We start from the raw sequence: 52,537 nt of genomic DNA, 5'->3' as shown, positions 1-52,537 counted from the left end.
CCATGCGATAGAGGAACTGGTACTCAACGCCAGCCACTTAATTTTTCCATTATCAATACTGCTTAATTCTTAACCGAAAAGTATTGAGGCAGCACTTTGCCGTATTAAGTGAGAATAGACTTGTGCTTGTAGTCAGGACTTTAATCCTCGATTTAGGAACTGAAGTTCCCACTCCAAACTGAGCGATGCCTGCGGCGGGCTACGCCTACGCACACTTGCCGTATTAGGTGAGAATAAACTTGTGCTCGTAGTCAGGACTTTAATCCTCGATTTGGGGACTTCAGTCCCCACTTCAAACTGGATATCATATAACTAATCCTACTGCGGCGTGCCACTACTGGATGAAGTTATATTCCAACAGTTTTCACAGTTATTGTCTACCATTTTTACCTACGTGAGCAGTGGATTTTTAAAGAAATGAAAGAGTTAGTAAAAACGTTACATAGTAAATTTTCGCATCTAATTCAGCAGGTGATAGGAATTACCCTTTCCCGTAATCCAAATCCAAAGGAAATTAATGTTGCTGAAGGTGAAGAAATTGTAGAAGACCAGACTACTAAATTAGAAAAGCAAATTACTTTTCAGACATCTTCTAAGAAAGATGAGCAAAAGTTACTATTAAATAAGCAGTATCTAGCTGAACCCCGACAATTCAAAAAAGCTTCCTTATTTCCTGATCAGACTAGTATTGCTGCGTTGTCGTTAGTTTTGCATGGAGTTGCTGAAGTCTTATCTCAAAAAATGAATCTATCATGGAAAACTGAAACAAGCAGTACTTTCAGCTATGAAAAAGAAGTTGAAAGTGGAAAAGGAAAAATCTTTTACTATGTAACAGATAATCCCGAAACCTCACAACCAGAAACTCTGGCTGAAGAGGCTGCTTTAGTTGTTATAGATCAATTTGACCCAAGGGCGTGTGCAATTCACCTAATTTATTGTGCTTTAGTAGCCAGCTTAGATAAACCTTGGTCAGGCAATTTTATTATAGATGAGAGGCAACTACTTGAATACACAGGGCTTGTTAAACGCAGGGACTTATGCAAGCATGAAAAATTGAGTATTTTGTACCACTTGTTACGACAACCCGCTCAGGTACTAGCCTGTATTGCATGGCCTAAACAAGGGAAAGTAGGAGCTTTTACTGTTGCTGATTTAAAGATTTGGGACGTTAGCATAATACGAGATTTTGAAACAGATAAAGTTGGCAATAGCAAGCTAGTAGGTTTAAAGGTGATAGGTCAAGCTGGAGTATGGACAAAATACTTCCTCAATAAATCAAAATATCATTACCATACTGGAATTATTACCAAGAAAACCGTACAGAAACTATTTAGCATTGGGAAACAAAATGCTGGCGCGGCTAGAATATTAGTTTGGCTAACCTTCCAAATCCAGCCGGAATTCCAGGATTGTGTAATGGGCAAGACTTTGATGGAGATTGCTTACAGTGCAGATAAAGTGTCAACAGCAGAGCAAGACAGACAACTCAGACGGCAAATGGCTGATGACTTTGAAACTGACTTGAAAGTTGTAAAAGAAGCAGGATGGCAAGCAGAACTTGAAACAGGCCCAGCTTGGTTAACAAGCAGCAAAAGCACTAAAAGACCTATAGGTTACTGGAGTGAAATACTGAATTCTAAATGGCGTTTTCATCTACCAGTAGAAGTACAGGAACGCTTGACTATGGACTCAAATCAGCTAAGTGTAAACAATATCCAGCCTATATCAGGTAATGTGATCAGAGAAGCTAGAAAAGCAAAAGGCTGGTCTAGGGCATTTTTCGCTACAACGATGGGGAAAAGCGTTTCCTGGGTTGATGCAGTCGAGACGGGTACACGTAAGGTTTCTCAGAAGGACTTGCCTAAGTTGTTCAACACACTGGAATTAAACCTTAACAGGTATTGATTTCAACTAAAATTGAATAATTGGATGAATTTTATACTTCCAATGGTTATTTTGCCAAGTTGTTGTATTAATAAATACTTGCTTACTAAATGATTGATGCAGACAGCAACGAGAGCATTTAACCGAAATCCTCTTGAGATATTTCAAGAAAATAAATTATGGTGCGGAATAATCACACTATGATAACAAAAGTTGCTTTTGTTATCAATATTAGCGATCGCCGATCGCTCGTGTTTTGCGCGACCTAATAAAATTGCATTGCTCCTGTCCCAAGCGCATTATAGAGATTGAAAAGAAAAAAACAATAAATGAAAGTTAAATAAATACCGAAGGGTAGGCTGGAAATTTATTTAGTGGTAAGTAGCTTAGATGTCCGGTTTTTGCAACCATCGGGCAAACATACCTGCCAAAACTCCACCGAAAATTGGGAACACGATGAAAATCCAAAGGTCGGCCAATGCCCAATCGCGAGTAAAGATAGCTGTGGCTAGCGATCGCACGGGATTGACGCTGGCATTTGTCACCGGAATCAGGATCAGATGCGCCAAGGTCAGCCCCAAACCGATGGGGATGGGTGCAGACAGCTTGAGAGCGCGAGAAGATGTAACGCTCAAAATCAGCAGCACAAAACCACAGGTAACAATGAATTCGGCTAATGCACAAGCCCACCAGCTATAGTTACCAGGGGAGTGAATTCCCACCCCATTAGAACCAAAGTTAGCTGTTGTAAACTCAGGCTTGCCCATACAAATCAAAAACAGGATAGTACTCCCCCAAATTCCGCCGAGAATCTGACTCCCTATATAGGGTAAAACGTCTTTGGAAGAAAACTGCTTGGCTACCCAAAAACCAATTGTGACTGCGGGGTTGATGTGACATCCGCTAATAGAACCGAAGGTATAGGCAGCAGTCAACAAACTTAAGCCAAAAGCGATCGCCACTCCAGTAACTCCAACCCAAGGTACTGCACCAGAGATCACCGCAGTACCCACGCCCATCAGAACCAACCAAGCTGTACCTAGAGCTTCCGCCAAACATCGTTTTGCTAATGAGTAACGATTCACGATCAATACCTTCGTCAAAAAAAGAGGCAGAGGAAGGAGAAGGCCGATGTAGTAGAGTTATTGTCTTGGGCAACGTATTCCCGAAAATTGCCCATGTTTGACAAAAAGCGCACTCTAGATGATGCCTGTTACCGCAAATAAACGCGACAACGGCAGCAGCAATTGAACCGGATAAAGTACAAGATACGAAAAAATGCCCAAAGGCATTAAAGTCGGGCATTAGTTAACTGTGATTGATTTGGCTTCAAGTTGCGATCGCTCATTATCGTGATGCGATAGGGCCGCCATTCCATATTCTTGGGCACGTAGCTCTTGATCAGATATTTCTGGCTCTTTAATATAGACCGAACTCAGTAAGATATTCAGGACTCCACCTTCTTCAGCCTGACGCACAGCGCAATGTGTAATCAATTCGCCCACATTCAGAATCACGTTGTCTTCTGGATCAAGAATGACGCGGGTAACAGGACGACCCAGTGCAAGTTCAATTCGTTGCTTCCTCATCGCCCGTGTGCTGCGTCTTTGTAACATTTCTACCTTCTGTTTCAAGGCTTGCCAGAAAGTGTTGAGGTTCTCTTGGGCGACACTTGCCCCCTGGCGCAGTTGAACTTTGGTTTCTAACCATGTGTCACTTGTGGTAGAACGAACTGCGGTTGCCAGAGCCAGACCAGCAGCGTTGAGTAATTCTGCTTGTTTGCCGTAAGTCTGGGCACGAGCAAGGACAGATTCAGTTACAATCTGCCCAGATGCCGCAATAATTAAGCCATCTTCAGCACGCACCGTTTGCAGGACTCTGCGCCCTCTTGCCTGCTGCATCGCCTGTGCTGCCAGCCCATTAACGGAGTGACGTAGGTTAGCAGCACTGCTTATCGTTGCGCTCCTAATTCGATTGCTAGTAGATTCTGTTGCTGCTTGCAAATTGCGGCTGATGTTTACAGTTAGACTGCCACCCGTGGCTCGATAGAGTTCATCAAGGATACCTAAGCGCTCGGCCGCTTCTGCATCGACTAGCGTGACTGACTGCCCCTCTAGTAGCAGTACACTACCGTCTGGAGTTAGCACATCTCGCTCAACATGCTTGCCAATCACATATACTTTTTGCTCGGCAGGGTCAACCAAATTGTTTGTCAGGGAGGCAGCTGCATCTCGATTCAGGTCTTGCAGTTTGCTGCTAGTAGCATCAGTTGCGGCTTGCAGTTGCTCACCTGCATTCTGGCTGGCTGATTGTAGCCTGCGGTTCACGTTCTCTACTGAGTTTTGCAGTTGCTCACCTGCATTCTGGCTGGCTGACTGTAGCCTGCGATTCACGTTCTCTACTGAGCTTTGTAGTTGCTCACCTGCATTCTGGCTGGCTAACTGTAGCCTGCGGTTAGCCGTTTGAGCCGATTCTTGCAACCTGTCTTCAGTTGCTTGGACGGCTCCCCGGATACCACCGACCTGTTCTTCCATCATCTGAGCAGTTTCTGGAGGCACAAAGGCAACATCGTCACCAATTATCAGTGCTTCGGGAGCAGGAACGAATGATCGCCCTGAGTAAGCATCGGCAAATACACCGCCAGAAACTTCGTATCCTTCCACCCGTCCACTATGTTCATCAAAGAACAAATCCACCAGTCCACCAAGATAAAGTCCCTCAGTGGTCAGAATTCTTGTTCCTCTTAATACGATATTCTGGTGCAGAATCTCTTTAATTGCAGGCACACGATGTGCTTTAACAACAGATTCTTTCGATTTAACTATGATCGCATCTGACCCAATCGCTTGCACCTCTTGTATGGGAATAACTTTTGCATCCTTAAACAGTCCCTTCTCTTCAACCAGGAAACCCAAAAGTTGATTGCGTTTGTGATCAAAAATTAAATCTAGAATTCGCTGAATTTTCTGACCCTTGTCAGAGGTGACGACTACTTTATCGAGCACATCACTACCTTTACGCATTTATCTATCCCTTGCAGTTATTATTAATTGGGTTATTTAGTGACTTGTTCGTTGGTTGGCTGAATTTTTAGCTGAAAATATCGTCCCTCTCTGCCAAAACCGGGAACGATGTCAATAACGCCAAAGTATTCCATAAATACCCCAAAAATGGCGACAAGGATGATGAGAACGGTAATGTTTGCTCCAGTATTAGAGCGCTGTCCTACGAGTCTAGGCATTTTTTCCTCTTATTTTTGTTGTTTTTTTATCGCCAAGCTTGCTGTAAAAATCAGATAAAGTTGTTTACATCTTTATTAATTTGGCTTATATATCTATCTCCAGCCATCTGCCATCGTTTAGTTTATTCTTGAAAAATAAATAAATTCCACAAAAAATATGGGCATTTGATTATTTGCATTTCCATAATTTATTTTAATTAGCGCTAGTCATGATGATGGGGCGACTTAGTTTAACGCACACCCCTATATATCTATACAATGAGCAAGTAAAACTCGGCTTTTTATTTGAACATAAATATTTCAATACACATATATGGCAGCCTTATCTGATTTTTGAAAATTCGCGGTGTCCAGATACCCGACTTTGTAAAATAAGTCGGGTATCTAACTTTTCACGAATGATTTAGAATTGCTATATATGGCGAAAAAAACTTTTTTATTCGCCATATATTGTAGTTAGCTCTAAGTCTGGGATTCTTGTATGCCTAGAATTTGTTTTTTAAGCAAACGAATTTCTCCTACTAATTCTTGCCGAGTAGAATCTTTGAGCAAATAGCGAAAAGTAAACCAAATTGTGTAACCCAGTCCAATGAACTGTAGAATTGGAGAAACTAATGGAATACCGTTTATTGCGTTCAGTACTGCTAGAAATATTCTCAGTGTCGTAACCACTATTACAAGCAAAGCAAAGCTAATAATTGGTAGTTTGTATTCTTGATAAAAATTACCTATGTACTCAGGTAGTTGTGCCAAAAATGTAGAAATCTGTCTGCCAATTCTTTGCCATTGTTCTTCAGGTTCTGAGGCAGGCGGTAACATTGGCAAGTTTCCAGCCTGTGAACCTTTAAGTGCTTCTATCCGGTTTTGGGAGGCAGCATCGACGTATTGCTGTTGCTCTAATTCGGTTTCCATAATTTTCTCCTAATTTTCTGCAATGAGAACAGTTTTAAAGTTTAGGCTTTGTTGTTATCAACTTTGGCAACGGTTGCTTTAACAACTACATTTTTAACGCCTTTTATTTCCTGAACTATGAACTTTTGACTCTACACAGTGAGTTAAACAGTTTCATGGCGGCAATCAACAATGATAACAGTAAAGTCTTCACTGTTGTCATCAAAACTCACTGTTTGATGAACTCCTTAGTTGTCACCTGCGGAGGCATCATCAATAATAAAATTCTCAATTACTCGCTGTTTGAGAATCGCTTTCGCACGCTTACTCTCAATACTACTAGTTTTAATTGTTACTAAGTAATTATCTCGATTGAAGCGATCGCTTAATTTATTAGGGCTTTAATAATATTAAGGCATTTTTATATTAGTTTCTCATCAATCTTTTGGAGTAAGTTTTTTTTCAAGAGTGAGATTAAGGTTTTAACTCAAACAATAAGGGCTAAAAAAATATCATAATATTTGATTCAAATGTAAGGTTATAATAAATTTAAATAGCTTAAAATTCTGAATATATATGAATTTGACTGAGTTTTGATCTGACATTTCCGGCTAGAAACTAGTCACAAAAATGCTAGAACCTAGTCACAAAAACATTAACAATACACGTGTCCTGGTTTATGAATATTACCTTATAGAGTTTACTGTTGCGAGGTCGTGAACAAGGTTTAAATCCTACTTTGTTAAGTGGCTTATTTTCATCCAGGGTTAAATATCCGGCTGAAAAGTGCTGCCAGACTACCTTCAGTAAAAATTAGGTTATAATTGATTTCATCATTAGAGTCACAAAAGTTAAGATATTGAAATAAGACTTCTTCATGATGCAAGTAAAACTAGACTGAATTACTACTTTTTGTTAAAATTCAACATGATTTAACTCAATCTTTGGAAAGAAGATTTATCTAAATTGAATGTGCTAAATTCTAAAAAAGAAACAGTACGTTATTAAGGAATAGAATAATGCCACTCCAAAAAATAAGTGAATTTGATACAGACTACCGGGATGCTATTCAAGGTAACGACATCAAAGGAATGGATGTATATGTTCAGGGAACTGATGAGAAGATTGGCACTGTAAGTGATGCTGTAGTAGACGAACAAGGAGCATTCCGCTATTTAATTATTGACTTAGGCCTTTGGATTTTTGGCAAGAAAGTATTACTACCAGTAGGGAAATCGCGTATTGACTCTAGAGCAAACCGTGTATATGCCGTTGGGCTGACAAAAGAGCAAGCAGAAAATTTGCCTGAATATCAAGAACATACAGCGCTTGATTACGACTATGAAGAACGGGTGCGTGGAGGATATCGTACACCGTCTGTAGGAAGTTCAGCTGCGGTAGCATCGACAGATGGTCGTACTGCTCCCACTTATGATCGCAATAACTACACATATGCAAACGACGCTGATCTATATGATGTCAATGCTCATGATGACCAAACCTTCAAACTCTACGAAGAAAGGCTAGTTGCCAACAAACAACGCCGTAAAACTGGAGAAGTGACAATTGGCAAGCACGTTGAAACAGAAACTGTAAGAGTTTCTGTTCCAGTGGAAAGAGAGCGAGTCGTAATTGAGCGAGTTACTCCTCAAGATGCAGGCAAAGTTGTGTCTGCTGAAACAGCTAACTTCGGCGAGGGCGAGGTAGCACGTATAGAACTCTATGAAGAAGTTGCTGATGTCCAGAAAGAAGCTTTTGTGCGCGAAGAAGTCAGAGTCCAAAAAGTTGTAGAACGAGAGACCGTTGAAGTTCAAGAGACGATTCGACGTGAAGAGTTAGACGTTGATGCTGAGGGTCGTACTATTGAGGAAAAAACTGGTAAGTTGCCCAAAGACCGTATTTAAGAAGACTACTTTTAGCCTTCATCCCTTGTCAGATAGCACAGAGATTCCAGGCTGAGTCTGGCTGGAATCTCTTCAAGGGTTTTCGGCATTTTTGTGAGCGAGCAAATGTATTTGCTTTCTGTATGCGTTCGCAAGAGTTGTAGAGATCCCCAATTAGATTTAATCTACCGATTTAGCTACAGGAGAGACTTCTTCAAACCAGAAAGCGTCAAGTCTGCGTTGGCTGAACTTGTCGGCACGTTCTTTCTGACGCTTAGGGTGGTACACCTTATGCTGTTAGGCTGAGACTATTAAAAAGAATGCATGAGTAAGTTAAACCTCAAACCTCAAACTTAAGTTTTGCCATGTTACTACAAGAAAAAGAGAGCGGCAATTTAGTAGAAATCCTCGACATTGAGGCACTGTTTAGCCCGAAAGAAACTACTGTTAAAGGCCAATATCAGGTGGGAGAAGAAGAACAAGACCCAGAATCTTTTGAGAAAGGCAAATTAAATTTTCCTTCTGGTGAGAGCTTGCCACAATGTTGGATAGATACAAATTACAAAAGTGCTTGAACATCTACTTAAAATTTATGCCATGTATGTTGCATCTTAAGCTAGAGCTTATTCAAGCAATTACTCAAACGTCTATAGCAGTTTTAAATGATTTATGAACTTTTCTGTTTCTCCTGTTCTCTTCTCTAACGAGATGCTCTGCGTTCAAGTAGAGAAGGCTGTTTGATAATTTTCATAACTCAAATAGGATTGCTATAGGCTGGGATTGTAGAACTTCCAACTTATTTTTTTAGGAGACAAGTGTGAATATGATTCAACAGTTTCGCAAAATTTTAATGGCTTTAGTCTTGGCTTTAGTACTAACAACAACAGCCGCTTGTAGTGGTACGGTTCAAGCTAAACAACCAACTCAATTACCACCCGGAATCAGTCGTAGTGGTGACTATGCCTTGTTAGAGCGTGGTAACAGCGTACAAGGTCAGGATTTTGGTAACTGGGTTATCGGTACAGCAAAGGGAATTGTCCAAGATGCTTATGTCCGTGATAACAACAAGTTAGGTGTCGTGATTACGCCTCAAGTTCGTCCGACGGAAGTGCGACCATTAGCAAAATCCTTACTCCAAGGTTTCCACAAAAACTTCCCTAATCAAGACTTAACAGTTTTGATGTATGCACCAGACAAAAAACTGATTTTAACGGGTCAGTATGATGTGCAATCATCTCAAATTGAGTATAAATAATTAACTCAATTTTCCGAAGTCAAAAAGCTGATTTCCGTTGATTTGAACTAAAAAAGGAGAAAATTAAAATGAGCAGCAGTGACAAGTATAAACGCGAAATTCTGAATGAGTTGGCGCATGGTAATACAGAATCTTTAGATGATGTTTCATCTGACCCAAGTAAGGAATACCAAAGTTTTGATGATTTTGCTCAACGCTCATCCCACGAAGAACGTCGTCAATTATTTGGTCGGTCTTTCAACCATGACAGCATTCCTCCTACTCAGATGGAGCCAGAATTGCAGAAGGCGATCGCTCAGATTAAACCTAACGAGCGGGATGATGTGGCAGGGTCATTTTTCAAGCACTTGAAGCAAAGAGGTCTAGATGAGCGCCATCTAGAGAAAGACTTGGGACTTTCTTCCCATAATCCTAAGCACATAAATGCAGATGACCTGAGCAAACTGGCATCTTTCACTTATCACAATCATCCTGATATCTTCCGAGAAGTGATGGCTGAACAACCAGCGCTGATTAAGTTTCTCAGTAATCCAGTTGTAGGAGCAGCTTTAGGAGCGATCGCAGCTAAATGGTTTGGTGGTCGGAAATAAGCGATCGTCTTAGGTAAATATATCCTGAGATGGATGCTCAAAAGATTAAGGACAATCCCCAAAAAGTTATGCTTTGGGGAATTGTCTTGCTTAAGCGCGGCAAGATTTGAGTGAGGAGATGAACTAAACCATTGACTCTTTATTAGCAGTCCGGGATAACAGGCAATTAATAATTACCCATCCTTATAAGATGGAAAAGTTTTTACTATTTTAAAGACTAAGCAATCTTAAAAAAGAATTTATTGAGAGAAATAATGCTAGTAAATAACAATTTGCATAGACCATTAGAAGTAGTATTAGCAATTCCTGTAAGAACATACGACATTGACTTTATGGGAATTGTAAGTAATATTGTGTATATTAGATGGCTAGAGGATTTACGTTTAAAGTTTTTAGATGAACATTGGCAATTAAATAAACAAATTGATCAAGGATATGCACCTATTTTAGCTGCAACTGAAATTGAATATAAACGTCCGATAAAGATTATTGATAAAGTGATTGGACGTTTATGGATGAGTAATTTAGGACGGTTAAAGTGGACTGTGCAAGCTGAAATTTTATCTAACAATGAGTTAGCAGCAGTAGCTACCCAAAAGGGCGCTTTTGTAAGTTTGCAAAATAATCGTCTTATTCCTATTCCAGAGGAATTACAGAATAAATATTTAGAGTATAAACCAGGTATTCAGAACACAATACAGTTCAGTTAAAGATAAGACTTACCCAAAATTAAGAAAAAACGATTGCATTATCGCTTTTATCCCCTCAAAATCGCTAAATTAGCCGTCAAAGGGCTTTTGGCATAGCAGCAGCGAAGAAACCAAGGTCAGTCAGATAACTGGTACTTAGAAAAAGTTATCTATGACACAATACAGTTCAGCTAAAGATAATTGTCGGTTGGGTTGAACGTAGACAAAGGAGGCGGCTTAAGGCAGGCTAGTGAAATCCAAAAAATGTCCATCCAAGGGACTTCCAGTTAAAAAAATATCCTATCGTAGGGGCGCAAGGCTTTGCGCCCCTATAAATGTACAAATAATTTTGGATAATTTATTTTTTGTCACACCATTTCTTTGTGAGGCTGCGCCAAATTTTCTTGACTTCTTATTTCTTTTTTTGTGTTCTACCCTGCGAGAAGCCACTTTGTGTCTATCCGTCCTTTGCGGTTCGTTCCTCATTTCATTAGGCGCATCTTCATACAGAATTGGTATCAGTCCCTAAGTTGGGTTTCTTTCCTGAAAGCCTAAGTTCTGTTATCCTTATCGTTATTAAATTTTAGGTATTTTTTTTAACAACCAGTTCTCAGAAGTTTAATCGGCTGCTGTGTATTATCCAGAGAATCTAGCGATATACAACGCGAATACGCTAGACGTTTTATCATGCTTACAAGTAAAATACGGTAAGTGCATCGCCTTACGGGCTTTTACATGTAAAACCACAAAAAACCAGTTAGAAGTTGAGTTTAGCAGAGCAACTGATCCCTAAGCAGTTATCAAAGTCTGTTTCGGCTAAATGCCAGTTGTCATGCTTCCAAAAACTTTCAGACAGGTTTTAAGTTGTCCAGAAATCCTCTGCCCTAACTTTTAGCTGGATAACCTTTGTGTCACTCATCCCTTGAGAAACACAATAATTTGCCATCACTAGCTCTATCTACCACTGAGCTATAGTTTGGCACAGTTGCTGCTCTCTAGCAGTGAAGCTTTAGCTGACTTTCAGTTCTAGCTGCTCGTAATTAAGTCAGTGAACAGTTATCAAGGCTTCGTTTGGGATTTAAACCCTGACCTACGCTGCTCACTTTATAGAAGTGGGAGACTCAACAGGACTTTGATAACTGATAACTGATTGTTGAAACCTCAGAAGAGTATGCACTATTTATTACTACCGTTCTTAAGCTTTTTTGTTGGCATCATCGTTGGTTTGACGGGAATTGGCGGAGCCTCTCTCATCACCCCAATGTTGATTTTTGTTTTTCAGGTTCCGCCTTCCATCGCTGTGAGTTCTGATGTTGTAGCTGCCACATTGATGAAGATTGTTGGTAGCGTCAAACATTGGGAACAGAAAACCCTTGACATAGAAGTTGTCAAATGGCTGGCATTTGGGAGTGTTCCAGGCTCACTGTTCGGGGTGGGGATTTTGCACTTCATTAAACGTACAGGTGAGTATAACCTAGATAACATCTTGTTCCGTTTGCTTGGCGGGATGATTTTGCTAGTCACAGTATTAGCACTAGTGCAATTGTTGTTATTGACTTTTTTCCCCAAATTTAATTTACCCGAACTGCCAAAGTTAGACTTAGAAACTAATTTGGGTCGTATCCTGACAATCACTTTGGGAGCAATTTTAGGCTGTCTGGTTGGCCTAACTAGCGTCTCCTCAGGTTCAATGTTTGCCCTAGTGCTGATTGGGTTTTTCCGCCTTGATGCACGGAAGTTAGTGGGTACAGATATTTCACACGCAGCAATTTTACTGCTGTTTACAGCCCTCGGTCATCTCAGCCTGGGAACAGTTGATTGGAGTTTGGTAGTGCCTATATGGTTAGGCTCTGTTCCAGGAGTGTTACTAGGCGCTAAAATTTGCCAGGTAGCTCCACAACGCCCACTACGGTTTATCATTTATGCCATCTTGATGATGGTGAGTTGGAAATTAGTTCATCAGGTATGACAAATTTTAGATTTTAGATTGGGGTTGAAAATCCAGCATTCAACATCCAACATTGATTAACTTCTCAGCCAAGGTAGTAGAGTGAATGTACCTCGTTCATAGATAATGAACAGACCTAAGCCAATTAATACAAAAGGTACAACAGCTTTACCGTAGCGATTTAAAATATAAGCAATGGTAGGTTGACGGCTTAAAAAATAGGCGATCGCACACCACACCCCTACCATGACAAAAAATATACTTAGAATTACTCCCAAGCTGGCAAGATCATGACCAGCGAATAAAGGGATATATATACTAAGATTGTCACCACCATTAGCAATAGTTACTGCTGCAACTTTATAGGTTTGGGGATGCAAAACACTCAAAATAAAAGCCAATACGGGGTTAGTAGATGTAGACTGACTAAAATCACTACTGACTGTCTGAACTGTTATAGTTTCTTCTTTTCTATATATTAATTGTTGAATCCCGATTGCTATTGGTAGCAGTCCTAGCAATCCTATCCATTCTCGCTGTATAATCAATCCACCAAAAAATCCTGGTAAGCTAACGATGATAATGGCTGTAAAACCCAGATATTGACCGAGTAAGATATGCCGTCGTCGAAAATTAACATCTACCTGTGAAAAAAATATTAACAAGATAATAATGTCATCTATGTTAGTGGCTATGAAAGCAATTATTCCTTCACTGAAGGTTGTCCCTAGCTTACTCATGCTGGATTTTTAGAACCGATGATTTATGACCATACCAAATTAACTAATTACTAATTCGTAATTCGTAATGACGCTTGCAGACTCCCTAACGTCATTATCAATTATGAATTATTTTAACCTTCTGGCACAACTAAGTTTTAAAATACACACAGTAGTTATTCTCATAGAGAAGATTTTGTCAATGCCTAGACTTACAGTTCCACCTAATTTCATTGGTACTTCCAGTATCGATACTTTAGTCGCAGAAGAGTCAAATGCATCTGTGGCGATTGGTATTGATATTTTAAATCTAGGTGAGATTAGTACATTTTCAGGAAACGACAGTATTACTGGTACAGCTACTGGTACTGCTACGTTTAGCAAATTTAGCAAAGCTGGTACTGGCATCGGCATCCAGAATATTAAAAAAACTATTATCACTACTGGTGAAAACACCGACAGGATTACGGGTTCTGCAAACAGCTTGGAAGCAAACACCCTAGGCTATGGCATCTTCAATGACGGCATCATTGATACTGGTAATGGCCATTTCTATATTTATCTTAAAATATGAACGAGTTAGTTACTGCAATTACTACAGGGGCGATCGCGTTCATTGCCACTAACATTGATGATATTGTCATTCTATTGTTGTTTTTTTCTCAAATAAATGCTAACTTTCGCCCCCGGCATATAGTTGCTGGTCAGTTTCTAGGTTTTACGCTTCTGTTAATCCTTAGTCTTTCTGGTTTATTTGGTGGGTTAGTTTTATCACAAAGCTGGATTGGATTACTCGGTTTACTACCAATGTCCATAGGTATCGGTAGCTTAGTGAATCGGGAAGAAGATTCATCAAAAGAAGTTGTAGCTGCAACAGAAGAAACTGAAGCATCAACAGTTACTAGTTTTTTTTCTCCCCAAGCTTATAGTGTGGCAGCCGTTACAATTGCCAATGGCAGCGATAATATTAGTGTCTACGTGCCTTTATTTGCAAACAGCAACTTAGAGAGTTTTGTGATAATTATCGGATTATTTTTTCTATTGTTAGGAGTTTGGTGCTACGCTGCATACAAATTAACTAACAACAGAGTCATAGCTGATGTATTGACTCGCTACGTTAATAACCTTGTACCTTTTGTTCTTATAGGATTAGGCGCTTTTATTGTATTAAAAAGTGGCGCTTTGAGCTTAATCAAGCTAGCTGCTAGTTGTTTCTGTTTGATGATTTTGGTGAAAAATAATGAAAGTACCAATGAAATTGGCGAAAATTCTAGTAAATAACCAAGCCAATTTGAGATTTTGATTTAAATGCGTTTCCCTTGAGTGACAAATTCCTCGACTACAGGCTTATCAACGCATACTTGAGCTTCAGTTTTCAACATCCATTCAGTAACGGTCACATACTGCCCTCAGTTTTCAACATCCATTCAGTAACGGTCACATACTGCCCTTTAGTCCTAAATTTTCCTACCTTTTCCTTGAGAACTAAACCAGCACCTAAAAGGCTTAAGGCAACTAAACCCCAAGCAAAACTTGGTTCAGGAATGGTAATTGGTTGTGATGCGGCGATGAAGTTAACATCTACATTGTCATCAACAACTTGCAGAACACTTTCTTGATTGAATTGTTGAGTGTATTTACTAATAATGTCGTAGATTGAGTTTTTGTTTTGCTGCGTATCATTAAAAAACAAGGAGATGCTCTTAGACCAAAGAATAAACTTTCTTAGATCAGAGAAGCAGCATCTGCTCTGAAGGTAGTAAATGAAATCCCGATAGACAGCACTGCACCTGTCGCTACGGTCATAGCAATTTCGGTGAAAATGTTCTTCACTATTGCATTAGGCATTGGTTATTTTTCAGAAAAGCGAGATGTAAAGATATAGGAATATATTTGAATAATTAATTGTGCTTCTTGACAAAGCACAACTTTTCAAATTTGTATTAATTGACTAAATTCATTTTTGTTGCATTCAGTACTTTTACCATATCATTACCTTTTTCTGCAACGTCAGACTTCTAGGGAGAATGGTAAATTTTACTTAGCACCTATCTAGATGGTACGCTCGTTAAGCACAAGTGACGATTTTGCAAAGGTTTCAACTCTTTAATCACAGAGAGTTAGGAAGTGCCGATCGCTTTGTTGGACTTTAAGGTTTGCTTAAATTCCCAACTTCGGTGTCATTCATTTTCCCAAGCCCTAGTCAATTAAAGATTTTATCTTAACGAGCGTGCCATTCAGGCAAAATCTTTTGTTAACGGTAGGTAAACTTTCACCACATACCAGATAATTTATTTTTGTCAGTCCCTAAAATCTAAAATCTAAAATTGGTATGCAAAATCAAACTTTACTCAACCACTCATTCTCCTCTGGATCTTTGAACAGTGAGGTACTGAGGTAGCGTTCGCCGAAGCTAGGCTGGATCATGACGATTAAGCGACCTGCATTTTCTGGTCGCTGTGCCACTTGAATAGCCGCGTATAAAGCAGCGCCAGTAGAAATGCCAGATAGCAATCCTTCTTCTTTTGCTAGACGACGGCTGTAAGCGATCGCCTCCTCATCCGCTACCTGAATCACTTCATCTACCAGTTCTGAACGGTAAATTGCTGGGACAAATCCCGCGCCGATCCCCTGAATTTTGTGAGGCCCCGATTTACCACCGACTAATACTGGGCTGTTGCTTGGCTCAACAGCGATCGCTTTAAAACTCGGCTTCCGCCCTTTAATAACTTCTGCAACTCCGGTAATTGTCCCACCAGTACCCACTCCTGCCACAAGAATATCTACCTGTCCATCGGTATCATCCCAAATTTCTTCTGCTGTGGTTTGGGTGTGAACTTTCGTGTTAGCGGGGTTGCGAAACTGCTGCAACATATAAGCATTGGGCGTTTGAGCTAAAATCTGCTCTGCACGACCGATCGCTCCTCGCATCCCTTCTACCCCTGGCGTTAACTCTAGTTGAGCGCCATAAGCTTTGAGCATGGATCGTCTTTCCTGGCTCATTGTGTCAGGCATCGTTAGAATGAGATGATAACCCTTAGCGGCTGCCACCATCGCCAGCGCAATTCCTGTATTCCCAGAAGTCGGCTCTACTAAAACGGTTTTTCCAGGGTGAATCAAGCCATCTTCTTCCGCCGCTTCCACCATACTCGCGCCAATCCGGTCTTTCACAGAAGATGCTGGATTCATGCTTTCTAGCTTCACCACAATCTGAGCAACCGCTCCTGAAGCTTGGGGAATCTTGTTTAATTGAACTAAAGGAGTTCGTCCGATTAACTCTGTGATATCTTTGGCTATCCGCATGTGAGTACTCCGTCGTGTCTAAATATAATACATTGGACTTTGCTGGGCGCGAGTTTCTCTTTCCTGGCACAAGTCTTGGAGTGTATAGCGACCCAAAACTTCAGTTGAGGCAGCGTTGGCTTGCTCCCAAACTTCATAAACTAGAGTCTTTTCCAGAGTGGAAGAGTCAGAGGTATCTTTCTCTTTCCGCTCGCCTTCGACCAAAGTGACAATTTCAAGTATTGTAATCTGCCAAGGTTCACGAACTAAAACGAAACCTCCTTTGGAGCCGCGTTGACTCTGCACCACACCAGCACGCCGGAGGTTCGTCAAAATTTGTTCCAAATAGCGTTCAGGTATGGGTTGCTTGGCAGTTATTTCGCTCATGGTTAGAGGAAGTTTTTTTCCGTGGTGGCTTGCCAGTTCTAAGAGTGCCAGCAGCGCGTATTCCACTTTGGAAGACAGATCCAAGAGAGCGTAGTTTTGGCTATTCAAGACTGTACTCTACATACTACGGTGATTTTAGGGACTTATCGCAGTTTATGCGAAATTAATTTTTCTCAAAGTGTGGAATGTGATAGCATCCCACTTATTACCCACAAAAACACTGTACCCTATCGACTTACCGTAGATTATTATCTCACACAATTCTCATGAATGACTTGATCTTTTAGTGGGAATTATCCTGAGTTTCTGTTTTCAGAGCCTCACTTACCAACGAAAATCTCAACTGAGTATGCTACTAACTGATTTGCGAACCATTTTTGAGCGTGATCCAGCAGCCCGTAACTGGCTAGAAGTATTGTTCTGTTATCCTGGACTTCATGCCCTAGTGTTTCATCGATTGGCACACTGGCTGCATAAAATGGGAATCCCCTTCATCCCTCGGTTTATCTCTCATATTAGTCGGTTTTTAACCGGAATTGAAATCCATCCTGGGGCATTAATTGGTCAGGGAGTGTTTATTGACCACGGAATGGGAGTAGTGATTGGTGAGACAGCGATCGTGGGCGACTATGCCCTAATTTATCAAGGCGTCACCCTTGGCGGGACGGGGAAAGAAAGCGGCAAACGCCATCCAACTTTAGGCTCTCATGTAGTTGTGGGAACGGGTGCGAAGGTTTTAGGAAATATTCAAATTGGCGATCGCGTCCGGATTGGAGCCGGTTCTGTGGTGCTGAGAGATGTGCCCAGTAACACTACTGTAGTTGGGATTCCAGGGCGTGTGACTCGTCAGAACAACTTACCTACCAGTGTTCTGGATCATGATAAAGTTCGTGACGTAGAAGCTGAAGTAATCCGCGCTCTATTTGAACGCGTCAAGGCTTTAGAGAAAGAGTTTGAGCAGCTAGAAGATCAATCAAGTTTCTCCCCAACTGAGCTTGGCGACCAACAAATTGACAACCCTAAGAGCAAAAATTCTGATGGGATAATTGAAGATTTTCTTGATGGTGCGGGAATTTAATTTAAAGCATTGGGCAAGTGGCGTCATGGGGCATTATTTAGTTATTCTTTCTCCCCCTGCTCCCCTTGCCCCTCTGCCCCTCATCTCCCCACTCCCTTCTTTAAAATACTCATAAGCTTTTAGAACCTGATATAAATATATAATACTACGGTTAATTTATCGGAAAATAGTGTTACATATGGTGTCTTTGTACACAAGCTTTCCTAGCTTGAACAGTAATAATACTAAGCAAGTTTTTGCCCGTCGGTCATTCCTGCCAGAGCATCAAAACGGACTTTGGAAAATTGAAACGGGTTTTGTCAGGACTTTTACCTATCTGGAAGATGGTACAACCGTCGCTCTGGGATTGTGGGGCCCTGGAGATATCGTTGGTAAGGCTTTGTCAAAATTAGAACCTTATCAGATGGAATGCTTAACTAAAGTGGAAGCGACGGTCTTACGTTTAGAGGAATGGACTCAACTAACAGAAACTCTACTTGCTCATATCCAACAGGCTCAAGAATTAATGGTTATTCGTAGCCATAAAAAAGTGGATAATATGCTCATCAAGCTATTGGCATGGTTATCCAAAAAGTTTGGTTCAGAAGTTGAGAAGGGGCGTTTAATAGATATGCGTCTGACTCATGAAGACCTGGCGGAAATGCTCGGTTCAACTCGTGTGACCATCACTCGTGTTCTTGGGCAGTTTGAGCAAGAAGGCTTGATTGATCGTCTTTCCCTGCATCGAATTGTGGTGCGAGAAGAAGAAATTTGGTACTACGAAATTTAGATTATTTCAGCAAACCCAGCCATCGCCGTCAGCATAATTCATAATGACTTTACTAATAAATTCGATGGCTACAACAAATATTGATGCTAAGTTTTTTGTTTTCCATGAATTAATTCAGGAATCATTCGTCAGATGCCATTTATAAAGTAAAAATAAAATTACTATAAGGGAGTAGTAGGGGCGCAAGGTCTTGCGCCTCTACAAATGTAAAAATAATTTTGGATAATTTATTTTTTGTCATTCCCTAAAGCTGTAACACACCCTAACTTTTGATTTACTTTATACATGGTTTCTGAACAACGAGATCCTCAACTTATCTAACAAGTCATGGATCTGAGAATTGCGATAATTTTAATTATTCAGTTAGCGATCGCTATAAACGCTAGACAAATCCAGCCAAATTGGTAACCCCAGTTTTTCCAAATAACTCAGGCTAGAGTAGAGTTGCTTTGTTCTCCCCCACAAATCCAAGTCAAACCAGCCGTCATCTTGCGTATCGGGTTGAAGTCTAGCACTGGTGATGTTGACTGTTAGTCCATAACGAGAAACTAACTCGGAAATCACTGGTTCCTCATAGTAAGATTTGAAGACGCACAGTTGCAGGCGCAATCGATTGGTTTGACCTGTAGAAATCCATTGCTGGAATTGTTCTTGCCATTGATTTGTCAGCCATGCAGAGTCTTTGGGACTCATGCTAGCTGGATTTGGGAAAGGTAGAGAGTGCTGGTTGGGTTGAACGTTGTTAGCGATCGCTAGTTGCAGCAAATTCACTCCCAATCCTTGCAAGTAAGATAGGCTATTTGTCAGTTTTTGGGGATTTCCCGAAAGTTCCAAATCAAACCAGCCATCGTTGTCACTATCTGATGTCAGGGATGCAGCTTTGATATTGACGGTTAAACCATAACGAGACACCAGTCGAGAAATTACAGGTTGGCTATGATATCGCTGAGGCACGAGAATTCGGCTGTGGACTGAAGCGGGTTCTACAGATTTTGTGAGAGACATCAAATTAATTCCCAATAGCGATGTCTACGGTGGGCTGGTCTACGCAATTTTTGGTTTCGGTAGAGAATCTTGCTGATGCCGTACCCCTACAACTCAACTGTGCCTGGTAGAATGTCAGCCTTATAGAGATTTTCATATTTCTGGCTTTTATTAAACTACGGTAACTCTATCGTTTTAACGCATTTAGTTGTGATGTAAAGGATAGTTCCATAAAGACCGTAAAGAAACAATAAGTAAATTCACGTAAATTATGCTTAATTTATGTGGAGTACTTTAACGCCGAACCCATTAAGAATCTTTTACAGTTGATATCGTCATAATCAGCAAGCATGGATCAAAAATAGCTAGCTTTTACCCGATAGCGATACCACCACATCACCAAACCAGTAACAAAAAGAACCAATGGTGCAAGTCCAACAAATACATAGAGAATACGGGTGGGTAAGCCACCAAATGTGCCGTAGTGCAGGGGTACAAAAGAGTTGAGGACGCGATCGCCCAACGGCATCTTTAAAGCATTATTAACTCTTAAAACCTTACCACTGTACTGGTCAAGATAAACATTACTATTACCATACTCTTCATTTTCCTGTGGCAGCTTCATGCGAATTTGTAGAGTTTCTTCTGGTTTACTAGGAAAGTAAATGCTTTTGGTAATAGCACCTGGCAAAGCAGCATTCGCAATTTTTAGTTGTTGTGTTAGTTTTAAAGTTGATTTACCAGGAATTGGCTGAGATACTGGCTCGGATGGTTTTGGAGTGAATGTAACAGCGTAAATAATTGGTTCAGTCAAATCGTAGAAGTTCCAGCAGAAGCCAGTGAAGCCAGTAAAGAATAAAAAAACCACAGCGATAATGCCAGCCACTTTATGAACATCAAAGTTGGCGCGTTTAGGATGAGCATCAAGCTTGATTTTGAAGCCTGCAATCAATCTACGCCAACCAGGCCAAAGAACTAAACCTGTGATGGTGAGGACACACATAAAAAAGGCAGCAATGCCAATAATTATAGTTCCAGTTTCGCCTGCCATTAGACTGTAGTGCAGACTAAGGATCATACCTATTAAGGTGTTATCTGAGATCCGCTCACCAATAATTTCGCCTGTATAAGGATTGAGAAAAACTTCTGTCCTTTGATCCTTAATTGTTGACAATTGTCCCACGTAGGGAGAAGCAGGAGTATTCGGCAAATAAATACGAAAAAGATGGAGATCGCTTCGCGTAGCATACTTCGTCTTAATTGTATTCATCACAGACTCTGGGGATACTAACTGCACCTGTTGGGGAGTAATCTGTCCATACTGTTGAGCGATCGCAAAGCGGTCAACATCTTGCTCAAACACTAATAAGCTACCTGTCAGGCCAACGATAACCAGCACCAGTCCTACTGCTAAACCAAGATAGCGGTGCAGAATAAATGTTAGATCGCGTATTTTTTTAAAGTTCATGGTATAAGCTGCGTGATACCATACAGCACTTAATTAGTTAAGAAATTGAAGCAATCAAAACTCAAGCGAAACTGTTCCCAGCACAGTCAAAGGCGCACCAGGACGCAGATAGTAACCCTGAGAATCGTAATAGCGAGTATCAAAAAGATTCTTAAAGTTCAATCCAACCCTCCAGCGATCGCGTTTGTAAAAAATGGTGGCATCAGCACGCACATAGGAGGAGATTTTGAAAGTGTTGGGAAGTTCAGCTTCGCGATCGCCTGTGTAAAAGAATCCCCCACCAAACCCGAATCCTTTCCAATCACCATTTTGAATTTCATAAGTTGTCCACAAACTCCCCCCAACACCAGCAGCATTTACTAACGAGTCGCCTACTGGTAGAATATTATCTTTACTCACAAAAGCATCGTTGTGGAATAAGGACGCAATCACATTCCAGCCTGGTAGAACCTGCCCAGAAACATCAAATTCCAAACCGCGACTTTTGACTTCTCCAGCCGCAATAGAAAAGTCAGAGTTACCTGGAGTGGGATCGGTTGTAGCGACATTTTCTTTGGTGATATCGTAAGCGGCAAAGGTGGCAGATAGCCTGTCTTTAATTAGTTCCCCTTTGAGTCCTACTTCATACTGAGTGCCGCGTTCTGGTGGTAGTTGAGTTCCATCTACTGTCCGCGAGTCACTGGGATTAAACGAGCGGCTGTAACTGGCGTAAATTGAAATCGGTTCAATCGGCTGATAAACAATGCCAACGCGAGGTGAAAAGGCTTCATTATACAATCGGTCAACGCTCTCATCACCAATCAGATTATTACCCAAAACATCCAGTGGTTGAACGGTATTTTTACGATTGATAAAGTCATATCTGCCACCCACTAATAGCTTCAGGTTTGGTAGCAGTGTGACTTGATCTTGCAGATAAAAGGCGATCGTGTCGCGACCGTAGCGCTCGCGCTCTGAGGCTTCATCAAACTCTGGTGGTGGAGAAGCACCATACACGGGATTAAACAGATCAATACTGGGAGTGACGGAAGCGCTACTGCGGAGAAAATCGAAGCCTTCGAGGTCTTTATTCCACTCCAACCCCAGCAAAACTTGATGTTGCACAGATCCCGTATTGAAGTTACCAATTAGATCCGTTTGCAGGGAGTAGTTGCGGTAAAGGTTTCTATCTACCGAATACCGCCGTAACACAGTACGACCGTCTGCATCAAGAGAGTCCGGTCGAAACGCTAAGTCATCACCATCGGTCAGCTTAACGGAAAAGGCACTGCGGAGCCGCAGGTTTTTGTTAAAACTGTGATTAAGAGTTAAATTAATGATGTGGGATTGAGCCGAGTAATAATCTTCTGGCTCTCCCAAGAAGCGATTAATCGGCACATTGAAAACGTTGGGATCGGGTAGTAAACCGTCGTAGAAAGTGCGATCGGCATTGAGGTATTCATATTGAAACGTTAACGTGGTTCCATCCCCAAGTTTGAACGTGAGTTCAGGGGCGATGCTAAAGACTTTTTCATTCAAAAAGTCAACGAAGCTACCAGAGTTTTCATAGGCAACATTCAAGCGATATAGAATGCTTTTGTCTGAGTTAAGCGGCCCAGAAAAATCGAGCGAAGGACGATAGGTGCTAAAGCTTCCGGCTGTAAATTCAGCAGAGTAATAAGGATAATCAAGTGGTTTTTTAGTCACATAATTCACCACCCCTCCCGGCTCAAACTGACCATACAGCACGGAAGCTGGACCCTTAAGCACTTCAATCCGCTCAATGTTTGTCGGATTTGTGAGGGTAAAAGAACCCTCAGAGAAAAAACCATCCCTCAAATTGTTGTAGGTTGAAAACCCCCGGATGTTGTAATTGTCTGCCAGTCCGGCAAACCCTCCTTGTAAAGTTACACCACTAACATTGCGTGCTGCATCACTAATTCTTATGATTTGCTGATCCTTGATAACTTGTTGAGGAATAACTTGAATTGACTGGGGAATGTCGCGCAGTGGCGTATCGGTTCTGGTCGCAGTTGTAGCATCTGGTACGCTGTATCCATCTTGCTCACCCGTGACTACTAACTCAATCGGTTCACCACCTTGTGTTAATGGTTTTGGCTGTGTTTGACTTTCTGGCTGACTTGGTGGCTGAATTGATTGGGTTTGCGGTTGTTGTACTGTAGATGCAGCAGTTGCCACACTAAAAATCAAACCCTCATCTGTACTGTCAAATAACTCAACAGTTGGAACACCTGTTTCCCCCGTCACACTTACGCGGATAGTATTGGCGTCAAAATTAGTAACTGTGATTTCACTAACACCCGCAATTGGCTTTTTCGAGCGGAATGTAAATGCTTCACCACTAGGTAAACGCAACTGTGCATTAGGAATATCAGCAATGAAGTTATTACCAGCACTGCGATTCGTGATTTGCAACTGTTCGCCTTTAGATGTCTGTAAAATCACCTCTACACCCTTAGATGTGGGATTTGCCTTTACCGAGGTAACTTGTACAATTTCTGTTTGTGCCGTGTTTGGTGGTGTTGATGATTGCACTAATAACATTTTGGCGCTGGTAACAACGGGTTCTAGTTCACTTAATTGCCCAATCTTCCCAGTTGCTTCAGATGGCTTGGCTAGTGGTAGTGTTTTCGTAAAAGCGCTCAACCGATGATCAAATTTGGGAATATCTTGGGCTTTTGCAGGCTGAACCAGCAAAACTGTGAAAAGTATCAACAACCACTTCACTCCGTAGCTGAATTTAGATACTCGCTGACTCATTTTGTCTCCACACCTTATTATTTCAAATGACAAAAACACCAACCATACATGTGTTCAAACAGTACTTAATCAGTTCAGAAATTGAAGCGATCAAAACTGCACAGAAAATGTCCCTAGAACAGTCAACGGCGCACCAGGACGCAGATAGTAGCCCTGAGAATCGTAATACTGTGTATCAAAAAGATTCTTAAAGTTCAGCCCCACCCTCCAGTTATCTCGTTTGTAAAAAATGGTGGCATCAGCACGTACATAGGAGGGAATTTTAAATGTGTTAGGGAGTTCAGCTTCTCTGTCGCCTGTATAAAATACTCCCCCACCAAACCCTAATCCTTTCCAATCACCGTTTTGAATTTCATAGCTTGTCCACAGACTCCCCCCAATACCAGCAGCATTGACCAACGAGTCGCCCACTGGTAGACTATTATCTCTACTCACAAAAGCATCGTTGTGGAATAAAGACCCAATCACATTCCAACCTGATAAAATCTGCCCAGAAACGTCAAATTCCAAACCGCGACTTTTCACTTCTCCAGCGGCAATGGAAAAGTCACGATTGTTTGGATCGGTTGTAGCGACATTTTCTTTGGTAATATCATAGGCAGCAAAGGTAGCAGATAGCCTGTCTTTAATCAGATCGGCTTTGAGTCCGACTTCATACTGAGTGCCGCGCTCTGGTGGCAGTTCAGTTCTATCTGCCGTCTGCGAGGAGCTAGGATTAAACGAGCGGCTGTAGCTGGCGTAAATTGAAATCGGTTCAATCGGCTGATAAACAATGCCAACGCGAGGTGAAAAAGCATCATCATACAACCGATCAATGGTGGCATCATCAATTGGATCTCTACCCAAAGAATCCAGCAGTTGCACGCGATTTTTGCGGTGAATAAAGTCATACCTACCGCCTACTAATAGCTTCAGATTTGGCAGCAATGTCACTTGATCTTGCAGATAAACGGCGATGGTATTGCGGTCATTACGATCGCGTTCTGCTGCCTCATCAAATTCTGCTGGGCGGGAAGCCCCATATACAGGATTAAATAAATCAATACTGGGAGTCAGTGAAGCAGCACTTCGCAAATAATCGTAGCCATAGATATATTTATTCCACTCCAACCCCACAAGAAGTTGATGTTGGATGGAACCAGTACTGAAATTACTGATTAGATCGTTTTGCAGAGAGTAGTTTTGGTAATAACCCGGACCAGCGGCGAACCTTCGCCGTACAGTACGACCATCTGCATCAATGCTATCCGGTCGAAACTCTGATTCCTCAGAATTATTAACCGTAGCGGAAAAGCCACTGCGGAACTGAATGTTTTTACTGAAGCGATGATTGACGTTAAGAAACACAGAGTTTGTCTCTTGGGAGAAATGATCGTCTGGTTCCCCCAGGAAACGGCTAATTGGAGCTTTAAAAACGCTTGGATAGGCGGCCAGACCATCGTTAAAGACGCGATCAAGTTTGAGGTATTCATACTCCAGTGTCAATGTTGTAGCATCATCAATTTTGTAGGTTAATGCTGGTGCGATCGCGAATGTTTCCTGATGATTAAAATCAATAAAACTACCAAAGTTCTCGTATGCCGTATTCAAACGGTACAGCAACGTTCTGTCTGAGTTCAGGGGGCCAGAAATATCAATGGAGGGACGATAAGTGCTAAAACTTCCGGCTGTAAATTCAGCGGAGTAATAAGGCTCACTGAGTGGTTGTTTGGTAATGTAATTGACTACACCACCCGGCTCAAACTGTCCATATAGCACTGAAGCCGGACCCTTGAGAACTTCGATCCGCTCAATGTTAGTTGGATTCACAAAGTTGTCTTGAACGGCAAAACCGTTTCTCAAGTTGTCATAAGTTGTGAATCCGCGAATGTTGTAATTATCTGTAGACCCAGCATAACCCCCTTGCGGAGTCACACCACTAACATTACGTACTGCATCGCTAATCCGGGTGATTTGTTGATCTTTGATGACTTGTTGAGGAATGACTTGAATTGACTGGGGAATATCACGTTGAGGAGTATCAGTTCTTGTAGCAGTTGTGCTATCTGGTACGCGATATCCATCTTGCTCACCCGTTACCACCAATTCAATTGGCTGATCACCCGAAGCTGATGGTTGATTTGGTTGTGTCTGGTTAGTTGACTGTTGTGTTTGGGGTTGCTGCTGTGATGGCGTAGAAGGTGCAGTACTCGCAACAGAGAAGATTATACCCTCGTCTGGACTATCAAACAACTCGACAGTTGGTACACCCACCTCACCTGTCACTGTCACCCGGATAGTATTGGCATCAAGATTTGTTACCGTTATCTGTGTAACACCCGCTATTGGCTTTTCTGAGCGGAATGTGAATGCTTCGCCCGATGCTAGGCGCAGTTGAGCATTGGGAATATCAGTGATAAAATTGCTACCAGCACTACGATTTACTAGTTGCAACTGTTGACCTTTTGAGGTCTGTAAAATCACCTCCACACCTTTGTCAGTGGGATTTGCCTTAACTCCAGTTACTTGCGTAACTTCAGTAGTTGGCATATTCGGTGTTGTTGGTGACTGTACTAGCATTTGAGCGCTGGTATTGGGAAGTTCTACTTCATTGAGGTTTAGAATCTTTCCAATCGACCTATAATCACGTAATACCGATGTAACATATTTAGTTTGTGCTTTGTTAACTTCTTGAGCAATTGCACTTATTGGAACGCAGAACAAAATAGAGCTTGTAACCAGCAGAACTTTCAATATTTGCTTTAACACCATTTGCCACCCCTACACTTACTCCCCGGCTGCCATTAACTCTCAATAAATTAGCAAATAGCTGCTAGCTACTGAGATATGTAATCAGCTACTTGAGAATATAGATTACAGGATATGACTAAGCAATTGCAAATAATTATCAGAATTTATTTACAAGGGGACTTGACAGATAATAGATTTTTGATTCTATTGCTGTGATTTCAGCTACTTTTCTGTTTAAGTTAATTGAAAACTATCTTAAAGGTGTAAAACTATTAATAATATTTATTTTTAATCCACTAAATCTATAAAAGCTAATGGGACTTTGAAACAATTTTCACCCAAACATAGCCAGACTTAGCTTTATGAGTTGCAAATACATCTATATATGTATTGAGGCATCTATCAGTAACGAAATTATCGTGCGATACGGAAAGGCTCCAGAGCTTTAATAAAAGGATGTAAAGGTAAGTCATGCCGACTGGCGGCGAAATTCTCCAGTTCATTCATGCCAAAGGATAAATCTATAGGCTGTAAACACCAAAATCCCATGCTGTACGCCCCTACTATGTGTTGCTATAACTCTTACCAATCACTTGCTTTAGTGTCATCCCAGACTTGCAATTCCAAGTCGTGGAGATAGGTTAACCCACTCTGAATTTGTGCATCTGTTCCTTGTAGTTCAAGGTCAAACCAACCATCACCGACAGCATTGGCTCCCAAAATTGCTGCGGTGATATTCACAGTCAGTCCATAGTCAGACACCAGGCGAGAAATGACAGGTTCCTGGTGATAATTCTTAGGAATTCTTAGTCGAATCCGTTTATTGGTAAGTGTATTGTCACTAGCCATATCTGAATTATTTTAATCCCTGATCGGGATTGGTACAGAACTACCCTTAACCCTAATGGTAATTTCCTCATAGGTACTAGGTAGATCGTACCATGTCCCCTGATTTGCTTGTATCCTATTTAAAGGATAACTATAATCGCTTGATTTTTCTATTTAACATCTTTAATGCGGGTTTTCCGTTCTAAAAGCTCCTTCAGCACTAAGGTTACTACTGCTAACAACGCTAACAGTACAGCCGCAGAGAAAGCAGCTTCAGTTTCGTACTGTTTGTAAGCATCTTCCACAAACAATGGTAAGCTTTGGGTTTGGTCAGCAATGTTGCCAGATACCACCGAAACCGCCCCGAATTCACCCATTGCTCTGGCATTGGTCAAAATTAGACCGTAGAGTAAGCCCCAGCGGATACTAGGTAAGGTGACGCGCCAAAATATCTGCCAATCTTTCGCACCTAGAGTTCTAGCAGCTTCTTCCTGATCCTTACCAAATTCCTCTAAAACAGGAATCACTTCCCGCGCTACAAAGGGCATACTCACGAAAGCAGTAGCCAGCACCATACCTGGAAAGGCAAAGACAATCTTGATATCATGAGCCTGGAGCCAAGGGCCAAACCACCCATTGCGACCGTAAAGTAGCACAATCATCAATCCTGCGACTACGGGCGAAATCGAAAAGGGTAGATCAATAATGCTCAAAACTACGGCGCGTCCGGGAAATTTATGACGAGCGATCGCCCAGGCTGCACATAGCCCAAATACTGTATTTATAGGCAGAGAAATCAAAGCTAACAACAGTGTTAGCCAAGCTGCATGGAGAAAAGCTGGTCGCGTCAGGTTGGACAGAAACGGCCCAAATCCTTTGCTGAAAGCTTGGATAAAAACGTTGATTGCAGGGATGTATTGAACTAAGGCTAAATAGGCGATCGCTATCCCAATTAAAACTATTGGTACCCAACTCTTTTGCTCTTTAGGTTTGGCTATTTCTGTATCAGACGCAGAAGATGAGTGAAAACTTGGCTTATCTACTGTCATATCGCCTTGCCCATGCTTGTAAGAAATTAATTGCCAATAGCAATACCAACGAAATTGATAGTAAAACTATGCCAATTACTGTTGCACCAGAATAGTCATACTGCTCTAACCGCTGGAAAATTAGCACAGGTGCAATCAAATCTTGGAATGGCGTATTGGAAGAGATAATCACAGTTGACCCATATTCCCCAACTGCACGGGAGAAACCCAAGGCGATACCAGTTAAAATCGTGGGAAATAAAGGTGGCAAAATTATTTTCCAGAAAGTCTGCCATTGAGAAGCACCCAGACACCAGGCGGCTTCTTCAATTTCGTGTTCCATTTCCTGAAGCACGGGTTGCACAGTTCTCACCACAAAAGGTAGTGAAATAAATATCATTGCCACCGCTACTCCAGTGCGGGTAAAAGACACCTTAATTCCCAGTGGTGCTAGTAGCGAACCTATCCAGCCATTATCGCTGTAAACTGTTGCCAGGGTTAGCCCTGCTACCGATGTTGGCAGCGCAAACGGTAAATCCACTGTGGCGTCAATCAAGCGTTTTAAGGGAAAGTCGTAGCGAACCAGAACCCAAGCAATCAGAGTCCCAAATACGCCATTCAGCAAGGCAGCAAAGATTGCTGTAAAAAAAGTGACATTGTAAGTGGCTAATGCAATCTCACTGGTTGCGATCGCCCAAAATCTCGCGGGAGGTTCCGTACTCGCTTTCAGGAACATGGCAGCTATGGGGATAAATAACATTACTGTCAGGTATCCTATGGTGATTCGCCAAGTCCACGGAACCCGCCCCAATCTCTTCCAGAATGGCGTTTTGCGTTCAACTTCCACAGAAGGAGATACAGTCGTCATAGTCAAAAATTAAAAATTTTAATTTCAAAAAAAGTTTTTTGCCAGTGGTCAGTTGTTTTTTCTACTGACCACCGATCATTGATTAATGACTAATTACCGTTTTACTTGGGCTTGAATCTTATCAAACACACCGCCATCTGCGAAGAACTTCTGATCGATTGCACTCCAACCACCGAAGTCTGCAACTGTACCGAGAGTTTTCACCTTGGGAAATTTGTCTGTGACTTCCTTCGTTTGAGCTAAAGTCTCATCTATTGATCGAAATCCCAATTTAACAAACTCTTGCTGTGCTTCTGGGCTATAGAGGTATTTCACAAAACCTTCAGCAACTTCGCGGGTTCCATGCTTATCGACATTTTTATCTACTACAGCGATCGGATTGTCAATGGATATATTCACATCGGGAACGACATAATCAACCTTCTCGCCCTTTTGCTGTGCCAAAATAACTTCGTTTTCGTAGTTGATTAAAACATCTCCCTGCCCTTGCTTGGCAAATGTATCAGTAGCTTCTCGCGAATCTTTAGGCAAGATTGGCACATTTTTGTAGACTTTAGTCACAAATTCAGTAGCTTTAGCCTCATCACCACCTGCTTTAATCACAGAGTTCCATAGTCCTAAGAAATTCCACTTAGCACCGCCGGAAGTTTTGGGGTTAGCAGTAATCAATTTTACACCGTCTTTGGCTAAATCTTCCCAGTTCTTGATGCCTTTAGGATTGCCGGAACGAGTGACCAATGCTGCAACAGATTTGGAGACAATACCATTGTTGGGAACTTCTTTCTCCCATCCTGGCTGAATCAATCCAGCCTTCTCAATCTTTGTGGTGTCTCCAGCTAGTGCCAAGTGAACAACATCTGCTTCCAAACCATCGATGACGGCGCGAGTTTGGGAACCAGAACCGCCATAGCTTTGTTTGAAGGTGACAGTTTGGTTATGATCTTTCTTCCACTGTTCTATAAACTTAGGAATGATCGCTTCGTGAGCTGCTTTGGTAACTGCAAAAGAAACGAGGGTTAGTTCAACATTATCCTTGCTTGCAGCAACAGGACTAGCTGTAGGGGTTTCAGAGGAAGAATTACTTCCAGTTCCACCAGAGCAGGCGGCAAGCGCCATACTCAATAAAGTACCTACTAAAAAGAGCGATACAAAGCTTTTGAGCGAATTTAGCCGGAACCGATATGTTCTATGTTCAGCGATCACTTGTAACCTTTTCAGTGGGCGTTGCCACAAACTCATTCTATTTCCTCCACTAAATCTACAAATAATTGATGGGAATACAGTTATATAGTGTTTATCATACTGGATGATTCCATGTATCTAGTTGTAAACACCAAAAAACCTCACATTCTTTATCAAGAATATGGTGATTTTACCAGTTTTGTGAGCAATTACAATGCTTTTACTTTCAACTATTTAACCCTCGTGTCGATGGACACTCCAGTTTCCAACCTGGGCGAAGCTATCAGTAGGTCGTTTGCAGGGTGATGAGCGTTTACCAATGTTATCGGTGATATACTTGGAGTTAACTGTTGCTCAGGTGTTCGGTTGGCTAAAAATCAGCAGCTAGAAACCCTAGTAAAATTGATGAATATGCTTGAGAGCATTACATTAAAACTTAAGTGATGAGTTTTCAGAAATGAAATCCTATACTGACATATATAACGACTATCGTGATAATATTTATCCCTGTGCAGAGAAGAAATATTCTTAATATAAAAAAGCTGATAATTTAAGAGATGCTGTCAAAAAAGCTTTTATTAGCGAAGACGAGCAGGGAAAAGTTCATAATCATCAATGCCGTATTGGTCGCCAGTGTCTAGCTTTAGCGGTTGAGATTGCCTTAGAATATTTTGATGGTCACTATATTAGTAGTTTTGAAAACTTTCACAGTATTCACCAATTTGTTGAGTCTGTTAGTTGTGAAGTAGAAGGTTTTGGTCAATTAGCCACTTATGATGTCGCACTTCGTATTACTAAATATCTAGGTTATGAACTTCAGGAAGTCTATCTTCATGCAGGTGTTACGATTGGTACTCGCGCTCTAGGCTTTAATGTCAAGGATGGAGATATCATACCTGTAGAAGAATTTCCTGTACCCTTTAACCAATTAAGCGGAGATCATCTAGAAAATTTACTTTGCATCTACAAAGAAGTGTTAGGTAATTCTATAGCCGAAGTAGGTAAAACTTGTATTTGTCCAAAAACCAATTCTTCCTGTATCAGTAAAAACGGCTGCGCTTAAAATGCTAATAATATATGAAAAGCATGAAAGCAAAACCCATCTAGAAAGTTTCTAAATGGGAAAAATTGAACAACTATTTATTCTTAACTAAATGCATATTTCAGAGGTAATCCGTCCTGAAAAATTAGTAATTCTCCCGGTTGGATTTGTGTCCAAACTTCGTTGTCAGTCAGGGGTGTGGTAGCAATCACAGCAACGCGATCGCGTTCAGTAGTCACTTCCCGAAAATCTACGGTCATGTCTTGGTCAATTAAATGGGCAGCTGCAAAGGGCGCTTGGCGGACAATGTAACTGAGTTTGGTTGAGCAATAAGCAAACAAGTGTTTCCCGTCGGATAATAAGTAATTAAATATACCTATATTGGCAATTACATCACTAATTTCTTTCAACACAAAGTATAGTTCTCTTATGTCAGGCTTACCCTCAGGAAAACGCGATCGCAATGTTTCTAGCATCATACAAAATGCTTTTTCACTATCAGTGTTACCTACAGCTTGATAAAAGCCTAAATTTTCTGGATCAAAATCTGGCAAATTACCGTTGTGGGCAAACACCCAATACTGACCCCACAATTCTCTGCGGAAAGGATGGCAGTTGTGTAGGGCAACTTCACCCTGAGTGGCTTTGCGGATATGGGCTATGACATGGGTTGAGTGGATGGGATAACTCCGCACTAACTCCGCTATTGGAGAAACAACAGAAGGTTGGGCATCTAAAAACATCCGACATCCCTTTCCTTCAAAGAAAGCAATGCCCCAACCATCGCGATGATCATCCGTTTTTCCTCCCCGTGCAGAAAACCCTTCAAAAGAAAAGCAAATATCCGTTGGAACATTGCAGTTCATTCCGAGCAATTGGCACATGGATGTTGTAGCTCTCAATTTTTGACTAAGGCCTCAGGATCAAGATACTTCAGAATGCTGCATTGATTCTGGAGCGATCGCTTCAATCTTGGAATTTAATGAGATATTCCAAATGCTCCCCTACAATAAAAAATCTGCTTCAAGTTAGCAATATATGACTATGCCAAAAGATAGTATCGGCGGACATCTGGTGCAGCAGTCACTAAACCTTCGAGTTTGGCTACTCCCGCTTTGAGGTGGGGTGAATCTAGATGAGTATTCAGGGCTTGATCAGAAGTCCACTCCTCTACAAAAGTAAAGTCTGTTGGATCGGACTGGTTTTGCAAAAGTTCATACTTGATCGCACCTGCTTCCTGACGGGTTGGTTCAATCAGTTCCAACAGTACAGCTTTTAGTTCTTCTACTTTGTTAGGCAAAGCAATAAAACGGGCAATTACGCGAATAGTTTGGTTAGTCATTTGTCATTTGTCTATTGGGCACTTGTACTTAGCTTGTCCTGAGCAAAGTCGAGGTAAGCCGTAAAGCCTGCGGCATAGCTACGCTTAGGGCGCAGCCTCTCCAAGAGTTGTATTGAGCATTAAGCATGGGGCATAGGGGAAAGACTTGCTGCTCCCCTTCTCCCCTCTTCTGCTATTAACATTTATTAAAACATCTGCTGTAAATATTGCTCATAGCCTAGTTGTTCTAGTTTTGCTTGCTTTGCAATTACTGATTCAGATAGGGTTTGGCGATATTGCTGAACTCTTTCTAGCAATTCTGGTTGTCCAGTTGCGAGGATTTGTACTGCTAAAAGTCCGGCATTTTTGGCATTACCGATCGCTACTGTTGCCACAGGAATACCAGCAGGCATCTGTAAAATAGAATACAAAGAATCCACACCTTGTAAGTTACGGGTGGGTACAGGAACACCGATCACAGGAAGTGGAGTTAAAGACGCTACCATTCCAGGCAGATGGGCAGCACCACCGGCACCAGCAATAATCACCTTAATACCACGTTGGTGTGCAAGTTGAGCATATTGCACCATCCGTTCTGGGGTACGATGAGCAGAAACGATCGCCACTTCGCTCTCAACGCCAAATTCCTCACAAACTGCGATCGCGTCTTTCATAGTGGGCAAATCAGAATCGCTGCCCATGATAATACCGACTAGGGGAGTCATAAAATTTTGGATTTTGGATTTTGGATTTTGGATTTTGGATTAATCGCCGATTGTTTCATCTAAAATCGGATGAGATTTAGCTCTCTTTTCACCAGTGTGATGATCCAAGCAACACAAAGTGCCGTAGACATTATCAATGCTAGAGTACCAGGGTACAAAGATTTGCAGATGCTCTTGGTTAATCAAGAGGGCATAATTGAGCAAATCTTGCCAATGGGTACAGTAGGAGTACACAGCGGTGCGCCCCTACTAGATGTAGCAGGTGACTGGATTTCTCTAGGCGGCGTCGATTTGCAAATAAACGGTGCGTTGGGTTTGGCATTTCCTGAATTGACAGCTGAAAATGCTCACTTGTTAGTGAAAATCTCACAATTTTTGTGGGATGTCGGGATAGATGGATTTTTACCGACACTTGTAACTACTTCGGTAGAAAATATTCAGCGTTCGCTTGCTATTATTGCTGAGGTTCTCCCTAGTCAACAAGCAGGTGCCAAGATTCTGGGAGTACATCTAGAAGGCCCATTTTTGAATTTCCAAAAGCGTGGCGCACACCCCGCAGAATACCTGTTACCCTTAACAATTGACGAGGTAAAGCGTATTTTGGGTAATTATGCTCATATTGTGAAAGTGATTACCTTAGCACCGGAGTTAGATCCCACTGGTAAAGTCATTCCATATTTGCGTTCTTTAGGGATTACTGTCAGTTTAGGGCATTCTCAAGCAACAGCTGCCCAAGCGCAACGTGCCTTTGAACAAGGTGCAACGATGGTAACTCATGCTTTCAACACCATGCCAGGATTACATCACCGCGAACCAGGATTATTAGGGGCAGCAATTACTAATCCTGATGTAATGTGTAGTTTTATTGCTGATGGTAAGCATGTTTCACCCACGATGCTACAAATTTTACTTCGCGCTAGCTATGAAGAAAAAGGGCTATTTCTTGTCAGCGATGCCCTTGCACCTTTGGGGCTACCCGATGGTATGTATCCTTGGGATAGTCGGCAAATTGAAGTTAAAAACGGTACGGCACAACTAGCGGATGGCACTTTGTCGGGGACGACTTTACCCTTATTGGTGGGAGTGCAGAATTTGATGAAGTGGGGAATTTGTGACGTAGAAAGTGCGATCGCGTTAGCTACTAATGCACCTAGACAAGCGATTGGTTTACCAGGAATTGCCAAGAGTCAACCCGCTAATTTATTACGTTGGCATTGGGATGAGACTACAAAAGAATTAACTTGGCAACGTGCTATAACCGCAGATATGGGTATATCTTAAGTAATCCATATCAGATTAACTTTGTTTTCCTTCATGCCCACACGTACTATAAATTCATGTCCATCATCAGCAAAACTCAGCTTCCACAAATAGGTCTGAGTTTCTCCTTGTTTGAGATGACCGAAATAAATAGTTGTATAACCCTCAGACATGCGTGGAATTAGCGGGGAGGTAACTTGGTCAAATATTTCTTTGGTAATATCTCTTCTGTACTCGAAATCACCTACCGTAAGAAAAAGTTCGTAATTTCCCGCAGCAGTGGCAGCCAAAATAGTCTGCAAACAATTAATCACGTTTTCAGGGGGATTTGTCGAATTCATATATCATCCTCCTATGTCTAGTGTGATTTAGAGATCAGGTGTTGACTAACAATATAAGAAGATAATACTTGATTTATTGAACTTTAGAGATCGCACCATCGTTTATTAACCGGGTAATCTTGTTTAAAATCCTTTAGACCACTGGCTTTTGCGTCTGTTACTCCTGTTTCTGTGGAACAAGAATCTCCCACCACAGCGTAGCTTGGTGGGAGAGTGTCAATAAACTATGCAGGGCTAGGTTGAGTTCGGCTTTGAAGTAGTTGGATAATTGCAGCTTTTTCTAAGATTCCAACTAGAACGCCATTCTCACGAATTACGGGAAGCACAGATAGCTTTTGTTGTTCGAGTAACTGCATGGCTTCCAGCAGAGGTTGATCGGATTGGACTGTGGTAGATTCGGTAATTGGTCGCATGACTTCTTTGACTTGAGTTTCTGACCACAGTGCTGTGGGGATGGTTCGTAAATTATCAACTGCGATCGCACCTACTAATTGTCCATAATCATCAGTCACTAAAAACCGATGCCAGTTTTGCCCACTTATGACTCGCTCATCGGCAAACTCTCTCAGGGTAAGATTAGCAGATACAATTGGGCTATCGAGAGTTACAGCATCTTCGGCTGTCAAACCTGTGAGTTTTTCTTGCACTCTAGCAAATTGACCCGCATTACCAGCATTTTGCAACAAGAAGAAGCCAACTAACAAATTCCAGAAGTTACCGAAACTGCCAAATAATAGTAGGGGAAGTACACCAGAAAGAACTGCTACCCAACCAAAGATTTGCCCGACTCGACTAGCAAAGGTGACACCTTTATAAGGATTACCTGTAATCTTCCAAACGATAGCTTTCAGTATATTTCCGCCATCTAAGGGCAAGCCAGGAATAAGATTGAACAGGGCTAATGCCAAGTTAACAGAAGCCAGAACACCAAGAATTGCCGCTAACGGCCCTGATGCAGCAGTAGTAACACCAATAGCTGTAACGATACCGCATAGTAGTAAGCTAACTAACGGGCCTGCGATCGCTACCCAGAAAGCTTCACCTGGGGTTTTCGACTCTTTTTCTAAGCTAGCTAAACCACCAAATATAAACAGTGTGATGGATTTTACATCAATCCCCTGACCAATTGCAACGAAACTGTGGCCTAACTCATGGGCGACGACAGAGGCAAATAACATCAGCGCTGTCATCAATCCTAATAGTAAAGCTAATCCCGCAGACAATTGGGGAAATTGCGCCGCCAGTCCACTGCTATAGCTCCAAGTTACTAAGCCCAGAACTAAAAACCACGACGGGTGGATATAGAAGGGAATTCCGAAGAGATTACCAACGCGAATTGTGCCATTCATGTCGTTCACCTTTGATTTCAGCTTCGAGAGGTTTTTTCATCCTTCTCGATGTCTTTAATGTAACGAAAGGTTAAGAGATTTTAATCTTGATGACGGTAGTGGTGTCCGGCGGTAAAGGTGCGGTTATTGGGAATATTGGAATAGGACTTACGCAAAAAACCTCTCAAACTCTCATTCTTCCGTGTCGCGCCAGTTGCTTCAAGTCGGGGAACCCGCCCAACGCACTGGCTTCTCTGTGTCTCTGTGGTTCGTTCTTTCATAATCCGTGCGTAAGTCCTGTGGAAGCAAAAGTAATTACATCTCCAAGCGGTTGCTAAAGAACTAGGAGATAAACAAGATAAACTCTAGTAATAAGTAAGTACAGTTTTGCATAGAAGTGTAGCGTTTTGAATGCAAGTCGATGCATTAACAATGCGAGCCGATGCATTAACAATGCGAGCCGACGCATTAACAATCCAAGCCGACGCATTAACAATCCAAGCCGACGCATTAACAATGTAAGCCAACGCATTAACAATGCAAGCCGATGCATTAAGTAAGTCGGCGGAAAAATTTATAGTTATGTAACAATAAATTAAGGAGTATAGTTGGAGTAAAATTTAATACGTTTTATGGTGTAATTTCGGATCTCTCCCCTAGCTTGAATACCATTAATTACCCCATAGGCAAGGTCTAACTCATCGTCAAACACCTGTCCTGATAATTCATCTTTTTTGAGGTGCTGCCACTCTAATTTAATTGGGTTCATTTCGGAACAATATTTGGGTAAAAAGAAGATGTACAAACCCATGTGTTCCCACTTAGACCATAACTGCTGTACCTGTTGACACTTATGTATTGGATCGTTGTCCTGCACTATTACTCTGATGCGCCCAGACTTTTTGGGCAACTGATGCTTCAAGCTCCATCATTTGGATATAAGATTTTCTGTCAACACCACCAATAACCAAACCATAAATAAAGCTGATTAAGGGTTGCAAAAAACCGATAATACTTAATCTTCTACCACGACGCTTAGTTTGTTCTAAGCGTTTTTGTTCACCTTTGAAATAGTAAGTGTAACTTGGTTCACTCCATGCACAAAACCCTGATTCATCTAAATACTTTAAGTCGATTTCTCCAGTGCCAGCAGCTAATTCCAACATTTCTAGGTCTGCTTGTTTATGCGCCCTTACTACCGAGTCTTGTTTTCCTTTGTGACTCTTCCTGGTTCGTTTCCAAATGACCCCCTTTTTTTGAGTACCCGTCTTAATCTGTCGGGACTCAATTTAATGCAGCGATGCCTGCGGCGGGCTGCGCCTACGCGTTCTAATTTTTCGGTGAGTTGACGACTGTTGTAGGTGCGTGGCTCTTTTTTTAGGCATTCTTCTAGAAATCTAATATCAACTTCAGTCAATTTTGGTTTTACCCCTCGACCGGGTAATTCCCAAAGCCCTTCCAGTCCTAGCTTCTGCCATTTATGTAAGACTTCTCTGACTGTTTGTGGAGTCCAATTCAAATGAACTGCTATTTTTTCTACATACCAGCCATGTGCATTCAATCTGATGACTTCTGCTCTATCTTTCACTTTTTGTGGCACATCCGCTGTTCTGAGTTTTAGCAGGCTGCGGTCTTGCTCACTAGTGAGGAATACCCTTAAACGAGTGCCCATATACAAGTGACCTTAGTAGATGTATTCTACGTATTTACTTATCTTCACATAGTTTGGTTTTTTTATGCCGACTTACTTAGCATTGCAGGGTATTGTCTTTGATTAATTCGCTACGAATTGCTGAAATGCTGTACTAAGAACTATGGGATATTGAGGTAAACTCTAGTAAATCACATACATCTTCTAGTAATGAAAGCTTTAGTAAAACGCGGCGCTACAAAGGAGAAGGTAGCAGCAGTCAGACTTCGCACCATCACCAAAAAGGGCAGGGATTATCCCCAGGCTTACTATCACGCTCAAGAAAATGGGCACAAGAAAAGCAAATATATTCCCAAATAACTTTCACTATTTCTCGATCGCTACATCAGGCAAGCGACTCCACTCATTCCAAGAGCCATCGTAATTGCGAACATTCGGATAACCCAATAAATACTTCAAGACAAACCAGATATATCCAGAACGCCCACCGATAGTACAGTAAGGAAACACTTCTTTATCAGCTGTAATGCCATGACTAGTATAAAGATTTTTCAAGTCGTTGAATGATTTAAAAGTTCCATCCTCATTAAGAATTAAGATATGCTCAAGATGCACTGCACCTGGAATATGTCCAGTGAGTTCACCTGCTTTTGGTGGCTGATTGAAAAACCACTCACCACAATATTCTTGAAGTGTTCGGACATCCAACAACACGCGATCGCTTCTACCAATCGATGCCTGAACTTCATTATGTAATACTCGCAGATGAGCATCAGGAGTTTTGGCACGGTAATCAGTGTCAGCAAAGGTGGATAACTCAGTTGCCAGTGGACGAGCTTCTGATTTCCATTTCTGGTAGCCGCCATTGAGAACTCGGACATTCTCATGCCCAAAGACTTTCAATAACCAGAAAATCCAGGCTCCTGTTCCAGGATAACTGCCATAGGCAATCACTCTTGTGTCATTGGTGATGCCTGAACGTGCCATCAACTTCTCAAAAGCTCGCGCATCCCAATTCATCTTCAAATCGGGCAATAGTAAGTCTGTAAAGATGTTCCAGAAGACAGCACCAGGGATGTGAGCATTTTTGTACGGCTCTAGACTCATATCTACTTCGATAATGCGGACGTTTGGATCGTTGAGATGATTTGCCAGCCACTGGGTATCAACGAGAACGGATGAATCAGCGTATTGAGACACTTAATATTTCTCCTGTAATAGCGCAAAAAGAATTGAAAGTTGTGTTTCCTCTTCGGATTTAGTCTTGGTTGGGAAATACGATGTGTGATGTCCGATGAACTAGGGTTGTGGAAATAGAAAATAAGGAAAAGCCGATAAGTGGGTGGAAAACTGCTAAAGGAAAAGAAGTCTTTAAGTGAATTGTGAGAAATTGTAGTCCCAGCAGCACTGGCATACTTGCTGTAAGGCTCTGGACTCTTGGGGGAAAGGGAATCAAAAACACCCATACCAACAAAATTAGTGAGAGTCCGCTATATCCTCGCACCAACCAAATATGTAGGTTCCACCAATCAGAGTTGTAAAAGTAAGCTAATCCAACACTAAATACTTGGGTTGCTAAACAGAGATTGAAAAACACTGCTGCGATCAAAAAACTAATTTGAATCCAGCGCCCGGATATTTGTGTGTGATCAATGCCAGAACTTACAGTCATGGTAAAGTAATCCAAAAAAAGCAAACAAAGGATTTGACTTGATGTGACTAAAGCTAAGATAGGTCTGGTTGCTATACTGCGCCTAGACCTCGAAAGGGTACACTTTGCCAATCATGATTGCCTTACAAGCTTTATTTCATGCAATTGCTCAAGCTAAAGATGAACAGACGTTGCGATCGCACATATCCGCAGAAATGAGTCAGTATTTTTCAGCTACACGAGGTGGGCTGTTTTTCTTTGCTCAAATTTCTCTAGTTGACAGCAAGCTCCAAAAAGCAATGCAAATTGCATTATCACCCCAACACAATCCACTTGCACGCTACTTGCTAGAACACCATGCCCCTGTTCATGAAGCTTTGGTAGTAGAACCTAAGACGTGGAAGTTGATTTGTCCTCGTGCTGATCACTGGCACGTTATGGCAGGGCCGATTGTCAGCAATGGTCAGTTAGTGGGCGTATTAGGTTTTACCCGTAAGCAAGGAATGCCTGCATTTGATTCACAAAATCTTATAGATTTGAGTGCGCTTTGTCTGCACGTTTCGACTTGGGTGGCAACGGTGAGATTACAACAACCACTATTACAGACAAAGCGTTTAACGCCTCGTGAAATGCAAATTGCTGACTTGGTGGCTCAAGGACAAACCAATGCAGAAATTAGTGCTGAACTTTGGATTACTGAAAACTCTGTCAAGCAAGCTTTAAAAAGGATGTTTCGTAAGCTTGAGGTTTCATCTCGGACTCAGATGGTTGCAAAGCTTTCCACAGTTTCAAAATAGGTATTGCTGAATCAAGAAATGATTCTTATGAGGTGGGCATCCTGCCATTTATGTCAAGTTAAAAAAATAAGAATCTTGTCAAGTGGTTAAAACTCAATTGTTTAGATATCTTCTTCATCGTTGATTGTCTGTTGCTCATATTCTGTGCGGCTCAGTCATATTCAAGACCTTCCCAAAGTTGAGCAACAGAAATCGTTTGCTCAGTCATGGCTTTGTGCCAAGCTTGCCGAAGGTTTCAAGTTGTTGGTTTAGCCAAGCTGTTGCGATCGCTTAAAACCCGTAAATATAGTTGCCGGATTGACTCCTCTGGCGTTAATTTAATCGCCTTTTGGCGCACCAAACAAACCGTATAAGGAACCTCCCCGTTTTTGGTCGCCTTGAGAGTAATCGTCTGCTCTAACTGCTCAATTTCAGCCATCGTAAACTGTAACAGTTTGTAATTTGAGTCCTTGAGGATATCGGCTAATTTCATCAGGGGCTATCAGGTTGACTCTAAGGGCTTCTTCGTCATAAGAGTTTAGCGCCATTGTAGTCACTGCCTGATAAATTTTCTTAATTCTTTAATGGCGATCGCTGTGTATTCCTAGTGAAGACATCACGCTGCTTCTATTTAATCAGTGCGATCGCAGTTCCTAGAGGATTAGCCTCGCCTTTTACTACTGCGAATTTGCTAATGGATTCTAATGCGGCTAAACCCGGACAATTTTTTGTGTGGAAGCCCCGCTACCACACAAAAAGAATCTCAATCTAGGTGCGTAACGTTATACAAGTATTCGGGTGGCTACCTAGATAGGTACAAAATGGAACACGTTGTAATGGCTTAGGCATCCACCTACGCTGCTATTGTCTGCATCTGCTGAGAACTTTTATGCAACATTGCAGCAATTATATCAGCAGGGACAGGACGACTAAAGTAGAAACCTTGACCTTCATCACATCCCCGCATTTGCAGGTATTCAAGCTGTTCTTGGCTTTCCACACCCTCTGCCGTGATCTTCAACCGGAGGCTCTTTGCTAGGGCAATGATCGCATCGGTGACGGCGGCGCTATCAGGATTAAATATGACATCCTGCACAAATGACTGATCAATCTTGAGCATGTTCACAGGAAAGCGCTTCAAGTAGTTCAGCGAGGAATAACCGGTGCCAAAGTCGTCTAGAGCCAACCATATACCCAATTCTCGTAATTGTTTTAAAGTTTTAACAGATTGCTCAATGTCACCCATCAAGAAGCTTTCTGTCACTTCCAGTTCCAGGTAAGATGCTTGGAGTCCAGTCTCCTCAAGAATCTGGCTGACGACCTCAACTAGATTTGCTTGTTCAAACTGTCGAGCTGACAAATTCACAGATATCCGAATTGGGGTAAATCCAGCAAGCTGCCAAGCACGGTTTTGGGCGCAAGCAGTTCGTAAGACCCATTCGCCAATTGGTACGATCAAATTATTGGCTTCTGCAATGGGAATAAACTTTACTGGAGAAACCAAACCGAAGGTAGGATGCTGCCAGCGAACTAACGCTTCCATAGCTGTAACTTGTCCGCTGCGTAAATCAATTAGAGGTTGATAATAAACCAGCATTTCGTTGCGCCCAAGCGCTCCATGTAATTCATTTTCTAAAGTCAGTCGCTCCTGCAACTGAGCATTAATTTCTGGCAAATAGAATTGGTATTGGCTACGCCCTTGCTGCTTCGCCTGGTATAGTGCTATGTGAGCCTGTTGCAAGAGTTTATCTACACTATTAGGATCATTTAAGTTATTAATTGTGATACCAATGCTAGCGGTGAGATGAATCGAGTTACCCTTTATAAAAAAGGGTTTGCTCAGGGTACTCAAAAGCATCTGAGATAACCTAATCACATTTTCAAAAGAATGAATGTTAATGCGGGCAAGAGTAAATTCATCTCCACTTAAATGGGCAAGAATATCTGTTTGCGTTATGCAGGTTGATAACCTATAAGCAACTGCTCTTAACAACAAATTTGTTGTCTTATGCTCTAACCTATGACTAATATCGGTAAAATCATCAATAGCCAGGAAAAAGACAGCTACAACGCGCTGGTTGTTTTCAAGTTGGGATAGAGTTTGATAGAGGCGATCGCGGAATAAATCACGATTGGGCAATCCAGTTAGATCATCATAATTAGTGATGTAGTGAATTAACTCATCTAATTTGTGAAGAGTTTGTGAGGTATCCGCCATCAAGGTACCCGCTTCATCAACAAATTCTGTAGGCAGTTCAGGTAGTGTTTTGGTATTTAGATAGTTTTGCAATGCAGCAGATGTCAAAATGACTGGTTTTAGGAGATGGTTTAGGGCGTAGAGGGTGGCGGCCGTACCCGCTAACGTAGCCAACAGAGCAATGATCATAACTCGCACCACCATCTCCAAGGAATAGGAGTTTGAGATGACGAAACTCAAGAGTAAGGTCAGAAGTGGTACATGAGTGCCCAAAAATGCCACCAACATGATTTTAGCAGTGTAACTTTTCTTGAGCCATCCGAAATGAGCTAGGAATGAATACAGGTAGAGCTTGTGATCGAGCTTCATAAATTCTGTTTGATAGTTGGCGAATTAGTTCCGAGCTATCCTGGCAAAAGAGTATTTTTGATTCACAATCTAGTGGAATTAGCTCTCATAGAACCCAACCCTCCTCAGGTTATATATTATGCTTCCCAATATAGGTTTATACTTAATATCTATAAAGATAAAGTTTCTGTAAAACTTATTCCACAAACAATTCCAAAATCAAAATCTAATTGTATTGATTGTTACAGTCACAGTAGTTATCAGTTGATTTGAATGTGATGTAAGAGCTTTTGAACCTCAACATTGAGCTTTTGAACCTCGACGTTAAGCCTTTGAGCCTGAACGTTGCACCTTTTTACTCGAACGTTGAGCCTTTTTACTCGAACGTTGCACCTTTTTACTCGAACGTTGAGCCTTTTTACTCGAACGTTGAGCCTTTTTACTCGAACGTTGAGCCTTTTTACTCGAACGTTGCACCTTTTTACTCGAACGTTGCACCTTTTTACTCGAACGTTGAGCCTTTGAACCTTAAATTTGGAATTTGGTACTCAAAACAGCTAGTTAAATACTGTATTCCTCCTGCCTCCTGCCTCTTTACACTAAGGTGACTGATTTAACACCCACTTCAACCACTGCCCAAAGGAACTTACAACATTCAACTTTTGAACTCCAGGCGCACGTCCGGCGGCGAGTCCATCAACGGCGACGAATGCAGCATATTGCAAGCCCAAGAAACTATCAACTGCTGCATAAGGGCCACCTAAAGTAATAGCCCCAGCAGCATACATTTGACCTCTATCACTACGCATTTCTACTAATTCAAAATTGTTTGCTACAGTCAGTCGCCCCAGATGATTCACTGGCAGGTTGTAATGTTTGACTAAATCTGCTAATAGGGGATTAGTATCTACCTTGGCATCCAGTCCAGTAGCATCAACAATAAAATCAGCTAGCAATTTCATTTCCCCAAAGCTTTGCTCTCGGATACGGGTAATAGTCCGGTTTTGGGCATCTCGTTCTACATCCAAAACCTCTCCGAAGGTAATTTGATACCAACCTTCGCTGATGCCTTGGGCAGTAATTTGTTGCCAGTCGTGGCGGTCGGCGGTGGTAGTTCCACCCCAGTCTGCTAGTAAACGCTTGCGTTCATCAGGATTAGCTTTTTCTAACATTGCCCGGAGTTCGCCGCCCCAACAAGCTTTAGGCCAGTTAAAGGGTTGAAATTCTTGATGATTTTTGACTAGGCGCTGGGTATTTTGAAATTTGTTGCCCTGGGGTTTAGGCGATCGCATTAAATGCAAAACTGCAATATTCTGATTTCGCTTTCTGGCTTCATAAATCCGTTGAATAATCCGCGAAGCCACAATTCCCCGCCCACGAATCAATACTGTACCACCTCGTAGCTCTAGTTGCTGATAAACATGATCATGGGCTTCATAAGCATTGACGACAGATTTAAAATCTTGATATTTTTCCCTATAAGTTTGCAAATCTGGGAGAAACTGAATTGCTGGATACCCAGTAGCTAAATGTAAATAACGAGTAACTAAAAAAGCATAATTTCCTGGCCCACGAGAATAAGCTACGCAATACCTGCCATCATCAGTTTTGCGAATTACTCTAACTCGCCCATAGCGATAAATTTGATTCCAGCCAATCCGCTTTGCCTCCCTATCTATGGAATCAAAGACATTACCCGCACGCGGAGTATAAGTTTCTGCAAATGTTGGTTCAGCAAACACTTGCCACAAATACTTGAATGCTGACTTCATCTCTTTCTTGGTGAAATCGTGCCAAGCCTCACGCAAGGCATAACTTGGCCAGCCCCAAATATTATCAGGACAAGAGTCAGAATTAGATCGCAGTCTTTCATGTAAGGGAATTTGCGAATTTAAACAAAGGCGCTTGTAACGAGCATAAGGCTCCGCCTCTAATCCCAAAGCTACAATTTTGTCAGCAGACACACCACTAATTCGCAGCAAATCAGCCCAAAAAAAGCTACCCAGTCCCGCTCCGATCGCTAGATAATCAGATTCATCTACTGGTAAACCCGTAGCATGAAGTGCTTGCACAGCGACTTTTTGGGACTGAAACGCTAATGGCGGGAAATTACTCGCCAAGGGACTTAGCGGCTGAACTACAGGCAAACTAGGGTCTGGGAGATTGGTCTTTGCATTGAAGTGAATCGTTGAAGGGGGAGTGGTATCTGGTGCAGAGGCGCCAGCAGCAAATGTCACCATGATTACATAGGGGCCAATTTGCAACGTATCGCCATTAACCAGGACACTGCGGGTTTGTGGTTGACCGTTGACATACACACCGTTAACGCTACCTTGGTCAATCACCACCAAATGGTCTTGTTCCCAGTCAATTAGGGCATGATAGCGAGAAACTTCGTTACTGTTAAGCAGCATCCTAGAAACCCGCCCTCCCCTGAGTTCAGCAGGTAAACGAGCGAATTCTCGACCAAAAGCGATCGGCATACTCAACATTGGTTCTCGCCGTTCTCCCGTCGCTGGATCTTCCCAACTCAATTTAATTTGTAAGTCATTTGTCATTAGTCATTCCCCTCTGCTCCCCTGCCCCTCTGCCCTCCTTCTCAACTACCCGGTGCTACCAACACACTCACAGCCGCAGCCAAAGATGTGCCACACCAATGACAGCCAATTTGTAAATTCTCTCCTGGGGAAACTTTATGACATTTGGGGCATTCTAAACCATAAACTCCTGGCAGTGGTGCGGGGGGTGTGGCTGGATAGTGGTGATGTCCGTGTACTGGTGGATGGGGTAAGAGCAAAATTGTTGCTGGAATGCTGCCCGTGGAAATGCTAGTAACGTTGAGTTTTATTTGTCCCAAAGAGATACTAGTGCCCTCAGTTAAAGGCATTTCACCTTGGACTAATTGCCGTCCATCGACAATGGGGGGATTTTGCGATCGCAAATTCCTGATATAAAAGCCCTGTTGCTGGTGATGAAAAAAGATTTCAACGTGCAGACCAGAGACAGTAGGGTGACTCAGAACAATATCGCACCGGAGTGGGTCGCGACCGATGCGGACACTGCCAGGATTTTGACTTGATTGTTGTTCGTAAATGTTCTGAGTTTTATCTTCACCTGCATCGTGCCACTGTAAAGTTAGTGCGTTCATTGTTCTAACTTTGTAACTAGTATTTAGCTACTTCAACTTCTTTCTGTGCGATTCCTAACACGATTGAGTCGGCGCAAGCAAGTATTTATAAAAAACTTCAACAAGCTTTATTTCGCCGACGCTAATTTATCAGCAATGCGTGTAGTTTCTGGCAGCCGATATTTTGGCGTGCAGCGTAATACATAGTCAATTGCTGTCGGTAAACTAATTCGATGGCCACTGGAGATGTACAGAGGTTTTACTCCGGTGCGCGATCGCAAAACTGCCCCAACGGTTTCACCGTTATATATCAGTGGTTGTCTGCTACCTTTGGGTTCTGGCAATTCCTCATACTTGCCTACCAACCTGGACTTAGCTACACCTATTGTTGGCATATCTATAAGTAACCCTAGATGGCTAGCTATACCTAATCTGCGGGGATGAGCAATTCCCTGACCATCACACAAGATCATATCTGGTGTTGTTTTAATCTTCTCCAGGGCATCAAGAACGGCTGGAATTTCCCGAAATGAGAGGAACCCAGGAATATAAGGAAAGGTTGTAGGACGGTGTGCTAGGCTTGTCTCGATTACTTGCAAATCAGGAAAACTCAGGACTGCGACAGCTGCTCGGCTAATTGTTCCATCAGCTTCAAAACCCATATCCACTCCAGCAACATACTGGATAGCTTCTTGCAGTTGATCCTCAGTAATTACTTGATCTCGCAGCTTTTCTTGGATAACTATGGCTTCTTCCAGCGTTGAGGGCCAAGCATGATCTTGATAAATTTTCATATTTAAAAGTGGAATTAAACTGATTAATATTAATCCTGTTAATTTGGCAACCACAAAAACAATAGTTTTTGATGTTGATACAGGGAAAATATCTTTATTGCAAAAGTCTGTGAAAGACTATCTTTATACTAGATATTTTAGCCCATATTAGCTGATATATTGCATCATAATGTTACTTCCGGTTGTCAAGAGGGAATCCTGAGAATATAAGTTTATTTTCTTAGATTTTCTCTTTTAGTAGTTATGACACAGCCGAATATTCTAAAACTTGCAAAACTGGGAGATACCCAGGCGATCGCATCTCTGATGAACCGCCATCTATATCCCAAAGGGATCACTGCAAAAGTTGCCTTCAAAGATGCTTGCTTAGAGGTAATCCTAGAATCTGCCGAAGTACCAAATCGGCAAACCTTAGTTGCATTTATTCGCAAAGGTTTAACTGGTTTAGGGGCTGCATCTGTTGAAAGAGTGAAAGTTTACGGACAACAAACAGCTAAGGAGTTTCCAAGTTGGAGTCAAGAGTTTCATTTGGGCATAGTAAAAGCTGAAATAGAAGTTGGAGATGAGCAACAGTCTTCTAATAACCCTCAAAACCTAACTATTTGTATTAACTTGAGTGGTGATACTGCACAAGGATTAACAAACCATGATTTTGAATTTATTGCTAATCAAATAAGCACTGATATTTTATCAGCTTGTACTGAGATTTTGATTGAAAAAGTAAGTATTAGTAATGGTAGTTCTGTGATTACAAAGGAACGGTAGTACTTAATTTATCTCATGCATAGGTGCAGAAAAAGAGTCTAAAACCAGGGTTTTTGCAATAAGTATAAGAAAGTAAATTTTAAATATATGGCTCTAAAGATTTTGAAAATGTTGGTTTTGCCTGTAGATGGGGAATCCTAAAATAGACGATAGTTTATCAGTTTTTCACATTTATTGGTTATGACACAGCCAAATAATCAGGAAGTTACTAAGCAAAAGCTACAAAAGTTTTACTGGCCTTTATGGTTTCCTTATCCTAGTTCTTGGTTAAAAGCATTGATTTTGACTCTATGTTTGAGAGTTATTATATTTGTAGTCAATAATACTGGAAAGGTCGGCTACCGGATCGTCTATTTTGTAAACTGTCCGGAATTGTTTTTTATATTTACAATACTGTTACTCCTATCTCCAATTCCTATAATTTCTTTTACTCATCACTGCTTACACTTACTCATTGGTCGGTTTATACCAGAAATTCAGGCACCCGAAATAGGTAGAACACAAGGATTATTACCAGGATTAATGAGTTGGTGGGAAGGATTATACGCTTGGCTTGTAATTGCAATTTCTACACTGATAACAGCTTTGTTTTCTACAATACTTATACCATTCTTTAATCTTAACTATGTCAGACTAATTGAAGACTATACAGAAATACAAAATAATAATATAATGTTAATCTTGGGGCTATTCTATATTTTTGGTGGGGCACTAACTTATCAAATTGAATATTTTGTGAGACACAGAATCATATCTGCTTATTCTAGCAATAAACAAATAGATCCAAGTAAATCTGACACTGATTTTAAGGTAGATAAAGAACTCAATAGATTGCGCGGGGAAATGGGTTTACACAAAATGAAATCAAATATTTTATCAAAGAATGAAGAAATTCCAATCATCAAGAATCAACATAAATATCGTAATTTAAATAAAAACTGGCTGTTTAGTTCTTTAATATTTTTAATTGCTGTAGGAATATACTTCTCATCAAAATTTATAGAAATACTTCCCTTTACCTCTAAAATTCCAACACAAATACCATCCAAGTCTGTATTAGTTACACCGTCACCAGTGATTTCAGAATCGCCGACTGTGTTACTTAAAAATGATACATTCCGAGAAGCAGTAAGTAAAGCAATAAATGCAGCTAACCTTACCCAATTAGCAAAATCTCTAAATGAGTGGAAAATAGTTGTAAGTCAGTGGGAAGCTGCGATCACACTTATGAAAACCGTGCCATCTTCTAGCCCCAATTATGTAGTAGCTCAACAAAAAATCAGAGAATATCAGATAAATCTGAACTACGCTGAGAAAAATGCCGTTGGTGGCAAGTAATGCGATCGCCCCTCAAAGCTAAACTAGAAAAAGGAGTGTGATCGCTCGATTATCCCTATCAAAATAAAATACTGTGAAAACCAAAACATTAACTGCCATTCTTTACAAAGAAGAAGATATGTATGTTGCTGAATTTTAAGCTTTCTGAGATTAATTACCGCTAGCTATAATTTATAATAAAAGTAATTTTGCCCCCAAAGCCAATCATGACAGAAGGAAAAACGCGGCGTAATTTCCTAATTACCAGCATTGCTGTGACAGGAGGTATTGTGGCAACTAATGCTTTACAACAAAATACTACCAACATCGCAACACCACCAGCAACCATGCCAGAACGGCTGCTGGGACGCACGGAAGTAAAATTGCCTATCTTTGGGTTAGGAGGAGCAGGACAAACGCCGTTATCCTGGGAAGGAAAAGAGGGTGATGCTGCGGCAATTATTCAAAGAGCGCTGGAACTTAGCATTCGCTACTTTGATACAGCGCCTAGTTATGGGCCGAGTGAAGATTATTTAGGTAAAGTCCTACCACCCCATCGCTCAAAGCTGTTTCTAGCAAGCAAGACTGATAAAAGAGATCGGGATGGTGCATGGCGAGAATTGGAGCGATCGCTTAAACGTCTCAATACAGATTATCTCGATTTGTGGCAGTTGCATCGCGTTTCTTTTTCCGAAGAACTCGACACCATCTTTAGTCCATCTGGTGCAATTAAAGCTTTAGAAGAAGCCATACAACAAAAATTGGTACGCTTTGCTGGTATTACCGGACATCACGACCCTGAGGTGATTGCCGAAGGGTTACGTCGCTATCCTTTCCACACTACACTGATTCCTGTGAATGCCGCCGACAAACACCACCCACATCCATTTATCCCAGTAGTTCTACCACTTGCTCAAGAAAAAAATGTCGGTGTGATTGCGATGAAAGTCCCGGCTTATGGTCGGCTGTTTAAATCAGGTGGGTTGACAGGTATGCAGCAAGCTTTAGGTTACACAATTTCTCAGCCTGGAGTTCATTGTTGTGTAATTGCGGCAGAGAATATTGCACAATTAGAGAATAATGTCAAGATAGCGCGGGCTTTTGTGCCTCTTAAGAAGGAAGAATTAACAGCGATCGCTCAACGGACTGCTAATATGTGGGAAGATAGTACATTTTTCCGTGCCTGGACTTAGCCCAACCTTGTACATATTACAGAGTGTATTCTTACTAGTCCCGCTGATAATGTTGTGTCGCTTGGGACATATTAAATTGTAGTAACTTTTCCTATGGCAACTTGTATCCCAAACTCGGTTTAAAAGACGAAATATTCAAACTGCGAATAATTTCTGCCGCCACAGCCTTTGCTAGTAGGGGTGTTACAGAGTTACCGACTTGTCTAAATCCGTGCCATTTAGTTACATGAAATCTAAACCAATCGGGGTAAGAATGTAATCTTGCTGCTTCTCTGACTATGATACAACGGGGCGTAAATGGATGAATCGGTCTAGGAGATGTGAAAGAACCCTTGTACTTGTCTGTTCCGGCTCTTAAAGTGTTGCAGACACTAGCAGGATGCAGCTTATAAAAACGACATTTTAGATACTGTAGTAACCAATAACAATATATGTATGAAAAACTTTATTCAGTCACTTCCACCGTGCTAAGAAAATCTTTTAAAGAAATACCCAAAGCCAAGCAAACAGCCTCTAATACTTTTACAGAGACACTCTCGGATTCGCCATACTCTAATTTTTTCAGGTTTTGATGAGAGCATTCCCCACCCTTAGCCGAAATTTCATCTACCAATTTCTGTCGGGACTTTTTACCACGCATACGCTTTAAAACTTCCGCTCTGTCCTTATTCCAGGTAACGGAAACAACGTCTGCAACGTAAATATACATTTTAGTTTCTTTATTCCTTCCATTGGTCATATAATAGCTACAGCAGTAAACTAAGCTTATTGATTTCGGCTACTACAGTTTACAAATTATGGGAATAGAGGTAAGCGATCGCATCAAATCAAGTTTTTCAAGTTGAGGATCAGGGAAGTGACTGTTTTTGTCACATAACCCAATGCGTGCATATAATTTCATAACAGATAAATTACCGACCTACAGCATCTAAAGCCTTGACCCCAGAAGAACTAAAACAACTTGAAGCGAACCTTTGGCAGAGTACTGATACTCTACGGGCAAACTCAGACCTGAAATCTAGTGAGTATTCTACCCCCGTGATGGGGTTAATATTTCTCAAGTTTGCTGATAACAAATATCGCCAGTATGCGGCTGAGATTCAGCAAGAATATGAAGCACTCAAAGGAACTCGCAGAGAAAAGGCGATCGCCGAAATTGCCATTGAGAAGTGTGGGTTTTATCTGCCAGACCATGCTCCTTTTAAAGGGTTTCCCGCTCAGAAAAAAGTGAACCTATTCCGGGTTGCTGTTTCTACCAACAGAACGGATTATATCGCCACTAACGATTTATCTCAAAGTTCCACGGATGTTGTACAAGAGGTGTGTAAAATTCGTTGGAAAATCGAGGAGTTTCACCGAGAGATTAAACAACTAACTGGCATTGAATATTGTCAATGTCGTCAAGCTAGGCTTCAAAGAAATCATATTGCTTGTGCAATGTTGGTTTGGATTAGATTAAAAAATTTAGCCGCTCAAACTGGCCAAACTATTTATCAAATCAAGCATAATTTCCTGTCTAATTATTTAATTCAGCAACGAAAACGCCCAAGTATTCCTATGTGCTTGCTTTGATTTAAATTGTTGCGTGGCGGCGTGTAGCCCCGCCCGCTATTTGTGCCAGTTGCGTAAGTCCTGAAGATTTTAGAAAACTAGAAAAAGCAGATTGTAAACCATTAAAAAATGATGTTTTAATAGCAAAAGATGGTAGTTATTTAAAGCATGTTTTTGTATGGAATCAGGATGTAAAAGTTGTAATATTATCATCTATTGCTATCTTACGTCCTAATTTAAAAAAAATATTACCCTATTTCCTTGCGCTTACTTTAAAACAGGAATCCACAAAGTCTATGATGAGTGGTTACGTTTCAGGTTCTGCATTACCTCGTATTATTTTAAATGACTTTAAAAAAATGAAGCTAATAATTCCTCCATTGGATATACTGCAAAGATTTGAATCTATCCTTATTCCTATATATGAAAAGATTAGGCTTACAAATGATAAAAATTTGAATTTAAAACAAACACGCGCTCGCCTTCTAACTCGTCTCATCTCTGACTTTTCCTGTTAAGTCTCTTTTGCAAGCTGCCAGCCTTGACAAAGGTCGTGCAATTTTAACCAGCCTCGCCACAGTACCTGGATACCAATCTGACTTTTCCCGTTAAGTCTCTTTTGCAAGCTGCCAACCCTCACAGAGATCGTGTAATTTTAACCAACCTCGCCACAGTACCTGGATACC

The 52,537-nt window shown here is 41.5% G+C and carries 50 protein-coding genes and 2 pseudogenes; 19 read left to right on the top strand and 33 right to left on the bottom strand.

Features of this window, described 5'->3' with window-relative positions; genetic code table 11:
* Positions 1 to 417 precede the first annotated feature (417 nt).
* A complete protein-coding gene (locus tag V7K21_RS19685; RefSeq protein WP_335176937.1) occupies positions 418 to 1,905 on the top strand; it encodes a helix-turn-helix domain-containing protein in 1,488 nt (495 codons plus the stop codon).
* Positions 1,906 to 2,270: 365 nt separating this feature from the next.
* Here the strand turns inward: V7K21_RS19685 and aqpZ are convergent, their stop codons facing one another.
* From aqpZ to V7K21_RS19665, 4 genes are all read right to left on the bottom strand, one after another.
* Positions 2,271 to 2,969, bottom strand: coding sequence for an aquaporin Z (gene aqpZ, locus V7K21_RS19680; protein WP_335176936.1), 699 nt, complete (start codon positions 2,967 to 2,969; stop codon positions 2,271 to 2,273).
* Positions 2,970 to 3,188: 219 nt separating this feature from the next.
* The gene (locus V7K21_RS19675; protein WP_335176935.1) at positions 3,189 to 4,907 is read right to left on the bottom strand and encodes a PRC-barrel domain-containing protein; all 1,719 of its coding nucleotides are present in this window, start codon (positions 4,905 to 4,907) and stop codon (positions 3,189 to 3,191) included.
* Between the two features lie 32 nt (positions 4,908 to 4,939).
* Positions 4,940 to 5,125, bottom strand: a complete 186-nt coding sequence (locus V7K21_RS19670) for a hypothetical protein (protein ID WP_298906380.1) — start codon at positions 5,123 to 5,125, stop codon at positions 4,940 to 4,942.
* A gap of 462 nt (positions 5,126 to 5,587) precedes the next feature.
* Positions 5,588 to 6,037, bottom strand: a complete 450-nt coding sequence (locus V7K21_RS19665; protein WP_335176934.1) for a CAAD domain-containing protein — start codon at positions 6,035 to 6,037, stop codon at positions 5,588 to 5,590.
* A gap of 998 nt (positions 6,038 to 7,035) precedes the next feature.
* Between V7K21_RS19665 and V7K21_RS19660 the strand changes: the two genes are divergently transcribed.
* The 6 genes from V7K21_RS19660 to V7K21_RS19635 all read left to right on the top strand — a co-directional run bounded on the left by V7K21_RS19660 (position 7,036) and on the right by V7K21_RS19635 (position 12,402).
* A complete protein-coding gene (locus V7K21_RS19660) occupies positions 7,036 to 7,920 on the top strand; it encodes a DUF2382 domain-containing protein (RefSeq protein WP_335176933.1) in 885 nt (294 codons plus the stop codon).
* A 344-nt stretch (positions 7,921 to 8,264) separates the two neighbouring features.
* Complete coding sequence (locus V7K21_RS19655) at positions 8,265 to 8,474, top strand: acetyltransferase (protein ID WP_273762480.1); 210 nt, start codon at positions 8,265 to 8,267, stop codon at positions 8,472 to 8,474.
* 242 nt (positions 8,475 to 8,716) lie between these two features.
* Positions 8,717 to 9,154 (top strand): hypothetical protein, encoded by a 438-nt coding sequence (locus V7K21_RS19650; RefSeq protein ID WP_335176932.1) that lies wholly within the window; start codon positions 8,717 to 8,719, stop codon positions 9,152 to 9,154.
* 68 nt (positions 9,155 to 9,222) lie between these two features.
* A complete protein-coding gene (locus V7K21_RS19645) occupies positions 9,223 to 9,744 on the top strand; it encodes a hypothetical protein (RefSeq protein WP_335176931.1) in 522 nt (173 codons plus the stop codon).
* Between the two features lie 254 nt (positions 9,745 to 9,998).
* Positions 9,999 to 10,454 (top strand): acyl-CoA thioesterase, encoded by a 456-nt coding sequence (locus V7K21_RS19640; RefSeq protein WP_335176930.1) that lies wholly within the window; start codon positions 9,999 to 10,001, stop codon positions 10,452 to 10,454.
* 1,150 nt (positions 10,455 to 11,604) lie between these two features.
* A complete protein-coding gene (locus tag V7K21_RS19635) occupies positions 11,605 to 12,402 on the top strand; it encodes a sulfite exporter TauE/SafE family protein (protein WP_335176929.1) in 798 nt (265 codons plus the stop codon).
* Positions 12,403 to 12,458: 56 nt separating this feature from the next.
* On the opposite strand, the gene V7K21_RS19630 is transcribed toward V7K21_RS19635, so the two are convergent.
* Positions 12,459 to 13,121 (bottom strand): cadmium resistance transporter, encoded by a 663-nt coding sequence (locus V7K21_RS19630; protein WP_335176928.1) that lies wholly within the window; start codon positions 13,119 to 13,121, stop codon positions 12,459 to 12,461.
* 181 nt (positions 13,122 to 13,302) lie between these two features.
* On the opposite strand from V7K21_RS19630, the gene V7K21_RS19625 reads away from it, so the two are divergent.
* A complete protein-coding gene (locus V7K21_RS19625; RefSeq protein ID WP_335176927.1) occupies positions 13,303 to 13,674 on the top strand; it encodes a hypothetical protein in 372 nt (123 codons plus the stop codon).
* Positions 13,671 to 14,381: a cadmium resistance transporter gene (locus V7K21_RS19620; protein ID WP_335176926.1), complete on the top strand. Its 711-nt coding sequence runs from the start codon at positions 13,671 to 13,673 to the stop codon at positions 14,379 to 14,381. Before V7K21_RS19625 ends, V7K21_RS19620 begins: the two co-directional genes overlap by 4 nt.
* 115 nt (positions 14,382 to 14,496) lie before the next feature.
* On the opposite strand, the gene V7K21_RS19615 is transcribed toward V7K21_RS19620, so the two are convergent.
* The 4 genes from V7K21_RS19615 to V7K21_RS19600 form a co-directional block, all read right to left on the bottom strand.
* Complete coding sequence (locus tag V7K21_RS19615) at positions 14,497 to 14,799, bottom strand: hypothetical protein (RefSeq protein ID WP_335176940.1); 303 nt, start codon at positions 14,797 to 14,799, stop codon at positions 14,497 to 14,499.
* 26 nt (positions 14,800 to 14,825) lie between these two features.
* Positions 14,826 to 14,948: a hypothetical protein gene (locus V7K21_RS19610; protein ID WP_335176925.1), complete on the bottom strand. Its 123-nt coding sequence runs from the start codon at positions 14,946 to 14,948 to the stop codon at positions 14,826 to 14,828.
* 492 nt (positions 14,949 to 15,440) lie between these two features.
* Positions 15,441 to 16,403 (bottom strand): cysteine synthase A, encoded by a 963-nt coding sequence (cysK, locus tag V7K21_RS19605; protein ID WP_335176924.1) that lies wholly within the window; start codon positions 16,401 to 16,403, stop codon positions 15,441 to 15,443.
* A gap of 18 nt (positions 16,404 to 16,421) precedes the next feature.
* The gene (locus V7K21_RS19600) at positions 16,422 to 16,877 is read right to left on the bottom strand and encodes an RrF2 family transcriptional regulator (protein ID WP_335176923.1); all 456 of its coding nucleotides are present in this window, start codon (positions 16,875 to 16,877) and stop codon (positions 16,422 to 16,424) included.
* Between the two features lie 241 nt (positions 16,878 to 17,118).
* Between V7K21_RS19600 and cysE the strand changes: the two genes are divergently transcribed.
* A complete protein-coding gene (gene cysE, locus V7K21_RS19595; RefSeq protein ID WP_442948902.1) occupies positions 17,119 to 17,847 on the top strand; it encodes a serine O-acetyltransferase in 729 nt (242 codons plus the stop codon).
* Between the two features lie 178 nt (positions 17,848 to 18,025).
* A complete protein-coding gene (locus tag V7K21_RS19590) occupies positions 18,026 to 18,616 on the top strand; it encodes a Crp/Fnr family transcriptional regulator (protein WP_335142755.1) in 591 nt (196 codons plus the stop codon).
* Positions 18,617 to 18,979: 363 nt separating this feature from the next.
* On the opposite strand, the gene V7K21_RS19585 is transcribed toward V7K21_RS19590, so the two are convergent.
* The 11 genes from V7K21_RS19585 to purE form a co-directional block, all read right to left on the bottom strand.
* Positions 18,980 to 19,621: an NIL domain-containing protein gene (locus V7K21_RS19585; RefSeq protein WP_335176922.1), complete on the bottom strand. Its 642-nt coding sequence runs from the start codon at positions 19,619 to 19,621 to the stop codon at positions 18,980 to 18,982.
* Between the two features lie 334 nt (positions 19,622 to 19,955).
* Positions 19,956 to 21,068 (bottom strand): PepSY-associated TM helix domain-containing protein, encoded by a 1,113-nt coding sequence (locus tag V7K21_RS19580; RefSeq protein ID WP_335176921.1) that lies wholly within the window; start codon positions 21,066 to 21,068, stop codon positions 19,956 to 19,958.
* A gap of 54 nt (positions 21,069 to 21,122) precedes the next feature.
* Positions 21,123 to 23,828 carry a TonB-dependent siderophore receptor gene (locus V7K21_RS19575; protein WP_335176920.1) on the bottom strand — a complete coding sequence of 902 codons (2,706 nt, stop codon included), beginning with the start codon at positions 23,826 to 23,828 and terminating at the stop codon, positions 21,123 to 21,125.
* A gap of 90 nt (positions 23,829 to 23,918) precedes the next feature.
* On the bottom strand, positions 23,919 to 26,579 hold the full coding sequence (locus V7K21_RS19570; RefSeq protein WP_335176919.1) for a TonB-dependent siderophore receptor: 2,661 nt from the start codon (positions 26,577 to 26,579) through the stop codon (positions 23,919 to 23,921).
* A gap of 561 nt (positions 26,580 to 27,140) precedes the next feature.
* Positions 27,141 to 27,407: an NIL domain-containing protein gene (locus V7K21_RS19565; RefSeq protein ID WP_335176918.1), complete on the bottom strand. Its 267-nt coding sequence runs from the start codon at positions 27,405 to 27,407 to the stop codon at positions 27,141 to 27,143.
* 149 nt (positions 27,408 to 27,556) lie between these two features.
* A complete protein-coding gene (gene cysW, locus V7K21_RS19560; protein WP_335176917.1) occupies positions 27,557 to 28,435 on the bottom strand; it encodes a sulfate ABC transporter permease subunit CysW in 879 nt (292 codons plus the stop codon).
* Entirely contained in the window at positions 28,422 to 29,282 is an 861-nt protein-coding gene (gene cysT / locus V7K21_RS19555; RefSeq protein WP_335176916.1) for a sulfate ABC transporter permease subunit CysT, read from the bottom strand. Before cysT ends, cysW begins: the two co-directional genes overlap by 14 nt.
* A 93-nt stretch (positions 29,283 to 29,375) precedes the next feature.
* Positions 29,376 to 30,521 (bottom strand): sulfate ABC transporter substrate-binding protein, encoded by a 1,146-nt coding sequence (locus V7K21_RS19550; RefSeq protein WP_335176915.1) that lies wholly within the window; start codon positions 30,519 to 30,521, stop codon positions 29,376 to 29,378.
* A gap of 1,089 nt (positions 30,522 to 31,610) precedes the next feature.
* Complete coding sequence (locus V7K21_RS19545; RefSeq protein ID WP_335176914.1) at positions 31,611 to 32,390, bottom strand: class II glutamine amidotransferase; 780 nt, start codon at positions 32,388 to 32,390, stop codon at positions 31,611 to 31,613.
* Positions 32,391 to 32,548: 158 nt separating this feature from the next.
* On the bottom strand, positions 32,549 to 32,848 hold the full coding sequence (locus V7K21_RS19540; RefSeq protein ID WP_335176913.1) for a putative quinol monooxygenase: 300 nt from the start codon (positions 32,846 to 32,848) through the stop codon (positions 32,549 to 32,551).
* A 185-nt stretch (positions 32,849 to 33,033) separates the two neighbouring features.
* A complete protein-coding gene (purE, locus tag V7K21_RS19535; RefSeq protein ID WP_334723840.1) occupies positions 33,034 to 33,552 on the bottom strand; it encodes a 5-(carboxyamino)imidazole ribonucleotide mutase in 519 nt (172 codons plus the stop codon).
* Positions 33,553 to 33,651: 99 nt separating this feature from the next.
* Between purE and nagA the strand changes: the two genes are divergently transcribed.
* The gene (gene nagA / locus V7K21_RS19530; RefSeq protein ID WP_335176938.1) at positions 33,652 to 34,833 is read left to right on the top strand and encodes an N-acetylglucosamine-6-phosphate deacetylase; all 1,182 of its coding nucleotides are present in this window, start codon (positions 33,652 to 33,654) and stop codon (positions 34,831 to 34,833) included.
* On the opposite strand, the gene V7K21_RS19525 is transcribed toward nagA, so the two are convergent.
* The 4 genes and pseudogenes from V7K21_RS19525 to V7K21_RS19510 form a co-directional block, all read right to left on the bottom strand.
* Positions 34,830 to 35,153: a hypothetical protein gene (locus tag V7K21_RS19525; protein WP_335176912.1), complete on the bottom strand. Its 324-nt coding sequence runs from the start codon at positions 35,151 to 35,153 to the stop codon at positions 34,830 to 34,832. The two genes, nagA and V7K21_RS19525, sit on opposite strands and share 4 nt — an antisense overlap.
* 224 nt (positions 35,154 to 35,377) lie before the next feature.
* Positions 35,378 to 36,502, bottom strand: a complete 1,125-nt coding sequence (locus V7K21_RS19520; protein ID WP_335176910.1) for a site-2 protease family protein — start codon at positions 36,500 to 36,502, stop codon at positions 35,378 to 35,380.
* A gap of 80 nt (positions 36,503 to 36,582) precedes the next feature.
* Positions 36,583 to 36,762, bottom strand: a complete 180-nt coding sequence (locus tag V7K21_RS19515) for a hypothetical protein (RefSeq protein ID WP_335176909.1) — start codon at positions 36,760 to 36,762, stop codon at positions 36,583 to 36,585.
* A 314-nt stretch (positions 36,763 to 37,076) separates the two neighbouring features.
* A pseudogene (locus tag V7K21_RS19510) lies at positions 37,077 to 38,153 on the bottom strand (IS630 family transposase).
* Positions 38,154 to 38,342: 189 nt separating this feature from the next.
* Between V7K21_RS19510 and V7K21_RS19505 the strand changes: the two are divergent.
* A complete protein-coding gene (locus V7K21_RS19505; RefSeq protein WP_335176908.1) occupies positions 38,343 to 38,492 on the top strand; it encodes a hypothetical protein in 150 nt (49 codons plus the stop codon).
* A 6-nt stretch (positions 38,493 to 38,498) separates the two neighbouring features.
* On the opposite strand, the gene V7K21_RS19500 is transcribed toward V7K21_RS19505, so the two are convergent.
* Together V7K21_RS19500 and V7K21_RS19495 are read right to left on the bottom strand one after the other, a co-directional pair.
* The gene (locus tag V7K21_RS19500) at positions 38,499 to 39,332 is read right to left on the bottom strand and encodes a sulfurtransferase (RefSeq protein WP_335176907.1); all 834 of its coding nucleotides are present in this window, start codon (positions 39,330 to 39,332) and stop codon (positions 38,499 to 38,501) included.
* Between the two features lie 58 nt (positions 39,333 to 39,390).
* Positions 39,391 to 39,804, bottom strand: a complete 414-nt coding sequence (locus V7K21_RS19495; protein WP_335176906.1) for a DUF6220 domain-containing protein — start codon at positions 39,802 to 39,804, stop codon at positions 39,391 to 39,393.
* A gap of 113 nt (positions 39,805 to 39,917) precedes the next feature.
* Here V7K21_RS19495 and V7K21_RS19490 point away from each other — a divergent pair, with 113 nt between their 5' ends.
* On the top strand, positions 39,918 to 40,580 hold the full coding sequence (locus tag V7K21_RS19490) for a LuxR C-terminal-related transcriptional regulator (RefSeq protein ID WP_335176905.1): 663 nt from the start codon (positions 39,918 to 39,920) through the stop codon (positions 40,578 to 40,580).
* Between the two features lie 235 nt (positions 40,581 to 40,815).
* On the opposite strand, the gene V7K21_RS19485 is transcribed toward V7K21_RS19490, so the two are convergent.
* The 5 genes from V7K21_RS19485 to nfi all read right to left on the bottom strand — a co-directional run bounded on the left by V7K21_RS19485 (position 40,816) and on the right by nfi (position 47,025).
* Positions 40,816 to 40,998: a hypothetical protein gene (locus tag V7K21_RS19485; protein WP_335176904.1), complete on the bottom strand. Its 183-nt coding sequence runs from the start codon at positions 40,996 to 40,998 to the stop codon at positions 40,816 to 40,818.
* Between the two features lie 414 nt (positions 40,999 to 41,412).
* Entirely contained in the window at positions 41,413 to 43,125 is a 1,713-nt protein-coding gene (locus V7K21_RS19480; protein ID WP_335176903.1) for a putative bifunctional diguanylate cyclase/phosphodiesterase, read from the bottom strand.
* 578 nt (positions 43,126 to 43,703) lie between these two features.
* A complete protein-coding gene (locus V7K21_RS19475) occupies positions 43,704 to 45,662 on the bottom strand; it encodes an FHA domain-containing protein (RefSeq protein ID WP_335176902.1) in 1,959 nt (652 codons plus the stop codon).
* A 41-nt stretch (positions 45,663 to 45,703) separates the two neighbouring features.
* Positions 45,704 to 46,252: an FHA domain-containing protein gene (locus tag V7K21_RS19470; RefSeq protein WP_335176901.1), complete on the bottom strand. Its 549-nt coding sequence runs from the start codon at positions 46,250 to 46,252 to the stop codon at positions 45,704 to 45,706.
* A gap of 107 nt (positions 46,253 to 46,359) precedes the next feature.
* Entirely contained in the window at positions 46,360 to 47,025 is a 666-nt protein-coding gene (nfi, locus tag V7K21_RS19465; RefSeq protein ID WP_335176900.1) for a deoxyribonuclease V, read from the bottom strand.
* Between the two features lie 243 nt (positions 47,026 to 47,268).
* On the opposite strand from nfi, the gene V7K21_RS19460 reads away from it, so the two are divergent.
* The 3 genes from V7K21_RS19460 (at position 47,269) to V7K21_RS19450 (ending at position 50,300) form a co-directional block, all read left to right on the top strand.
* On the top strand, positions 47,269 to 47,790 hold the full coding sequence (locus tag V7K21_RS19460; protein ID WP_335176899.1) for a hypothetical protein: 522 nt from the start codon (positions 47,269 to 47,271) through the stop codon (positions 47,788 to 47,790).
* Positions 47,791 to 47,970: 180 nt separating this feature from the next.
* Positions 47,971 to 49,128 (top strand): hypothetical protein, encoded by a 1,158-nt coding sequence (locus V7K21_RS19455; RefSeq protein ID WP_335176898.1) that lies wholly within the window; start codon positions 47,971 to 47,973, stop codon positions 49,126 to 49,128.
* Between the two features lie 206 nt (positions 49,129 to 49,334).
* A complete protein-coding gene (locus V7K21_RS19450; RefSeq protein WP_335176897.1) occupies positions 49,335 to 50,300 on the top strand; it encodes an aldo/keto reductase in 966 nt (321 codons plus the stop codon).
* Positions 50,301 to 50,391: 91 nt separating this feature from the next.
* Here the strand turns inward: V7K21_RS19450 and V7K21_RS19445 are convergent.
* A pseudogene (locus V7K21_RS19445) lies at positions 50,392 to 50,697 on the bottom strand (DNA cytosine methyltransferase); the annotation flags it as partial.
* A gap of 48 nt (positions 50,698 to 50,745) precedes the next feature.
* Positions 50,746 to 51,039 carry a helix-turn-helix domain-containing protein gene (locus V7K21_RS19440; RefSeq protein WP_335176896.1) on the bottom strand — a complete coding sequence of 98 codons (294 nt, stop codon included), beginning with the start codon at positions 51,037 to 51,039 and terminating at the stop codon, positions 50,746 to 50,748.
* Positions 51,040 to 51,236: 197 nt separating this feature from the next.
* Here V7K21_RS19440 and V7K21_RS19435 point away from each other — a divergent pair, with 197 nt between their 5' ends.
* Both V7K21_RS19435 and V7K21_RS30815 read left to right on the top strand, forming a co-directional pair.
* Positions 51,237 to 51,872 (top strand): type I restriction-modification system subunit M N-terminal domain-containing protein, encoded by a 636-nt coding sequence (locus tag V7K21_RS19435; RefSeq protein ID WP_335176895.1) that lies wholly within the window; start codon positions 51,237 to 51,239, stop codon positions 51,870 to 51,872.
* A gap of 5 nt (positions 51,873 to 51,877) precedes the next feature.
* Positions 51,878 to 52,369, top strand: a complete 492-nt coding sequence (locus V7K21_RS30815) for a restriction endonuclease subunit S (protein ID WP_442948903.1) — start codon at positions 51,878 to 51,880, stop codon at positions 52,367 to 52,369.
* Positions 52,370 to 52,537: the final 168 nt, after the last annotated feature.

The sequence above is a fragment of the Nostoc sp. genome (assembly GCF_036919595.1).
Classification (GTDB): domain Bacteria; phylum Cyanobacteriota; class Cyanobacteriia; order Cyanobacteriales; family Nostocaceae; genus Nostoc.
Note: the sequence above shows the minus strand (reverse complement) of the source record. Positions and strands in the feature narration are given on the sequence as shown.

Coding starts and splice junctions, on each gene's coding strand:
- V7K21_RS19460 (WP_335176899.1), top strand. CDS start 47,269: ATGACACAGCCGAATATTCTAAAACTTGCAAAACTGGGAGATACCCAG.
- V7K21_RS19675 (WP_335176935.1), bottom strand. CDS start 4,907: ATGCGTAAAGGTAGTGATGTGCTCGATAAAGTAGTCGTCACCTCTGAC.
- nagA (WP_335176938.1), top strand. CDS start 33,652: ATGATCCAAGCAACACAAAGTGCCGTAGACATTATCAATGCTAGAGTA.
- V7K21_RS19475 (WP_335176902.1), bottom strand. CDS start 45,662: ATGACAAATGACTTACAAATTAAATTGAGTTGGGAAGATCCAGCGACG.
- cysT (WP_335176916.1), bottom strand. CDS start 29,282: ATGACGACTGTATCTCCTTCTGTGGAAGTTGAACGCAAAACGCCATTC.
- V7K21_RS19450 (WP_335176897.1), top strand. CDS start 49,335: ATGACAGAAGGAAAAACGCGGCGTAATTTCCTAATTACCAGCATTGCT.
- cysK (WP_335176924.1), bottom strand. CDS start 16,403: ATGCGGATAGCCAAAGATATCACAGAGTTAATCGGACGAACTCCTTTA.
- V7K21_RS19645 (WP_335176931.1), top strand. CDS start 9,223: ATGAGCAGCAGTGACAAGTATAAACGCGAAATTCTGAATGAGTTGGCG.
- V7K21_RS19685 (WP_335176937.1), top strand. CDS start 418: ATGAAAGAGTTAGTAAAAACGTTACATAGTAAATTTTCGCATCTAATT.
- V7K21_RS19630 (WP_335176928.1), bottom strand. CDS start 13,121: ATGAGTAAGCTAGGGACAACCTTCAGTGAAGGAATAATTGCTTTCATA.
- V7K21_RS19490 (WP_335176905.1), top strand. CDS start 39,918: ATGATTGCCTTACAAGCTTTATTTCATGCAATTGCTCAAGCTAAAGAT.
- nfi (WP_335176900.1), bottom strand. CDS start 47,025: ATGAAAATTTATCAAGATCATGCTTGGCCCTCAACGCTGGAAGAAGCC.
- V7K21_RS19505 (WP_335176908.1), top strand. CDS start 38,343: ATGAAAGCTTTAGTAAAACGCGGCGCTACAAAGGAGAAGGTAGCAGCA.
- V7K21_RS19520 (WP_335176910.1), bottom strand. CDS start 36,502: ATGAATGGCACAATTCGCGTTGGTAATCTCTTCGGAATTCCCTTCTAT.
- V7K21_RS19580 (WP_335176921.1), bottom strand. CDS start 21,068: ATGAACTTTAAAAAAATACGCGATCTAACATTTATTCTGCACCGCTAT.
- V7K21_RS19515 (WP_335176909.1), bottom strand. CDS start 36,762: ATGAAAGAACGAACCACAGAGACACAGAGAAGCCAGTGCGTTGGGCGG.
- V7K21_RS19585 (WP_335176922.1), bottom strand. CDS start 19,621: ATGTCTCTCACAAAATCTGTAGAACCCGCTTCAGTCCACAGCCGAATT.
- V7K21_RS19655 (WP_273762480.1), top strand. CDS start 8,265: ATGTTACTACAAGAAAAAGAGAGCGGCAATTTAGTAGAAATCCTCGAC.
- V7K21_RS19565 (WP_335176918.1), bottom strand. CDS start 27,407: ATGGCTAGTGACAATACACTTACCAATAAACGGATTCGACTAAGAATT.
- V7K21_RS19590 (WP_335142755.1), top strand. CDS start 18,026: ATGGTGTCTTTGTACACAAGCTTTCCTAGCTTGAACAGTAATAATACT.
- cysW (WP_335176917.1), bottom strand. CDS start 28,435: ATGACAGTAGATAAGCCAAGTTTTCACTCATCTTCTGCGTCTGATACA.
- V7K21_RS19640 (WP_335176930.1), top strand. CDS start 9,999: ATGCTAGTAAATAACAATTTGCATAGACCATTAGAAGTAGTATTAGCA.
- cysE (WP_442948902.1), top strand. CDS start 17,119: ATGCTACTAACTGATTTGCGAACCATTTTTGAGCGTGATCCAGCAGCC.
- V7K21_RS19610 (WP_335176925.1), bottom strand. CDS start 14,948: ATGCCTAATGCAATAGTGAAGAACATTTTCACCGAAATTGCTATGACC.
- V7K21_RS19660 (WP_335176933.1), top strand. CDS start 7,036: ATGCCACTCCAAAAAATAAGTGAATTTGATACAGACTACCGGGATGCT.
- V7K21_RS19570 (WP_335176919.1), bottom strand. CDS start 26,579: ATGGTGTTAAAGCAAATATTGAAAGTTCTGCTGGTTACAAGCTCTATT.
- V7K21_RS19495 (WP_335176906.1), bottom strand. CDS start 39,804: ATGACTGTAAGTTCTGGCATTGATCACACACAAATATCCGGGCGCTGG.
- V7K21_RS19470 (WP_335176901.1), bottom strand. CDS start 46,252: ATGAACGCACTAACTTTACAGTGGCACGATGCAGGTGAAGATAAAACT.
- V7K21_RS19540 (WP_335176913.1), bottom strand. CDS start 32,848: ATGACTAACCAAACTATTCGCGTAATTGCCCGTTTTATTGCTTTGCCT.
- V7K21_RS19440 (WP_335176896.1), bottom strand. CDS start 51,039: ATGACCAATGGAAGGAATAAAGAAACTAAAATGTATATTTACGTTGCA.
- V7K21_RS19550 (WP_335176915.1), bottom strand. CDS start 30,521: ATGAGTTTGTGGCAACGCCCACTGAAAAGGTTACAAGTGATCGCTGAA.
- V7K21_RS19635 (WP_335176929.1), top strand. CDS start 11,605: ATGCACTATTTATTACTACCGTTCTTAAGCTTTTTTGTTGGCATCATC.
- V7K21_RS19665 (WP_335176934.1), bottom strand. CDS start 6,037: ATGGAAACCGAATTAGAGCAACAGCAATACGTCGATGCTGCCTCCCAA.
- V7K21_RS19625 (WP_335176927.1), top strand. CDS start 13,303: ATGCCTAGACTTACAGTTCCACCTAATTTCATTGGTACTTCCAGTATC.
- V7K21_RS19670 (WP_298906380.1), bottom strand. CDS start 5,125: ATGCCTAGACTCGTAGGACAGCGCTCTAATACTGGAGCAAACATTACC.
- V7K21_RS19480 (WP_335176903.1), bottom strand. CDS start 43,125: ATGAAGCTCGATCACAAGCTCTACCTGTATTCATTCCTAGCTCATTTC.
- purE (WP_334723840.1), bottom strand. CDS start 33,552: ATGACTCCCCTAGTCGGTATTATCATGGGCAGCGATTCTGATTTGCCC.
- V7K21_RS19485 (WP_335176904.1), bottom strand. CDS start 40,998: ATGGCTGAAATTGAGCAGTTAGAGCAGACGATTACTCTCAAGGCGACC.
- V7K21_RS19455 (WP_335176898.1), top strand. CDS start 47,971: ATGACACAGCCAAATAATCAGGAAGTTACTAAGCAAAAGCTACAAAAG.
- V7K21_RS19525 (WP_335176912.1), bottom strand. CDS start 35,153: ATGAATTCGACAAATCCCCCTGAAAACGTGATTAATTGTTTGCAGACT.
- V7K21_RS19620 (WP_335176926.1), top strand. CDS start 13,671: ATGAACGAGTTAGTTACTGCAATTACTACAGGGGCGATCGCGTTCATT.
- V7K21_RS19545 (WP_335176914.1), bottom strand. CDS start 32,390: ATGTGCCAATTGCTCGGAATGAACTGCAATGTTCCAACGGATATTTGC.
- V7K21_RS19575 (WP_335176920.1), bottom strand. CDS start 23,828: ATGAGTCAGCGAGTATCTAAATTCAGCTACGGAGTGAAGTGGTTGTTG.